The organism is Pyxidicoccus caerfyrddinensis (assembly GCF_010894405.1).
GTDB lineage: Bacteria > Myxococcota > Myxococcia > Myxococcales > Myxococcaceae > Myxococcus > Myxococcus caerfyrddinensis.
On record NZ_JAAIYA010000031.1, the window covers coordinates 108,754 to 161,300 of the forward strand.

General features: G+C 70.1%; 44 protein-coding genes (1 of these 44 running past the window's edge). 37 read left to right on the forward strand and 7 right to left on the reverse strand.

The annotated features are described in order from the left end of the window. Positions 1–389, reverse strand: partial view of a SusC/RagA family TonB-linked outer membrane protein gene (locus G4D86_RS45215; protein WP_164001480.1) — the beginning only. 2,479 nt of this gene lie to the left of the window's left edge; the window shows 389 of its 2,868 coding nt (coding positions 1–389); it begins with the start codon at positions 387–389; its stop codon lies beyond the left edge, outside the window. 509 nt (positions 390–898) lie between these two features. Between G4D86_RS45215 and G4D86_RS45220 the strand changes: the two genes are divergently transcribed. The 5 genes from G4D86_RS45220 (at position 899) to G4D86_RS45240 (ending at position 8,584) form a co-directional block, all read left to right on the forward strand. Next, positions 899–2,461 carry an Ig-like domain-containing protein gene (locus G4D86_RS45220; RefSeq protein WP_164001386.1) on the forward strand — a complete coding sequence of 521 codons (1,563 nt, stop codon included), beginning with the start codon at positions 899–901 and terminating at the stop codon, positions 2,459–2,461. Between the two features lie 126 nt (positions 2,462–2,587). Next, positions 2,588–4,678 (forward strand): neutral/alkaline ceramidase, encoded by a 2,091-nt coding sequence (locus G4D86_RS45225; protein WP_164001389.1) that lies wholly within the window; start codon positions 2,588–2,590, stop codon positions 4,676–4,678. 225 nt (positions 4,679–4,903) lie between these two features. After that, the gene (leuS, locus tag G4D86_RS45230; RefSeq protein WP_164001391.1) at positions 4,904–7,405 is read left to right on the forward strand and encodes a leucine--tRNA ligase; all 2,502 of its coding nucleotides are present in this window, start codon (positions 4,904–4,906) and stop codon (positions 7,403–7,405) included. A 14-nt stretch (positions 7,406–7,419) separates the two neighbouring features. Further along, a complete protein-coding gene (locus G4D86_RS45235) occupies positions 7,420–8,034 on the forward strand; it encodes a hypothetical protein (RefSeq protein ID WP_164001393.1) in 615 nt (204 codons plus the stop codon). 31 nt (positions 8,035–8,065) lie between these two features. Further along, positions 8,066–8,584, forward strand: coding sequence for an LptE family protein (locus G4D86_RS45240; protein WP_164001395.1), 519 nt, complete (start codon positions 8,066–8,068; stop codon positions 8,582–8,584). A 72-nt stretch (positions 8,585–8,656) separates the two neighbouring features. Here G4D86_RS45240 and rpsT read toward each other — a convergent pair whose 3' ends face one another. Next, entirely contained in the window at positions 8,657–8,920 is a 264-nt protein-coding gene (rpsT, locus tag G4D86_RS45245) for a 30S ribosomal protein S20 (protein ID WP_164001397.1), read from the reverse strand. Positions 8,921–9,057: 137 nt separating this feature from the next. Continuing rightward, positions 9,058–10,257: a nucleoside triphosphate pyrophosphohydrolase gene (mazG, locus tag G4D86_RS45250; protein WP_164001399.1), complete on the reverse strand. Its 1,200-nt coding sequence runs from the start codon at positions 10,255–10,257 to the stop codon at positions 9,058–9,060. A gap of 109 nt (positions 10,258–10,366) precedes the next feature. On the opposite strand from mazG, the gene G4D86_RS45255 reads away from it, so the two are divergent. From G4D86_RS45255 to G4D86_RS45350, 20 genes are all read left to right on the forward strand, one after another. Beyond that, a complete protein-coding gene (locus G4D86_RS45255; RefSeq protein ID WP_164001400.1) occupies positions 10,367–12,574 on the forward strand; it encodes a tetratricopeptide repeat protein in 2,208 nt (735 codons plus the stop codon). A gap of 6 nt (positions 12,575–12,580) precedes the next feature. Further along, on the forward strand, positions 12,581–13,699 hold the full coding sequence (locus tag G4D86_RS45260; RefSeq protein WP_164001402.1) for a DUF4388 domain-containing protein: 1,119 nt from the start codon (positions 12,581–12,583) through the stop codon (positions 13,697–13,699). An 89-nt stretch (positions 13,700–13,788) separates the two neighbouring features. Further along, on the forward strand, positions 13,789–14,865 hold the full coding sequence (locus G4D86_RS45265) for a PhoH family protein (protein WP_164001404.1): 1,077 nt from the start codon (positions 13,789–13,791) through the stop codon (positions 14,863–14,865). 133 nt (positions 14,866–14,998) lie between these two features. Further along, positions 14,999–17,491, forward strand: coding sequence for an HD family phosphohydrolase (locus G4D86_RS45270; RefSeq protein WP_205520359.1), 2,493 nt, complete (start codon positions 14,999–15,001; stop codon positions 17,489–17,491). A 22-nt stretch (positions 17,492–17,513) separates the two neighbouring features. Then, entirely contained in the window at positions 17,514–18,371 is an 858-nt protein-coding gene (gene ybeY / locus G4D86_RS45275; protein WP_164001408.1) for an rRNA maturation RNase YbeY, read from the forward strand. A 99-nt stretch (positions 18,372–18,470) separates the two neighbouring features. Beyond that, positions 18,471–19,796, forward strand: coding sequence for an Lnb N-terminal periplasmic domain-containing protein (locus G4D86_RS45280; protein ID WP_164001411.1), 1,326 nt, complete (start codon positions 18,471–18,473; stop codon positions 19,794–19,796). Between the two features lie 71 nt (positions 19,797–19,867). After that, positions 19,868–20,990, forward strand: a protein-coding gene (gene prfB, locus G4D86_RS45285) for a peptide chain release factor 2 (RefSeq protein ID WP_240360840.1) whose coding sequence is annotated in 2 segments (ribosomal slippage) — positions 19,868–19,936 and positions 19,938–20,990 — 1,122 coding nt in all. Because the reading frame shifts where the segments join, the coding sequence is not laid out codon by codon here. 157 nt (positions 20,991–21,147) lie between these two features. Next, a complete protein-coding gene (locus tag G4D86_RS45290) occupies positions 21,148–21,777 on the forward strand; it encodes an RNA polymerase sigma factor (RefSeq protein WP_164001413.1) in 630 nt (209 codons plus the stop codon). Then, on the forward strand, positions 21,774–22,157 hold the full coding sequence (locus G4D86_RS45295; protein WP_164001415.1) for an anti-sigma factor family protein: 384 nt from the start codon (positions 21,774–21,776) through the stop codon (positions 22,155–22,157). Before G4D86_RS45290 ends, G4D86_RS45295 begins: the two co-directional genes overlap by 4 nt. 73 nt (positions 22,158–22,230) lie before the next feature. Then, positions 22,231–23,760: a lysine--tRNA ligase gene (lysS, locus tag G4D86_RS45300; RefSeq protein WP_164001417.1), complete on the forward strand. Its 1,530-nt coding sequence runs from the start codon at positions 22,231–22,233 to the stop codon at positions 23,758–23,760. 12 nt (positions 23,761–23,772) lie between these two features. Further along, positions 23,773–26,157: an FtsX-like permease family protein gene (locus G4D86_RS45305; protein WP_164001419.1), complete on the forward strand. Its 2,385-nt coding sequence runs from the start codon at positions 23,773–23,775 to the stop codon at positions 26,155–26,157. Positions 26,158–26,159: 2 nt separating this feature from the next. Next, complete coding sequence (locus tag G4D86_RS45310; protein ID WP_164001421.1) at positions 26,160–26,834, forward strand: ABC transporter ATP-binding protein; 675 nt, start codon at positions 26,160–26,162, stop codon at positions 26,832–26,834. Positions 26,835–26,910: 76 nt separating this feature from the next. Further along, a complete protein-coding gene (gene bamA, locus G4D86_RS45315) occupies positions 26,911–29,403 on the forward strand; it encodes an outer membrane protein assembly factor BamA (protein WP_240360841.1) in 2,493 nt (830 codons plus the stop codon). A gap of 108 nt (positions 29,404–29,511) precedes the next feature. Beyond that, the gene (locus G4D86_RS45320; RefSeq protein ID WP_164001426.1) at positions 29,512–30,084 is read left to right on the forward strand and encodes an OmpH/Skp family outer membrane protein; all 573 of its coding nucleotides are present in this window, start codon (positions 29,512–29,514) and stop codon (positions 30,082–30,084) included. 11 nt (positions 30,085–30,095) lie between these two features. Next, a complete protein-coding gene (gene lpxD / locus G4D86_RS45325; RefSeq protein WP_164001428.1) occupies positions 30,096–31,160 on the forward strand; it encodes a UDP-3-O-(3-hydroxymyristoyl)glucosamine N-acyltransferase in 1,065 nt (354 codons plus the stop codon). Continuing rightward, positions 31,160–31,621, forward strand: a complete 462-nt coding sequence (fabZ, locus tag G4D86_RS45330; RefSeq protein ID WP_164001430.1) for a 3-hydroxyacyl-ACP dehydratase FabZ — start codon at positions 31,160–31,162, stop codon at positions 31,619–31,621. Before lpxD ends, fabZ begins: the two co-directional genes overlap by 1 nt. A 29-nt stretch (positions 31,622–31,650) precedes the next feature. After that, entirely contained in the window at positions 31,651–32,427 is a 777-nt protein-coding gene (gene lpxA, locus G4D86_RS45335) for an acyl-ACP--UDP-N-acetylglucosamine O-acyltransferase (RefSeq protein ID WP_164001432.1), read from the forward strand. 29 nt (positions 32,428–32,456) lie between these two features. Then, positions 32,457–33,260, forward strand: a complete 804-nt coding sequence (locus G4D86_RS45340; protein ID WP_164001482.1) for an LpxI family protein — start codon at positions 32,457–32,459, stop codon at positions 33,258–33,260. 226 nt (positions 33,261–33,486) lie between these two features. Then, complete coding sequence (locus G4D86_RS45345) at positions 33,487–34,509, forward strand: OmpA family protein (RefSeq protein ID WP_164001484.1); 1,023 nt, start codon at positions 33,487–33,489, stop codon at positions 34,507–34,509. 26 nt (positions 34,510–34,535) lie between these two features. Continuing rightward, positions 34,536–35,006: a hypothetical protein gene (locus G4D86_RS45350; protein WP_164001435.1), complete on the forward strand. Its 471-nt coding sequence runs from the start codon at positions 34,536–34,538 to the stop codon at positions 35,004–35,006. On the opposite strand, the gene G4D86_RS45355 is transcribed toward G4D86_RS45350, so the two are convergent. From G4D86_RS45355 to lpxB, 3 genes are read right to left on the reverse strand one after another with little or no spacing between them, the layout of a single operon-like run. Beyond that, entirely contained in the window at positions 34,999–35,625 is a 627-nt protein-coding gene (locus tag G4D86_RS45355) for a MarC family protein (RefSeq protein ID WP_164001437.1), read from the reverse strand. The two genes, G4D86_RS45350 and G4D86_RS45355, sit on opposite strands and share 8 nt — an antisense overlap. A 16-nt stretch (positions 35,626–35,641) precedes the next feature. Continuing rightward, on the reverse strand, positions 35,642–36,346 hold the full coding sequence (locus G4D86_RS45360; RefSeq protein WP_164001440.1) for a polyprenol monophosphomannose synthase: 705 nt from the start codon (positions 36,344–36,346) through the stop codon (positions 35,642–35,644). A gap of 18 nt (positions 36,347–36,364) precedes the next feature. After that, positions 36,365–37,516 carry a lipid-A-disaccharide synthase gene (lpxB, locus tag G4D86_RS45365; RefSeq protein WP_164001441.1) on the reverse strand — a complete coding sequence of 384 codons (1,152 nt, stop codon included), beginning with the start codon at positions 37,514–37,516 and terminating at the stop codon, positions 36,365–36,367. A gap of 58 nt (positions 37,517–37,574) precedes the next feature. On the opposite strand from lpxB, the gene G4D86_RS45370 reads away from it, so the two are divergent. The 10 genes from G4D86_RS45370 (at position 37,575) to G4D86_RS54185 (ending at position 48,749) form a co-directional block, all read left to right on the forward strand. Then, complete coding sequence (locus tag G4D86_RS45370) at positions 37,575–39,458, forward strand: DUF4388 domain-containing protein (protein WP_164001443.1); 1,884 nt, start codon at positions 37,575–37,577, stop codon at positions 39,456–39,458. A gap of 2 nt (positions 39,459–39,460) precedes the next feature. Continuing rightward, positions 39,461–41,245, forward strand: a complete 1,785-nt coding sequence (locus G4D86_RS45375) for an ABC transporter ATP-binding protein (protein WP_164001445.1) — start codon at positions 39,461–39,463, stop codon at positions 41,243–41,245. Positions 41,246–41,355: 110 nt separating this feature from the next. Beyond that, entirely contained in the window at positions 41,356–42,525 is a 1,170-nt protein-coding gene (locus G4D86_RS45380; RefSeq protein ID WP_205520360.1) for a PHP domain-containing protein, read from the forward strand. Positions 42,526–42,546: 21 nt separating this feature from the next. Next, positions 42,547–43,830, forward strand: a complete 1,284-nt coding sequence (locus G4D86_RS45385) for a 3-deoxy-D-manno-octulosonic acid transferase (protein WP_164001447.1) — start codon at positions 42,547–42,549, stop codon at positions 43,828–43,830. Beyond that, positions 43,827–44,834: a glycosyltransferase family 4 protein gene (locus G4D86_RS45390; RefSeq protein ID WP_164001449.1), complete on the forward strand. Its 1,008-nt coding sequence runs from the start codon at positions 43,827–43,829 to the stop codon at positions 44,832–44,834. The genes G4D86_RS45385 and G4D86_RS45390 overlap by 4 nt, the downstream gene beginning before the upstream one ends. A 4-nt stretch (positions 44,835–44,838) precedes the next feature. Next, a complete protein-coding gene (locus tag G4D86_RS45395) occupies positions 44,839–45,867 on the forward strand; it encodes a glycosyltransferase (protein ID WP_164001451.1) in 1,029 nt (342 codons plus the stop codon). Then, positions 45,864–47,024, forward strand: a complete 1,161-nt coding sequence (gene lpxK, locus G4D86_RS45400) for a tetraacyldisaccharide 4'-kinase (protein WP_164001453.1) — start codon at positions 45,864–45,866, stop codon at positions 47,022–47,024. Before G4D86_RS45395 ends, lpxK begins: the two co-directional genes overlap by 4 nt. A gap of 31 nt (positions 47,025–47,055) precedes the next feature. Then, entirely contained in the window at positions 47,056–48,069 is a 1,014-nt protein-coding gene (locus G4D86_RS45405; protein ID WP_164001455.1) for a bifunctional heptose 7-phosphate kinase/heptose 1-phosphate adenyltransferase, read from the forward strand. Further along, the gene (locus G4D86_RS45410; RefSeq protein WP_164001457.1) at positions 48,066–48,554 is read left to right on the forward strand and encodes an adenylyltransferase/cytidyltransferase family protein; all 489 of its coding nucleotides are present in this window, start codon (positions 48,066–48,068) and stop codon (positions 48,552–48,554) included. The genes G4D86_RS45405 and G4D86_RS45410 overlap by 4 nt, the downstream gene beginning before the upstream one ends. Positions 48,555–48,557: 3 nt before the next feature. Beyond that, entirely contained in the window at positions 48,558–48,749 is a 192-nt protein-coding gene (locus G4D86_RS54185; protein ID WP_338050652.1) for a Trm112 family protein, read from the forward strand. Positions 48,750–48,752: 3 nt separating this feature from the next. Here the strand turns inward: G4D86_RS54185 and G4D86_RS45415 are convergent, their stop codons facing one another. Next, positions 48,753–49,859 carry a glycosyltransferase family 9 protein gene (locus tag G4D86_RS45415; RefSeq protein ID WP_164001459.1) on the reverse strand — a complete coding sequence of 369 codons (1,107 nt, stop codon included), beginning with the start codon at positions 49,857–49,859 and terminating at the stop codon, positions 48,753–48,755. A gap of 84 nt (positions 49,860–49,943) precedes the next feature. Between G4D86_RS45415 and G4D86_RS45420 the strand changes: the two genes are divergently transcribed. Then, positions 49,944–50,822 carry a YicC/YloC family endoribonuclease gene (locus G4D86_RS45420; RefSeq protein ID WP_164001461.1) on the forward strand — a complete coding sequence of 293 codons (879 nt, stop codon included), beginning with the start codon at positions 49,944–49,946 and terminating at the stop codon, positions 50,820–50,822. Then, a complete protein-coding gene (gene gmk / locus G4D86_RS45425) occupies positions 50,819–51,448 on the forward strand; it encodes a guanylate kinase (RefSeq protein ID WP_164001464.1) in 630 nt (209 codons plus the stop codon). The genes G4D86_RS45420 and gmk overlap by 4 nt, the downstream gene beginning before the upstream one ends. Positions 51,449–52,547: the final 1,099 nt, after the last annotated feature.

Below are 52,547 nucleotides of genomic sequence, written 5' to 3' on the forward strand. Positions count from 1 at the left end.
CCGGCCACCTTGCCCTGCAGCGCGCCGTCCACCGTCTGCGCGGGAGCGCGGTTGAGGTCCTCGGCATTCACCGAGGCCACCGAGTTGGCCAGGTTCTTACGCGCGACCTCGGAGGCGCGGCCGACGACGACCATCTCCTCGGAGAAGACGTTGTCGAGCTGCACGGTGAGCTCGCGCTGGTTGGCGCCGACCTTCACCTCGCGCTCGCCGTAGTCCTGGCTGGAGAAGAGCAGCGTCACCGGCCCCTGCGGCACGTTGGGCAGGGAGAAGGTGCCGTCCAGCTCCGTCTCCACGCCCTGGGTGGTGCCCTTGATGATGACGCGCACCAGGGGCAGCCCTTCGTCCGTCAGGCGGTCCGCCACGCGGCCCTTGATGGTGCGGCCTGCCACCACCTCCACCGCTGCCGGCTGCGACACCGGAGCGGGTGCCGCCGGACTGGCTGGCGCTGGGCTCGCGGGAGCCTGCGCCGCGGGCGCCTGGGGTTCGGGAGCCGGCGCCGCGCTGTTCGCGTCCTGCGCCAGGGTTTCCAACGAAAAGAGTGCAATTACGCACCCCGGAATCAACGCCCTTCTCAGCGTCATTCGGTCCTCACGTCTCTGCGTTTGAACGGCCCCCCCTGAAGGATGCCGTGGACTTGAATCGTCCCCGGCTGAACGCTTCCGAGTCAACGACATATCGGGATTTCAGGAACTTGCTTGCCGCTGCAGAGCGACAGGAATTCTCCGTCCCGGTGATACATGGCCGCTCGGGACTGAAACATGGAGGGCCCCGCGGACCCACCCATCCGGTAGGGCGCTCCTTGGAGGCCCTGGCAAGTCCAGGAGCGCTGTCACAAACCGTGCCGGGGTTCCCCAAGGCCTCGGGGCGTTTGTCATGCCCCCCACCGGAGAAACCCTCGATGCCAGTCCCCCTCACGACGCGCGCGCCCTTCGCGAGCGCGCGGCGTCTCTGTACATCCTCGTCCCATCCGTGCGTGGTCGCGCTGCTCCTGGCGCTGACCGTTTCCTGGCCTGCCAGCGCCGGCCCGCTTCCCTGGCGCACCGCGGTGTCGCTGCCGCTCGCGCCGTGTCCGCCGATCACCGCGCCGGTGGGCCACTGGCCCCATGACGTCGTCGGCACGGCCCGGCCCACCTTCTCGTGGACGGCGGTGAGCGGAGCCACCTCGTACACGCTCTACGTCCTCGACCCGTCGGAGAACATCGTCGTCCGGCAGACGAACCTCACGCAGACGTCCTTCACCCCCACGAGTGACTTGCCCGGAGGCATGCAGCTCCGGTGGAAGGTGAAGGGCGAGAGCCCCTGCGGCCCGGGGCCGTACTCACAGGACCTCTACTTCACCGTGCCGGGCCCTCCGGCGCCGCCCACGGTGCGGATTGTCGCGCCCGCTGACGAGAGCATGGTGACGGGGCCGGTGGACGTGCAGGTGCAGGTCAGCCCCGACACGCGCTTCGTCGAGTTCTATGTGGACGGCGTGTACCTGGCGACGCAGAGCGGGGGCACGTACCGCTTCCCGTGGAACCCGGCCGTCAACCCGCTGCCGGCGCCGAACCATGCGATGCAACTGGGTTACCATTTCGTGGACGGCCGCTATGGGAACTTCCGCTCGGAGGTGTCCGGCTACACCAACCTGTATTACGCGTGGGCGCGGCGCGGGTACGAGCCGGACAGCACCGCGCCGGACTCGGTGTGGCTGCCGCTGATGCAGGCTGCGGTGGCATCCGCCGCCGCCGAGGGCTGGAACATCCAGCTCAACCTCAACCTCCAGGAGCAGACGCCGGGCCGGGTGACGCCGCTGGATGCGGTGCTGGACCTCGTCGCGCCGTACTGGAGCCGCGTCGCGCGAATCGAGCTGGCCTCGGGGCCCGACTGGAGCCGCGCCGAGACGGAGGCGCGAATCCTGGACCTGCGGGCGAGGCTGAGAGCGCGGGGGCTCGCCGCGCGGCCCATGGGCAACGTCTACAGCATCGACCAGGTGCGCACGCTGGACGCCATCTTCGCCACCGGCCTTGACTTCGTGGGCATCGAAGCCTTCCTCGACGGCCCGGGCCACCCCATCAGCCAGGGCAACACCGGGTACCTCGTCTCGCGAGTCACCGAGGCGAAGCAGCGCGTGCCCACGAGCAAGCTCATCGTGCTGGTGGTGCAGTCGGACACGCGCAACGGCACGTGGACGAACCTCGACAACCTCAGGGACTTGCAGCTCACGCCCTACTACCACCTGGCCGCGAATGACCCGCGCGTCGTCGCCCTCACGCTGTACACGTACGGCCGGCCCCAGGGCGCGCGAGACAACCCCGTGCTCAAGCCGGCGCACATGCGCATCGCGGAGAAGCTGTTCGGTGTCTCCATCCCCGGCGCGAAGTGCGGGCGGAGGACGCTGACGGCCGCTGCCTACAACGCACAGGGACAGGGCCAGCTGCAGAACGTGGAGGTGACTGTGGCGGGCCCCGGCTGCCCATAGGGCCCGTGTCCCGCGCGACTCGGGGGGGACCGCTGTGTCGTCCGGCGGTCCTTCCCGTTCGCATGACTGGCAACACTCGCGGGGAGTCCGGCGACAATCCCGGCTTTCCGAAGAGGAGCGTTGCGCATGCAAGCCTGTCTCGCCCGTCAGTCGTATCTCTGGGTCCTCGCGCTGGTGCTGGGCGCATGTGGTGCCGAAGTCGTGGAGCCGGCCTCGGAGGCGGGGCGGGCTCCGCCTTCCGTGGCGTCGGTGGAGCAGCCCGCGCTCACCGGCCCCTGCGCGGGCAACACGGCCTTCCAGGTGGGCGCGGGCGTCTACGACATCACCGGCCCCGCGGCGGAGCTGGGGATGATGGGCTACGCGATGCTGGAGCAGAAGACGGCAGGCATCCACCAGCGCCTGCGCTCGCGGGCGTTCGTCATCGCCTCGCCGTGCAACGGCAAGCGCGTGGCCTTCGTGAGCGCGGATGCGGGCTTCGTCGGCCAGGGCGTCAAGCAGCAGGTGGTGGAGCGGCTGAAGGCCACGTACGGGAGCACGTACTCGGATGACAACGTGGTGCTGAGCGCCACGCACACGCACAGCGGGCCGGGCGGCTTCTCACACTACGCGCTCTACAACCTGACCATCCTCGGCTACGACAAGCAGAACTTCGACGCCATCGTCGACGGCATCTACCAGTCCATCGTCCGCGCGCACGGCAACCTCACGGCGGGCACGGTGCGCTTGGCGTCGAATGACTTGCTCAACACCAGCATCAACCGCTCGCCAGAGGCGTACCTGCGCAACCCGGCCACGGAGCGCGGGCAGTTCGGCTACGACACCGACAAGCAGATGACGCTGCTGCGCCTGCAAACGAGCACGGGGCAGGAGGTGGGGCTCATCAACTGGTTCGCCGTCCACGCCACGTCCATGGGCAACGACAACTTGCTCATCAGCGGCGACAACAAGGGCTACGCGTCGTACCTCTTCGAGAAGCTCAAGGGCACCAACTACACGGCCGCGAAGACGTTCGTCGCCGCCTTCGCGCAGAGCAACGAGGGCGACGTCACGCCCAACATCTACGGCGGTACCAATGGGGGCGGCGCCAACGACTTCGAGAGCACGGAGCTGTCCGGGCGCAAGCAGTACGACCTGGCCCGCGCGCTGTATGACGGCGCGGCGCAGTCGCTCACGGGCGCGGTGGACTACCGCCACGCCTACGTGAAGATGGACGAGGTGCAGGTGGCCCCCGCGTACACGGATGGCGTGGCGCGCACCACCTGCGAGGCCGCCATCGGCATCTCCATGCTGGCCGGCGCCGAGGACGGCCCGGGCTACGGCAGCGAGGGCGCCACGTGCGAGGACATCCACGACCTCTGGGGGGCCATCTCCTGCGCGGTCACCACCACGCCGTGCCAGGGTGAGAAGCCGATTGTCCTGGAGATGGGCACCATGCAGCCCTACCCGTGGACGCCGGAGGTGCTGCCGCTCCAGGTGGTGACGGTGGGCAACGTGGCGCTGGTGGCGGTGCCCTTCGAGATGACGACCATGGCGGGCCGGCGGCTGCGCAAGACGGTGCAGGCGCAGCTCGCGCCGCTGGGCGTGGACACCGTGGTGATTGCCGGCCTGTCCAACGCGTACGCGGGCTACCTCGCCACGCGCGAGGAGTACGCGAAGCAGGACTACGAGGGAGCCTCCACGCACTTCGGTCCGTGGCAGCTCGCGGCGGTGCAGCAGGAGGCGGACAGGCTGGCGGCCGCGCTGCGCAATGGCGTGTCCGTCCCCGCGGGCCCCACGCCCCGGGACTTGCGCAATGAGCAGACGACGGTGCAGACGGGCGTGGTGTTCGACGACAAGCTGCTGTCGGTGAGCTTCGGCAGCGTCGTCACCAATGCGCTCGCGTCCTATGCGCGGGGCGCGACGGTGAGCGTGAAGTTCTGGGGCGGCCACCCGAAGAACAACCTGCGGCGGCAGGGCAGCTTCCTCCAGGTGCAGCGCAAGTCGGGCACGTCCTGGGTGACGGTGGCCAACGACTGGGACTGGGAGACGAAGTACCGGTGGGAGCGCAACAACTGCGTGCCCACGTTCGCGTGCTCACACGTGACGGTGGAGTGGAAGATTCCCACGGACGCCGTGCCGGGCACCTACCGCATCCGCCATGACGGTGACTGGAAGTCCGGCTGGGACGGCCTCATCCGCGCCTACACGGGCTACTCGCGCGAGTTCACCGTCAATTAATGGCACGGGGAGGGTAGGGGGCCCGTGGCCCGCCGCCCGCCGGGAGACAGAGCAGGCTCACCCGGGGCGGGCAGGACACAACTGTCCGCCCCCAGGGGTTTTCTCCTATCAGCCGCCGCCCGAAGAAGGGGGCCTGCGCACCGTCCGGCAACCGCAGTGGGCGGGCGTGACGCGGAAAGACGTGTTGCCCCCGGGCCCGGCCCTCCCATAAGAGACCCATCGGACATGGCGATGAACGAGCGTTACGAGCCGCAGGCGATTGAAGGCAAGTGGCAGACCCGCTGGGACGAGGCGGGCATCTTCCGGGCAGGCAAGTGCCCGGGCGCACCCAAGAAGTACATCCTCGAGATGCTGCCGTACCCCAGTGGCAAGATGCACATGGGGCACGTTCGCAACTACCTCATCGGGGACGTGTACTCGCGCTACTACCTGATGCGCGGGTTCGACGTGCTGCATCCCATGGGCTGGGATGCCTTCGGCCTGCCCGCGGAGAACGCCGCCATCAAGGACGGCGTCCACCCGGCGGTGCGCACCGAGGAGAACATCGCCTCCTTCAAGAAGGAGATCAAAAGCCTCGGCTACGCGTACGACTGGGACCGCGAGGTCAACACCAGCCGGCCCGAGTACTACCGCTGGAACCAGTGGTTCTTCATCCAGATGCTCGAGCGCGGGCTCGTCTATCGCCGCTTCAGCAAGGTGAACTGGTGCACCGGCTGCCACACCGTCATCGCCAACGAGCAGGTGAAGGACGGCGTCTGCGAGCGCTGCGACTCGCCCGTGGTGGACAAGGAAATGCCCGAGTGGGCGTTCCGCATCACCCGCTACTCGCAGGACCTGCTGGACGCGCTCGACACGCTGAAGGAGTGGCCGGACCGCATCACCTCCATGCAGCGCAACTGGATTGGCCGCTCGGACGGTGCCGAGGCCGACTTCCGCGTGCAGGGACATGACGCCTCGCTGCGCGTCTTCACCACCCGCATCGACACCATCTTCGGCTGCACCTACGTGGTGCTCGCGCCGGACCACAAGCTGGTGGCCCAGGTGACGACGCCCGAGCGCCGCGCGGACGTGGAGGCCTTCGCGAAGCGCATGGCCGCCCAGTCCAAGACGGAGCGCCTGGGCGAGGACGCGGAGAAGGAGGGCGTCTTCACCGGCGCCCACGCCGTGAATCCCTTCACCGGCCAGCCGGTGCCCATCTGGATCGCCAACTTCGTGGTGAGCGACTACGGCACCGGCGCCGTCATGAGCGTGCCCGCCCACGACGCGCGCGACTTCGCCTTCGCGCGCAAGTACAGCCTGCCCATCAAGGTGGTGGTGCAGCCGGCCACCGGCGACAAGCTCCCCGAGGGCAGCAAGCTCGAGGCGGCCTATACCGAGTACGGCGTGCTGGCGGACTCGGGCGAGTACACGGGCCAGACGTCCGAGGTCGCGCGCCAGGCCATGGCCGCGAAGCTGGAGAAGGACGGCACGGGAAAGACGACGGTGACGTACCGCCAGAAGGACTGGGGCTTCAGCCGCCAGCGCTACTGGGGCACGCCCATCCCCATCGTCTACTGCGAGAAGTGCGACCCCCAGCGCCACGGCATCCCCGTGCCGCTGGACCAGCTCCCCGTGCGCCTGCCGGACATCGACACCCAGGCGGTGCTGACGGGCAAGGGCGAGCCGCCGCTCGCCAAGGTGCCCTCGTGGGTGAACACCACCTGCCCCAAGTGCGGCGGGCCCGCGAAGCGCGAGGCGGAGACGATGGACACCTTCGTCGACTCCTGCTGGTACTTCGCGCGCTACCTGTCGCCGCACTACGACGCCGCGCCGTTCGACCCGAAGGCGGCCCAGCGCTTCCTCCCCGTGGACGTCTACGTGGGCGGCCCCGAGCACGCGGTGATGCACCTGCTCTACTTCCGGTTCTGGACCCGCGTGATGAAGCTGCTGGGCCTGAGCCCCGTGGACGAGCCCGTCAAGCGGCTGATTACCCAGGGCATCGTCAACGGCCCGGACGGCCGGAAGATGTCCAAGCGCTGGGGCAACGTGGTGGCGCCCGCCTCCATCGTCCAGAAGTACGGCGCGGACACCGCGCGCGCGTACGTGCTCTTCGCCGGCCCGCCGGAGCGCGACTTCGACTGGTCCGATGACCAGGTGGAGGGCGTCTTCCGCTTCCTCAAGCGCGTCTGGACGCTGGCGGCCACGCACCACGCCTCGGTGGCCAGCGCCACGCACGACGGCGCGTACGAGGGCAGGGCGCTGGAGACGCGCCGTGCCGCGCACAAGTGCCTGAAGCGGGTGGGGGAGGCGCTGGAGCGCCTGTCCTTCAACACCGCCATCGCCGGCATCATGGAGTGCATCAACGCGCTCTACGCGCAGGGCACGCCGGAGACGCCCGCGGAGAAGGCCGCCATGGCCGAGGCCATCCGGCTGCTCGCGGTGGTGCTGACGCCCTTCGCCCCGCACATCGCGGACGAGCTGTCGGAGGCGTACGGCTCCAAGGAGCTCACCGTGTCCCGCCCGTGGCCGGACTTCGACCCGGCGCTGGTGGTGGACGACGTCATCCCCTACGCCGTGCAGGTGAACGGCAAGCTGCGCGCGGAGATTCGCGTCGCGGCGGACGCGGGCGAGGCGGACGTGCGCGCGGCGGCGGAGGCGGACGAGAAGGTGCAGGCGGCGATGGCCGGCAAGACGCTGCGCAAGTTCGTCTTCGTCCCCAAGCGGTTGGTGAACTTCGTCGTCGGCTAGCGCGGGGACCTCCGGTGCCCGTCGAAGTCCTCGTCATGTGCGGTGCGTGCGGGCGGCCCCAACCGGCGGGCAGCCCGCGCTGCATTGCCTGCGGGGCCCCGCTGCCGGAGGCGCCCCTGCCGGAGGCACCGGGGGGCCGGGCGCCCTTCCTCGACGCGGACCTGGGCGGTGGGCGCTCCCTCTCCGGTGAGGGGGAGCGGCTCTCCTACCGGGCCGCGCCCATGCAGACTCCCCAGGAAGTGGACCTGGGCAGCCTGCGCGGCGTGGAATTGCAGACGCACTTCTTCCGCGAGGCGCTCGTCCTCGTGGCCTTCGCCGTCCTGGGCTTCGTGGCCCACGCGCCCGCGCTGAAATTGCTGTCCTTCGGCGTGGCGGCGCTGGGCGTGCTGCTGGCGGTGGTGTGCCGCTCCCACGTACTCGTCCTGGAGACGTCCGCTCCCGGCAGGGTGCGCTGGCCGCTGGGGCTGGCGCGCCGCGGCTCCGAGCGGGACGCACGCCTGCTGGCCGCCTGGGCCACGCTGGCGGACGTGGTGCGCGCGCGGGGCGTGCCCGTCCGGGTAGGGGGCTCGCGGCCGGCGGAGCCGCCTCCGCCGCGACCTCCGGGGCCGCACGACGGCCCTCGCGCTTGACGGGGTGGCCCGGCCCGGTAGGGTGCCGCGCATGTCGCGTCCCTTCGCGCCCGTGTTTCAGCGCTTCCGGCCCGTGGTGGGCGTGTGGCTGGCCTGCGTGGCCGCCAGCGCGGGGTGCGGCTACCGCTTCGTCGGGAAGGGCGAGGGCCTGCCGGAAGGCGTGACGGCCCTCTGCGCGCCCGTCTTCACCAACGAAACGCCGGAGCCCACGCTGGAGGCGCTCTTCACGCGCTACCTGCGCCAGGAGCTGACGCGGGTGGGGCGGCTGTCGAGCGGGACGGCGTGCGACTCGCGCCTGGAGGGCACGGTGCTCTCGGTGTGGAACTCGCCCACCGTCGCCGGCAACTACTTCCGCATCTCCGCCACTGTCCGGCTGCGGCTGGTGAAGGACGGACAGGTCCTCAAGGAGTCGCAGGTGGGCGGCACCGAGGAATACCTGCTGGGGACGGGGGACATCCTGGAGACCGAGGCCAGCCGTCAGGCCGCGCTGGACCGCCTGGCGGAGGTGCTCATGCGCGACGGGTACGATCGGCTGGCCAGCGCCTGGTGAGGAGACCGAAGCCTCCTCCCGGCAGCCTGCTCAGCTAGACGAGGGGCCGCGAGAAGCGGCCCCGGGGACGGCTCAGGCCTTGGCCTTCGTGGCCGCCTTGGCGAGGCGGGAGATGCGGCGGGAAGCGGTGCGCTTGTGCAGCACGCCCTTGGAGGCGGCCTTGTTCAGCGCCTTGGAGGCCGCCTTCAGCGCGTCCGTCGGGTTCCCACCCTTGGTGGCGAGCGCCTCACGGGCGGACTTCACGGCGGTCTTCACCTCGCCACGGACAGTGACGTTGCGCGCGCGACGCTTGAGGGACTGACGGTGACGCTTCTCTGCGGACTTGGTGTTGGCCAAGGAAATCTCCAGCGGAATGGCAGGCTAAAAGAGGCGCCGTCCTTACTGCGACGCTTCACGGGCGTCAAGGCAGGTGTGCGCGTCAGACCGGGTTTTCCGGACTGTGGGTGCGCACCCCGGGCACCTGCCGGTGAGAATCAACCAGCGGAGGTCGCGTATTCCCACACCAGCCCGGCGGGGTCCATGAAGGTGAGGCGTCCCTCTCGGAATTCGGCCCCGGTTCCGGGGCGGACCTCCTCCAGCGCGGCCCGCAGCCGCTCCACGGCGCCGTGGGAAGGGGCCTCCAGCGTCAGGATCAGCGCCCCACCCCCGGCCGGGGCCGTCCCCGCCCCCGCGCCCGTGAAGACGACACGCAGGGCGCCATCGCCGTAGGCGGCCTCGTCCGGGCCGGTGCGCAGGGTGCCCCACCCCAGCCGGGGCGCCACCGCGTCCCAGAAGGCGCGCTGGGCGGGCAGGTCCGCCACCTGGAAGCGCAGGGTGGACACGGCGGCGCGGGGCAGCCAGGCGGGCGGCGGCAGGGACTTCTCCTTCACCTTCGCGGCCTGCCAGTGGCGCTCCATGTGCTCCAGGGTGGCCCCGCCGAAGGGGACGCCCTCGGCGCGCAGCTCGGACTCGATGTGCTGGAAGCGCGTGGTGAAGCGGCGGATGGCCATCCGCAGCGCGTCCTCGGCGGGCGTCTTGATGAAGCGGGCCAGGTTGGCCAGGGAGAAGAGGACGTCGCCCAGCTCGTGCTCCATGGCGTCCCGGCTCCCGGAGGCGATGGCCTCGTCCAGCTCGTCCAGCTCCTCCGCCAGCTTGCCGCGCACGCCCGCGAGGTCCGGCCAGTCGAAGCCGATGCGGCTGGCCTTCTCGGTGAGGCGCTCGGCCCGCATCAGCGCGGGCGCGGCGACGGGCACCCCGTCCAGCACGGAGCCCTCGCTGCCCGTCTTCCGCTTCTTCTCCTCGGCCTTGAGCTTCGCCCAGTTGGCCAGCACCTGCTCGGAGCCCTCCACGCGCTCCTCGCCGAAGACGTGCGGGTGCCGTCGGGTGAGCTTGTCGCTGATGCCCTTCGCCACGTCGGCCATGGTGAACTCGCCCAACTCCGCCCCCAGCTGTGCGTGGAAGACCACCTGGAAGAGCAGGTCCCCCAGCTCCTCGCACAGCGTGCGCCAGGAGCCGCCGTACCCGACGCGGTCCATCTCCTCCAGGACCTCGAAGGCCTCCTCGAGGAGGTAGGGGCGAAGCGAGCGCAGATCCTGCTCCCGGTCCCACGGGCAGCCGTTTTCGGCCCGCAGCCGCCGCATGATGTCCACCAGTCGCTCCAGCTCGGCCCCGGGGTTCCGCGTCGTGTCCACCATGCGCCGTCCTGTAGCACGCGGTGTAACGCCCAGAACGGACAAAGGCGGGCGAGAGAGTAGGCGTTCGCTTTCGTGGTTTGACCCGGGTCGCCTATCATCCGCCCCCTGGATGATCCGCCACCCGCTCCTCGCCCTCGTCCTCTGCGGCCTCGCGCTACTGGCTCCCGGGGTGGCGTCCGCGCAGATTGAAGCGCCGTCCCGCCTCCAGGAGGTGGATCCGAGCGCCGTCGAACCCGACCTGCGCGATGACTCCTCCTACGACCCGGGGGATCAGCCCGTGGAGGACATCCCCGACGAGCCCGAGCCCCCTCCCGCGCAGGACGACGACGCGCCGCCCGCGAAGGCCACCAGGGGGGCGAAGGGTGGCAAGGGCGCGAAGGACGTGGAGGCCGTTCCCGCGAGCTCGAAGACGCCGGCCGCTCCCGCCCCCGTCGCGGCGCCCGTGGGGCCCGTTCCGCCGCCCCGCCCGGCCGTGTCGCAGGTGCTGGCGCCGAGGGTGACGGACGCGGAGGTGCTCGCGGTGTGGGACCGCTGGCGCCAGGCCCGCGCGACGAATGACACGGCCTCCGCGGACGCGGCGCTGAAGGCGCTGGTGACGCTGCGCGCGGAGCTGGTGGCGTCGGACCTGGAGCCGCTCAGCGTGGGCTTCCTGCGCGAGTCCACCGTGCGGCGCCGGGCGGGCGACATGGCCGGCGCGGTGCGGCTGGCGGAGCTGGCGGTGCAGCTGTCCCCGGGGCTGCCCTACGCCCGCTTCGCGCTCGCGGAGGCGTACGCGCTGGCGGAGCCGGGCAATGTGTCCCGCTACCTGGGCGAGGCGCGCGCCGCCTTCACCGGGCTGATGGGCGACGCGCGCTACCGCCGGCCGGTGCTGGCGGACCTGGGCGCGCTGGTGCTGCTGGCCTGGGCGGCCACGGCCGCGGCCCTGGTGGGGCTGCTGTTCCTGCGCCGCGTGCGCTACGCGTTGCACGACTTCCATCACCTGCTGCCGCGCGCGGTGTCGCGGTGGCAGTCCGCGCTGCTGGGCCTGGCGCTGCTGGCGCTGCCGGTGGCCCTGGGGCTGGGCGGGGTGGCGGTGCTGCTGGTGCTGCTGGGCTCGGTGGCCCTGTACCTCTCCCGCGCGGAGCGGGTGGTGGCGGCGGTGCTGGTGGCGGGCGTGGGGCTGGCGCCGCTGGCGGCCGGGCAGCTCGCGCGGGTGACGGCCTTCGCCGGCACGCCCGCCGAGGACGTCTACCTCCTGGAGCGCGGCGGCCTGTCCGCGGAGGCGGCCATGGCGCGGGTGCTCGCGCGGCAGGAGTCGCGCGCGGCCACCTTCGCCGAGCTGGACGCCCTGGCGCACTACGAGTCGCGCCGGGGGCTGCTGGAGGAGGCGAAGACGCACTACAAGGCGGCCTCCGCGCTGCGCAGCGGTGACGCGCGGCTCTTGACCCGCTTCGGCAACGCGCTGGTGGGGCTGGGGGACGCGGAAGGCGCGGCGCAGCTCTACGTCCAGGCCACCCAGTCGGACCCGACGCTGGCCGCGCCGCACTACAACCTGGCCCAGGTGTACCGCCGCCGGGCGAAGACGCTGCCGGACTCGGAGGTGGGCCAGGAGCTGGACCGCGCCGCCACCGCCATCGCCTCCGCGCAGTCGCTGGATGGCTCGCTGCTGGGGCGTGATCCGCCTCCCGAGGAGCGGCTGCTCCTGAACCTCCTGATGCTGGCCCCTTCGCTGCCGGAGGCGGAGTGGCTGTCGCTCGCGGACGGCACGGAGGCGGGGCGCCGCGTGGAGGCGCAGCTGGGGCGCTGGCTGCTGCCGGGCGTGTCTCCGGGGCCGGTGGCCTGGGCGGCGCCCGCGGCGCTGGTGGTGCTGCTGGCCCTGTGGGGGCTGGCGGGTGAGAAGCTCAAGGCCGCGAAGGTGTGCGAGCGCTGCGGCCGCGCCGTCTGCGTGCGGTGCGACCCGGAGCTGGGCGTGGGCAGCAAGCAGTGCGGCCAGTGCGTGAATGTCTTCTCGCGCAAGGGGCTGGTGCCGCAGCAGCTGCGCAACCGCAAGCAGGGGCAGGTGGAGCGCCACCAGGCGTGGGCGGGCCGGCTGTCATACGCGCTGGGCGCCGTGCTGTCGGGCGCGGGCCACGTCGCCTCGGGGGTGCCGGTGCGCGGCGCGCTCTACGCCTTCTTCTTCCTCTTCGCGCTGTCCGCGACGCTGCTCCACCACGGGCTGGTGCGCGCGCCGTACGGTGATGTGCCGCTGTACCTCAAGCTGGTTCCGGCGGTGCTGCTGCTCGTCGGTGTGCATCTGCTATCGCTGCGCGGCCTGCGCCGGCTGCGTCGGGGGGAGTGAGAGAACATGTCCCTCCAGGGAACACTGAAGGACTTCGGCATCGGCGACATCCTGCAGCTCATCGGGCAGCAGCAGAAGACGGGCACGCTGCACTTCCGGAACAAGGACCAGGAGGTCCGCGTCGGCTTCAAGGACGGCCACATCATCAAGGCCGAGAGCCTCACCCGGAAGCGCAAGGACCTCATCGGCGCCATGCTGGTGCGCTCCGAGCTCATCACCGAGATGCAGCTGGAGGCCGCGCTGGAGACGCAGCGGCGCACCCTCAAGCGGCTGGGAGACGTGCTCGTCTCCACCCAGGCCCTCACCGCCGAGCGCTTCCAGGCGATGATGCAGCTCCAGGCGACCGAGACGCTCTACCGCCTCTTCACGTGGAAGGCGGGCACCTACGAGTTCATCCAGGAGCCCGTGGAGCCCGACGCCGAGGCCATCAACCCCCTGCGCGCCGAGACGGTGCTCATGGAGGGCTTCCGGATGGTGGACGAGTGGCCCGTCATCCGGAAGAAGATCCACCGCGACGACCTGACCTTCGAGCGCCTCAAGGCGCTCCCGCAGCCCCGGCCGGGTGAAGAGGGCGGGGAGCTGGGCTCCATCGGCCCCACCGAGCGGCGCGTCTACGAGGAGATCTCCCCCGGGCGCGACCTGCGCAAGCTCGTGGACGTCTGCTGCCTGGGTGAGTTCGAGACGTGCAAGGCCCTCTTCAACCTGGTGAAGGGGGAGTACGTGCGCGCCGTCCACCCGGAGGGCGTCCGCGCGCCCGCGCCAGGGGACGAGCGCCTGCTCGCCCGGGTGGGGGGCACGGTGGGCCGCGTGGTGGCCACCATGGTGGTACTGGCCGCGCTGGCCCTCGTCGCCTCCCGGAGCGCGTACGCGAGCCCCGAGGGCCTCGCCGCCACGTCCTTCACGGATCCGGCGGCCCAGCGTCATGTTTCCGAGGCCCAGCGCGTCCGCATCGCCGCGGCGCTCGAAGTGTTCCGTCTGGAACGCGGAGAGCTCCCGGAACGCCTGGATTCTTTGGTACAGGCAGGATTGTTGGAGCCGGAAGAGCTCAGCTACCCCTGGCGGGAGCAGTATTATTACCGACGGATTGCCGCCCGGCAGTTCGTCCTCCTGCCACCCTTGCGCTAGTCCCGGGCGAAAGTCGTCTTTCGCGACCCGGAGCCCGGCGTTACGTTGTGGTCAGCCGTTGTGACGTCCTGACCGAGGAACGACCCGCATTGCGAAATCCCGCCACGTTGGAATCGCCCGAAGTCCTCACCACCTCCGCCTCAGCCAAGGTGGACGTTCGTGACAACGCGACCGCCCTGGCCCTCTGCGGCAATCAGAACGAAAACCTCAAGTTGATGGAGCGGCGGCTCGGCGTCCGCGTCGGCCAGCGGGGAACCGAGTTCCACCTGTCCGGGCCTTCCGACGCCGTGGCCTTCGCCGTGCGCCTCCTGGAGAACCTGGAGGAGATGATCCGCGCGGGCCGTCCCGTCTACCGCGAGGACGTGGAGCAGGGCATCAAGGTGCTCGGGCGCGGCGGGGCGGAGTCCCTCCAGGAGGTCATGCTCGGGCCCGTGCTGAAGAGCTCCGGCAACCGCCAGATCTCGCCCAAGAGCATCAACCAGAAGCGCTACGTGGACGCCATCCGCGCCCACGACATCGTCTTCGGCATCGGCCCCGCCGGTACGGGCAAGACGTACCTGGCCATGGCCATGGCGGTGGCCTTCCTGCAGGAGCGCAAGGTCAAGCGCATCATCCTGGCGCGCCCCGCGGTGGAGGCCGGCGAGAAGCTGGGCTTCCTCCCCGGTGACTTGCAGGAGAAGGTGAACCCCTACCTGCGCCCGCTGTACGACGCGCTCCACGACATGATGGCGGCCGAGCGCGCCGCGCAACTCCTGGAGCAGGGCGTGGTGGAAGTGGCCCCGTTGGCCTTCATGCGCGGCCGCACGCTGAACGACGCCTTCGTCATCCTCGACGAGGCGCAGAACACCACCGTGGAACAGATGAAGATGTTCCTGACGCGACTTGGCTACAACAGCAAGGCGGTCATCACCGGTGACGTGACGCAGGTGGACCTGCCCACGGGGAAGATGTCCGGCCTCAACCACGCGCGCTCGGTGCTGAAGAAGGTCGAGGGCATCCACTTCGCGGAGTTCTCCGAGGTGGACGTGGTCCGCCACCCGCTCGTCCAGGAAGTCATCCGCGCGTATGACCGCGCGGAGCTGGCCAAGCTCGAGGCCCAGCTCGCCCGCGAGGCGGCCGCCGGGACTCCGCAGCCCGCCGCAGCCGCGCCCGTCGGTAGCGAGTGACGGAGCGACTGCCCACGTACGCCCACCCGCGCATACCCTGGCGGGCGGGCGTACGGTATCCCACCCTCGTGAATTTTCCCTGGCGTTGCGTCCTTGATGGATCCGCGACGCCTTATCTAGGGTGAGGACCCCCATGGCCGAACCGGAAACGCAGCCCCCCGGGCCCAGTCCGCTGGACGCGCTCGCCGATCGCCTCGGTCTGGGCAATGGCGTCTGGGGTCGGCGCGCCATCCAGGTCTTCCTGCTGCTGGCGGTGGCGGTGGGGGCCGGCTTCGTCATCTCCCCGGGCCTCTACAGCCAGCAGATTCCGGCGCTGACCGAGGAGCACGTCGGAAAGCCGTTCCGGGCCAGCTCTCCGGCCGGCTTCAAGGCCGCGCGCGACTACGAAATCGTCCACCGCGCCATGACGCAGCAGCGGCGCCAGGATGCGCGCGGCGCCGTCCGCCCCGTGTACGACTTGAACCCCGCCGTGGTGGGCACCCTGCGCACCACGGTGAGCGCCGCCTTCCGCACCATGCGCGAGCGCCTGGACGAGCTGGCCGAGGCCCAGGCCGAGCAGGAGCCCGAGGAGGGGCGCCGCCGCAAGCCGGCGGCACCGTCCGCGGAGGACGTGGAGCGCGAGCGCCGCGCCCGCGAGGCGATGCTGGCGGAGTTCCAGGACCTGCTCTTCGGCCAGCGCGACTCGGGGCTGGAGCCGGAGGACTTCCAGGCGCTGTTCGCCACCCGCTTCTCGCCGGAGGCGGAGACGGCCACGCTGTTGGTGCTGGAGCGGGCCTACCGCTCCGAGCGGGGCCAGGTGCACGTGGCGGGCTCGCGCGATGAGCTGGCGCGCGAGGCCCCGCAGGGGCTCACCGTCCGCGACGTGGTCTACAAGAGCGAGGAGACGTTGCCCGGCGCCGCGCCGCAGGTGGTGGACGTGCGCGAGGCGCAGCAGGAGATGGACCGCTTCGCCTCCATCCCCGGCAACCTGCTGCCGGACGCGCCCGGCGTTCAGCGCCGCGCCGTGCTGCGGCTGGCCAAGCGGCTGGTGCGTCCCAACCTCACCATCAACATCGCGGAGACGGACGCGCGGCGCACCCAGGCGGCGCAGGCGGTGAAGGACGCCGTCATCTCCATCAAGAGGGGCCAGCGCGTCATCGGCGACGGCGAGCTCGTCAACGAGACGCACCTGGTGATGCTGCGCGGCATGCGCGCGGAGACGGACCAGCTGGACCTCTTCTGGCTCCAGTTTGGCGGCACGGGGCTGGTGGGGCTGCTGGTGGTGTCCTCGTACGTCTTCTGCCGCGCGGCCTTCCGGCGCTTCCGGCCCACGCGCAAGGACGGGCTCCTGCTGGGCCTGCTGCTGGTGGGCCTGCTGGGCCTGCTCCAGGTCTGGGTGTCCATCGCGGACGCGGTGCAGGACCGGTACACCGCGCTGCCGATTGAAGCCTTCTACTACGCCTTCCCGGTGGCGGCCGGCGCCATGCTGGTGCGCTTCATCCTCACGCAGGAACTGGCGCTCTTCTTCGCGCTGGTGTTCGCCTGCCTCGCCGGCGTCATGCTGAGCAACTCGCTGGCCTTCGGCATCTACACGCTGGTGGGCTCGCTGGTGGCGGCGGACCGCATCGTCAAGGCCAAGGACCGCGTGGGCATCTTCCGCGCGGGCCTGCTGACGGGCGCGACGAACATGGTGGCGGTGGTGTTCCTCTTCCTCGTGGAGGGCAAGGGACTGGCGGGCGACACGCTCATCACCGCGCTGTGCGCCTTCGTGGGCTCCACGTTGGCCGTGCCGGTGATGGTGATGGCGCTGACGCCGCTCATCGAGTCCACCTTCGGCTACGCCTCGGACATCAAGCTGCTGGAGCTTGCCAACCTGAACCACCCGGCGCTCAAGGAGCTCATCGTCCAGGCGCCCGGCACCTACCACCACTCCATCATCATCGGCTCGCTGGTGGAGAACGCGGCGGAGACCATCGGCGCCAACCCGCTCCTGGCGCGCTCGTGCGCGTACTACCACGACATCGGGAAGGGCAAGAACCCGCTCTACTTCGGGGAGAACCAGAAGGGCGAGAACCGGCATGACCAGCTCGCCCCCGCGATGAGCGCCGTCATCATCAAGCGCCACGTGACGGAGGGGCTGGAGATGGCCCGGCAGTACCGGCTGCCCAAGCTGGTGGCGGACGCGATTCCGCAGCACCACGGCACGCGCACGGTGGGCTACTTCTTCCACAAGGCGTTGAAGGAGCAGGAGGGCAAGGAAGGCGCGCCCCCCATCGACGAGAGCATCTACCGCTACCCGGGCCCCAAGCCGCAGTTCCGCGAAGCGGCGCTGGTGATGATCGCCGACGCGGTGGAGGCCTCCACGCGCTCCATGCCGGACCCCACCTCGACCAAGCTGCAGGCGCAGGTGCAGAAGATCATCAACCTCATCTTCTCCGAGGGGCAGCTGGACGAGTGTGACTTGACGCTGAAGGACCTGAACCTCATCGCGCAGTCCTTCCTGCACACGCTGGAGGGCATCTACCACACGCGTCCGGCGTACCCGGCGGGCGCGGTGGGCGGGGGCAAGGCGCCGCCGCTGGTGGTGGCGGGCGGGATGAAGGTGTCGGACGGCAAGGACAAGGCACGCACCGCGGGGATGTCATGAGCACGGCGCGAGGAGCAACGGCGTGAGACTCCGCAAGGGGAAGCTGATTCCCCGCGACGACGGCAAGCGCATCGAGGAGTTCGTGGGAGCGGCCACCACCGGCACGGAGGCCACCTCCGTCGCGCGGATGCTGGCCCCACCGGGCTGGTCCGAGCCTGCCCAGCGCCCCGAGTTCGACGAGGTCGTCATCGTCGTCACCGGCGAGCTGACGGTGGTGGTGGACGGGCGCCGCGAGCGCGTGGCCGCGGGCGAGGTGGGCCTGGTGCCGCGCGGCAAGCGCGTGGTGTACCGCAACGACGGCCAGGGTGCGTGCGACTACTGGTCCGTGTGCGCGCCGGCCTTCCGCCCGGAGCTGGCGCACATGGAGACGCCCGCGCCGCGCGAGGCCGAGTACCACGTCACCGTGCAGATGGCGCACCCCCAGGGCCGCGAGTACTCGCGGCTCTTGTCGGGCTGGGCGCGCGACTATCTCAAGCAGCTGGACCTGTCCGGCTGCGAGCTGTCGCTGTCGCTGGTGGATGACAGGGCCATCCGCCGCCTCAACCGCACCTGGCGCAACAAGGACAAGGCGACGGACGTGCTCAGCTTCCCCGCGGGGGAGTTGCCCAAGGGCACCCCGGGGCCGCGCCCGCTGGGCGACGTGGTCATCTCGCTGGACACGGCGAAGCGGCAGGCGAAGGAGTACGGCCGCACGTTGGAAGCGGAGATGGCGCGCTACCTGGCGCACGGCCTCCTGCACCTCCTGGGGCACGACCACGAGAAGCCGCGCGACGCGAAGCGGATGGCGGCGCTGGAGGAGCAGCTGCTGGGCGAGCACGGCATGGTGGCGGACTCGCTCCAGGTGGATGCGAAGGCGCGCCGGGCCCGCAGCCTGATGTAGGCCCTTCCTCGGCCCCCCGCCGGACAATCCGGCATCCTCCGGTTGAGTCGGGCGGCACGCATGATAGGTAGGCCGCCTCCCGTGTGTTGGACGGACTCCATGCCCCGCCTGTCACTCATCGCTACCTGCCTGCTCGGCCTGCTCTTGTGGACGGCCCCGGCCCACGCGCGCGAGATCTCCATTCCGCCCTGGGGTTCCGGGCAGAGCCAGGGCGAGGACCTGTCCATCTGGCTGGTGACGTTCAGCCCCGGGGACGACGTGCCCTCGTGGTGGGGGCACGGCTCGCTGGTGGTGGAGGACAAGCGGCTGCAGCAGTCGCGCCTCTACAACTACGGGATGTTCACCTTCAACGACACCATGCTGGCCCGCTTCGCCATGGGCCGCCTGGAGTTCTGGGTGGGCCACTCGTCCGTCGGCTCCACCTTCCGCTACTACCAGGCGGAGGACCGCGACGTCCGCATCCAGGAGCTGAACCTCACCCCGGAGCAGCGCGTCGTGGTCGCGAAGGCGCTGGCGGACAACGTGCTGCCGGAGAACCGCGAGTACCTGTACCACCATTACAACGACAACTGCGTTACCCGGCTGCGCGACATGATTGACGTCGCCACGGGCGGGCAGTTGAAGGAGATGGACCGGGCTCCGGGGCGCATGACGCTGCGCGAGCACACGCGGCGCTACACGGCGGTGAATGCGCCCATGAGCGTGCTGCTCGACTTCATGATGAACGATGAAATCGACCATCCCATCACGAAGTGGGAGGAGGCCTTCCTCCCGGACGAGCTGGAGATGCAGGTGGCGGCGCTCCAGGTGAAGGGCGCGGACGGGACGCAGCAGTCGCTGGCGGCGAAGACCTGGAACTACTACGAGTCCCCCACGCGCAAGCGCCCGCCCGCGGAGCCTCCGGCGTGGGGCCCCTGGATTCTGGCGCTCGGCGTGGCGCTCGGCGGCGCGGCGGTGGGGCTGGCGGCGTGGGAGCGGCGTGGCAGCCGGGTGGCTCGGCTGCTGCTCGCGCTGGAGAACGGGGTGCTGGGGCTCGTGCTCGGCATCCCCGGCACGGCGCTGTTCATCATGTGGCTGGTGACGGACCACACGGTGACCTACCGGAATGAGAATCTCTTCCTCGCCAACCCGCTGACACTGCTGGCGCTGCCCTTCGGTGTGGCGCTGATGTGGAACAGCACGAAGGCGCGCGCGCGGCTGTTCAAGATCTGGCTGGTGCTGGCGGCCTCGGGCGTGCTGGGCGTGGTGCTGAAAGTGCTGCCCCCGTTCGACCAGGATAACTGGCGCCTCATCGCGCTCATCCTGCCCATCTCCGTGGGCATGGCCGGCGCGTTCGGGCTGGACCGGGTGCTGGCGCGGCTGCGCGGGACGCATCGCGCGTCAGCCGGGCGGGGGGATGCCGTCCCTTCGCTCAAGACTCCCTGACCCTTTTTCTAGCTCTCAACCCCTTCCCGAGCGCGGCGCGCGAATGCCGCCGCGGACACGAGGACGACACCATGGCGAACGATTCGATGGAGAAGGTCAACGGCCTGAGGGAGCGCGTGTTGGCGCTCCGGGGGCATCTTTGACCTCGACCGCAAGCGCTCTCGCATCGCGCTGATTGAAAGGGAGTCCACGCTCCCCACCTTCTGGGACGACCACGCCAAGGCCCAGGGGATGTTGAAGGAGAAGTCCACGATGGAGGCCAGCGTGGGCGCCTACGACAAGGTGATGCGCGGGCTGGACGACGCGCAGGCCCTGCTGGAGCTGGCGGCCGAGGCCAACGACGCGGACACCGCGAAGGAGGCGGAGGGCTCGCTGGAGGGCCTGGAGGGCGAAGTCGGCAAGCTCGAGCTGGCGCGCATGCTGTCGGGCGAGCAGGACCGCAGCAGCTGCTTCATGGACATCAACGCCGGCGCCGGCGGCACGGACTCCATGGACTGGGCGGCCATGCTGTTGCGCATGTACACGCGCTACTGCGAGGCCAGGGGCTGGAAGGTGGAGATCAACGACGAGGTGCCGGGCGAGGAGGCGGGCTTCAAGAACGTCTCCCTGCGCATCGAAGGCGACTTCGCCTACGGCTACCTCAAGGCCGAGGTGGGCGTGCACCGGCTGGTGCGCATCAGCCCGTTCGACGCCAACGCGCGGCGCCAGACGGCCTTCGCGTCCGTGGATGTCTACCCGGAGGTGGATGACGCCATCCAGATCGACCTCCCCGAGAAGGACATCGAGCTGAAGTTCATCCGCGGCAGCGGCGCGGGCGGCCAGAAGGTGAACAAGACGTCGTCCACCGCGCAGCTGCGCCACCTGCCCACCGGCATCATCGTCACCACCCAGACGGAGCGCTCGCAGTCGGCCAACAAGGAAATGGCCTTCAAGATCCTGCGCGGCCGCCTGTACGAGCTGGAGATGAAGAAGCGCGAGGCCGCGCGCGACGCGGCGGAAGCGCAGAAGAAGGACATCTCCTTCGGCTCGCAGATTCGCAGCTACGTGCTCGCCCCGTACCGCATGGTGAAGGACCTGCGCACTGGCGTGGAGACGGGCAACGTGGACGCGGTGCTGAACGGCGACCTGGAAGAGTTCGTCACCGCACAGCTGCTCGGGGTGAAGAACCCCAACCGCTCCGCTGGCGCGGACTAGGACTTCCCGTCTCTCCCACCCGGCCCAGCCCTGGAATAACGGGGCCGGGAACCTTTTTCCCCGCCCTGCTGTCCCAGGGCGCGCGGGCAGGGGACGGGGTAGGCTGAAGGGACGGTGGCACCTCCGTGGGCGGAGGGGCTGTCGCGGGAGGACACCGGTGACGTCGGGCGGCGTGCTCGAAATCGGACAGGAAGGGCCGGCCGTCGCCGAGGCGTCCGACGCCCGGCGACAGGACGTGGCGCTGCTCAACCGGCTGCGCCGCGGCGACCCGGACGCCTTCGAGCTGCTGGTGCGCACGCACCAGGACCGGCTCTACGACTTCTGCGTGCGCATGGTGGGAGACCGCGAGGAGGCGCACGACCTGGTGCAGGAAATCTTCGTCAGCGTCCACCAGAACGTCCGCCGCTTCCGCGAGGACTCGAAGCTGTCCACCTGGCTGTTCCGGATTACGAAGAACCACTGCATCAACCGGCTGAAGTACCTCAAGCGCCGGGGCCGTGGCCGCTCGGAGGAGTACGACGAGGCCAGTGCCCTCTGGGTGGACGGGCCCGGGGCTCCGCCCGCGCCGGACGCGGCGCTCGAGTCCGCCCGCGAGCGCGCCCGCGTGCAGTGGGCGATTTCCCAACTGGAGCCGGACGCGCGCATGCTGGTGGCCCTGCGGGACATCGAAGGCTTGAGCTACGACGAAATCATCGAGATTACCGAGCTGCCCGAGGGCACGGTGAAGAGCAGGCTCCACCGGGCGCGGGAAAAGCTGGCGGACCTCCTGGGGCGGCTTGAGCCATGACCCTCATCCATCGCAAACTCCCGGACGTGGACCCGCGGATGAACCACCGCGAGGCGAGGGCCCTGTTCCTCGCGCTCGCCGACGACGAGCTGCCCGCCCCCAAGGCGCAGGCGGTACGCACCCACCTGGACGGGTGCGACGACTGCCGCAAGGGCTGGGAGGGCTACGCGTACACCCTGCAGCGCCTCAAGGGCGTGGAGCGGGAGAAGGCCCCGCCCGCGCTCGCCACGCAGGTGATGAACCGGGTGCGCCGCCAGCGCCGCTTCGGCCTGCGCGGCCTGCACACGAAGCACATGCACTACCGCGTCCCGGTGGAAATCATCATCCCCCTGCTCCTGGGGGCCGCGGTGGCCGCCTTCCTCTTCATGGCTGCTCCCTGACCTTCCTCCGCTGTGTTGCGTTGCTTCCGGGGGGAGGCTTGGCTACGGTGCCGCGCCTTTGCAGGGGCGCGCCATGGCTGAAGAACAGAACGACGACACCGGGTCCAAGGAGCAGGAGATCTACGACCAGCGGCTGGAGAAGGCCGCGAAGTGGAGCAAGGCCGGCTTCAACCCGTATGGCAACGGCTACCGGCCCCAGCACCTGGCCGCGGACATCCTCGCCCGGCACGCCAACCAGTCCACCGAAGAGCTCGACGCCTCGCCCGCCACCTACGACGTCGCCGGCCGCGTCGTCGCCATGCGCTCGTTCGGCAAGGCCGCCTTCATCAAGCTGAGAGATCGCTCCGGCGAAATCCAGGTCCACATGAAGAAGGACGCCCTGGGTGACAGCTACGAGGTCTTCAAGCTCGCCGACCTGGGTGACTTCCTCGCCGCCACCGGCCCCGTCTTCCGCTCCAAGACGGGCGAGCTGACGCTGTCCGCGACGAAATTCGTTCCACTCACCAAGTCCCTCCGGCCCCTGCCGGAGAAGTGGCACGGCCTCACGGACGTCGAAATCCGCTACCGCCAGCGCTACCTGGACATGGTCTCCAACCCGGACGTGAAGGCCACGTTCCTCAAGCGCACGAAGCTCGTCCGCTTCATCCGGGACTTCCTCGACACCAGGGACTTCGTCGAGGTGGAGACGCCGATGATGCACTCGCTCGTCTCGGGCGCGGCGGCTCGGCCCTTCTCCACGCACCACAACGCGCTCGACATCGACCTGTTCATGCGCATCGCCCCGGAGCTGCATCTCAAGCGCCTGGTGGTGGGCGGGATGGAGCGCGTCTACGAGATCAACCGCAACTTCCGCAACGAAGGCATCAGCACCCGGCACAACCCCGAGTTCACGATGCTGGAGTTCTATCAGGCGTACGCCACGTACGAGGACCTGATGGACCTCACGGAGGAGATGATCTCCGCCGCGGCGAAGGCCGTCACCGGCGACACGAAGGTGAAGTACGGCGAGCACGTGCTGGACTTCGGCAAGGGCTGGAAGCGCATCTCCATGACGGAGGCCATCCGCGAGGCGGTGGGCAGCTCGCTGTCCGACAAGGACATGCTGGACCCGGACCGGCTCCGCGCCGAGCTGCTCAAGACGGCCCACTCGGAGTCCGAGCGGCGGGCCGTCGACGCCATGAACCACGGCGAGCTGGTGGGCGCGCTCTTCGAGCACCACGTCGAGGGCAGCCTCGTCCATCCCACCTTCATCACCCATTTCCCCACCGCCATCTCCCCGCTCGCCCGTCGCAATGATGCGAATCCTGAAGTCACGGACCGGTTCGAGCTGTATGTGGCGGGGCGGGAAATCGCGAACGCCTTCTCCGAGCTGAACGACCCGCTGGACCAGAAGGGTCGCTTCATGGCCCAGCTGGAGGCGAAGCAGCGGGGCCAGCAGGAGACGATGGACTACGACGAGGACTACATCCGCGCCCTCGAGCACGGCATGCCGCCCACTGCCGGTGAGGGCATCGGGATTGATCGGCTCGCCATGCTGTTCACGGATTCCCAGAGCATTCGCGACGTCATTCTTTTCCCCCTCCTCAAGCCACTGGCGAAGTAGCCAGGAGGCCTCGTGCACTCGGCCGAACGGCGTACCGTCCATCGCTGGACCTTCATCTGGACCGGGGCCCTCGTGGCCCTGGTGGGCTTCATCCTGCTCGGGCTGGCCATCTCCGCGTCGGAGGCCTGGGCGGAGGTGAGCGCCGCCCTGGGGCTGTCCCTCGTCGGGTGGGGTGGGGTGCTCCAGGTGTTCAACGCCGCCGTGCTCGTGCCCGCCCAGTCCGCCATGGGCGGGGCCGGCGCGCAGGGCAGCACCGGCATGCTGCTGTCCGGCACGCTCGCCTGGCTGGCGGGCTGGGGGCTCATCGCCGCCGGCATCCGCCGCGCCACCGGCCCCGGCGAGGGGGCCAGCCCGGCCGCGGGCGCCCCGCTGTACCCGCGCCTGGCGCGCTACCGGGACTTCTACTGGAGCACGCTCGGCGCCTACGGCGGCGGCATCCTCCTGGCGGAGGTGGCCCTCATCCTCCTCCAGACGGTGCTCTCCAGCGGCGTGCCGTCCACGGAACTGGGCGGCTCGGCGCAGAACGTCGGCGGTGGCCTGTCGCTGCCGCCCACCGGGGCCTTCGCCATCTCCCTGGTGGTGGCGTGCACGGTGGCCTTCGTCTCCGGCTTCATCGGCGCCTCGCGCGCGCAGCGGCTGTCGCTGCCCGAGGCCACCATCGGCGTCCTCTACCTCGGCCTGCCCATCCCCATCGTCCTCACGCTGATGGAGCGGGTGCCCTCGCTGCAGCTGTCGCTCGGCTACCGACTGCGCGAGGTGACGTACGTGGCGGGCCTGCTCGGCCGCCCGGAGCTGGCGTACTGGCTGGTCTTCACCGCGCTGGTGCTGGCGCTGGTGCTGGGCATCAACACCGGCTTCATCGCCGCCGGCAGCGGCCGGGTGGACCTGAAGCTGGGCTTCGAGCTGTTCGTCGCGCGCCGCCACGTGGCGGTGTTCCGCCCGTCGCTGCTGCTGGGCACGCTGGCGGTGCTGATGTTCGGCATCATCCCGCCGCTGCTCATCTACTTCATCATCCGCTCGGCGGAAGCGGCCGTGGAGCGCACCCGCATCCGCGCACTCGGCCTGGCGGACCCGCTGGCCGCGGCCCTGGACCTCAACCGGCTGAAGCTGCGCGAGCAGTCGCCCACCATGATGATGACCGCGCTGTCCGTGGGCGGCGTCGGCGTGGGCGTCATGGCGCTCATCATCGTCCTGTCGGTGATGAGCGGCTTCGAGGCCGACCTGCAGCAGAAGATTCTCGGCACCAACGCGCACGCGGTGGTGTCCAAGTACGCGGGCGAGCTTCCCGAGTACCCGAAAGTCATGGAGTCCATCGGCCGGGTGCCCGGCGTGGTGGGCCAGACGCCCTTCATCATCAACCAGGTGATGATTGCCTCCGAGGGCAACGTCGACGGCGTCATCATCAAGGGCATCGACCCGCAGACGGTGGGCTCGGTGACGGACCTGCCGAGCTACCTCCTCGGCGGCGGCAAGCTCGAGATTCTCTACACGCCCGAGAAGATCCTCAACCGCGGCCTCCCCGAGGAGGACGACGCGGCCTCCCCGGAACCCGGCGCCGGGGACGACATCATCCGCCGCTCCGGCAAGGCCACGAAGCCCGCGGTGCTGCCGGGCATCATCGTCGGCCGCGAGCTGGCTGCCTCCCTTCGCGTGGTGGTGGGAGACCGGGTGAACGTGGTGTCCCCGCTCGGCACGGAGCTGGGCCCGTCCGGGCCGATTCCGAAGAGCCGCGCCTTCCGCGTCGCGGGCATCTTCTACTCGGGCATGTACGAGTACGACTCCAAGTTCGTCTACATCCTGCTCAAGGAGGCGCAGAACTTCTTCGAGGTCCAGGGCGCCTCCGGCATCGAACTGAAGGTCGCGGACATCGACGACGCGCGCCGCATCGCCGGGCAGGTGGTGAAGGTGCTGGGCGGCTATCCCTACCGGGCACGCGACTGGGGAGAGATGAACAAGAACCTCTTCTCCGCGCTGCGCCTGGAGAAGCTGGTGATGGGCATCATCTTGTCCATCATCATCGTCGTGGCCGCCGGCCTCATCGTCGCCACCGTCATCATGTTGGTGCTGGAGAAGCGCAAGGAGATCTCCGTCCTCAAGGCGCTCGGCGTCTCGGACGGCGGCATCGTGAAGATCTTCCTCGCGGAAGGGCTGCAGATTGGCGTGGCGGGGGGCCTGCTGGGCCTCTTCTCCGGACTTGCCTGGTGCGTCTTCATCGAGAAGGTGGGCATCAAGCTGGACCCGGAGGTCTATTACATTCCCGCGCTGCCGGTGCGCATCGAGCCCGTGCAGACCGCGCTGGCCGTCGTCATCGCGGTGCTCGTCACCTACCTCGCCTCCATCTACCCGGCCCTCAAGGCCAGCAGCGTGGAGCCGGTGGAAGGCCTCAAGGCGGAGTAGCCATGGCGCTGTTGTCCATCCGCAATGTCTTCAAGAGCTACTTCCTGCATGGCAAGCGCATCGACGTGCTGCGCGGCGTGTCGCTGGACATCGAGAAGGGCTCGCTCGTCTCGCTGATTGGCGCGTCCGGCGCGGGGAAGAGCACCTTCCTCCACGTGCTGGGCACCCTGGACGCCCCGGCCGCCGGCGAGGTGCTCTTCGACGGCCGCTCCGTCTTCTCCATGAATGACGCGGAGATCGCCGAGTTCCGCAACCGCACCATCGGCTTCGTCTTCCAGAGCCACTTCCTCCTTCCGGAGTTCACCGCCCTGGAGAACGTGGCCATGCCCGCCCTCATCCAGCGCCGGGAGCGCACCGGGGCCTATACCTACGCCCGCGAGCTGCTGGAGCGGGTGGGGCTGGGCCAGCGCGTGGACCACCGCCCCGGCGAATTGTCCGGTGGTGAGGCCCAGCGCGTGGCCCTGGCCCGCGCCCTGGTGCTCAAGCCCGCCGTCCTGCTCGCCGACGAGCCGACCGGCAACCTGGACCCGGCCACCGGCGAGGGCATCCACCAGCTCCTCCGGGAGGTCAACCGGGATCTGGGCATCACCGCCGTGGTGGTCACCCACAACGAGACGCTTGCCCGCTCCATGCCCCGCCGTCTGAGGCTGGCCGGGGGCGAGGTGTCGGAGGCGTGATGACTCGTTGCTTTTGGATTGAGGGACTCGCGCCCCTTCCCGTACATTGCCCCGCCTTTTCCTGGCCGGTCTCCCCTTGAGGCTCCCCGTTCTGTCGCGCAAGTCACTGCTCCCGCTGCTGGCGGTCGTCCTCTTCTCCCTCGTGCCCGGACGCGTCCGGGCCCAGGTGGATGGAGGTGTGCCCGCTCCCGCGCCTGTTCCGGCGGTGACCTCTCCCTCTGCCCTCTCCCTGGAGCCCAATGACGCGGGCCCCGCGGAGGCGGCTCCGGCCCCCGAAGCCGCTCCTCCCGAGGACGCTCCCGTCTCCGCGGATGACGACAACCGGGTGGTGGAGATTCGCGTCGAGGGCAACAAGCGCGTGGAGGCCGAGGCCATCCGCCGCGCCCTGCGCACCAAGGAGGGCCAGCCCCTGCTGCCCGCCAACACCGCGCAGGACCTGCGCGCGGTCTGGGCCCTGGGCTACTTCCAGAACGTGGAGCTGCTGGTCCAGCGGCTGCCGAAGGGCGTGGCCTACGTCGTCCGCGTCGAGGAGCGGCCCGTCATCCGGCTCGTGCAGCTGCAGGGCAACGAGGAGCTGAGCCAGGAGGACCTGAAGGAGGACATCGAGGTCAAGCCCAACACCATCCTGGACATGGAGACGGTGCGCTCCAGCGTCGCCAAGATCCAGGCGAAGTACGTGGAGAAGGGCTACTTCCTCGCCGAGGTCACCCACCAGATCAAGCCCGTGCCGGACAGCCCCGGCACCGTGGATGTCGTCTTCGTGACCAACGAGCGCGCCAAGGTGATGGTGAAGCAGATCACCTTCCTCGGCGCGGAGAAGGTCCCCGCGGATGTGCTCAAGGAGACGATGATCACCCGCGAGGGTGGCTTCTTCTCCTTCTTCACCGGCGAGGGCACCTACCGCCAGGAAGCCTTCGAGCGCGACCTCCAGGTCATCCAGTTCGCCTACTTCGACCGCGGCTTCATCAACGTCCGGGTGGACAAGCCCACCGTCCAGCTCTCCGCGGACAAGCGCTTCATCTACATCACCATCCGCGTCACCGAGGGCGAGGCCTACGACATCGGGAAGATCGACTTCTCCGGCGACGTGCTCCCCGACGTGTCCAAGGAGACGATGGCGTCGCTGATGCACTCGCGCCCGGGCGCGCGCTTCAACCGCACCCAGCTGTCGCAGGACATCGTCTCCGTCTCGGACGTCTACTACGACCGTGGCTACGCCTACGCGAACATCAACCCCATCACCAGCGTCAACGCGGACAACAAGACGGTCGACCTGACCTTCGACGTGCAGAAGGGCCCCCAGGTCACCGTCGAGCGCATCGAAGTCGTGGGCAACAGCAAGACCCGCGACAAGGTCATCCGCCGCGAGCTGCGCATCTACGAGGGCGAGCTGTACAGCGGCACCGGCGTGCGCCGCAGCCGCGAGCGTGTCACCGCCCTGGGCTTCTTCGAGACGGTGGAAATCACCCAGCGCCCCGGCAGCCAGGACGACACCATCGTCCTCCAGGTGGAGGTGAAGGAGAAGGCCACCGGCACCTTCCAGGTGGGCCTCGGCTTCTCCAACGTGGAGAACTTCATCTTCACGGCGCAGATCTCCCAGAACAACTTCCTGGGCTGGGGCCAGAGCGTCTCCGCGTCCGCCCAGATTTCGGGCCTGCGCTCGCTGGTGCAGCTGTCCTTCTATGACCCGTACTTCCTGGACACGAACTACCTGCTGTCCGCGGAGTTCTTCCGTGTCCAGGCGGACTACGAGGGCTTCATCCGCAACTCCACCGGTGGCAGCGCCTCCATCGGCTACCAGTTCATCGACGACCTGCTGGGCACCGTCGGCTACTCGCGCGAGTGGGTGAACGTGGAGGCGGGGCAGAACCTGGGCGCGGTGCTGCTGGCCAACCAGTTCCTGTCCGGCGTCACCAGCGCGCTGCGCCTGTCGCTGTCGTTCGACCGGCGCGACAACCGCCTGTTCCCCTCGCGCGGCTTCATCCACTACGGCTCGGTGGAGACGGCCCCCAGCTTCCTGGGCGGCACGTTCCTCTTCAACCGGTACACCGCGTACTCGCGCCTGTACTTCCCCATGCCGCTGGGCTTCGTCTTCAAGACCAACGCCACCATCGGCTACATCCAGCAGCTGGACCAGGACAAGCCGCTGCCCATCTCCGAGCTCTTCTACGTCGGCGGCATCAACAGCGTCCGTGGCTACTACCTGCGCAGCATCAGCCCCTCGGTGAAGGTGCCCCGCTCCGCCAACCCGGACGCCACCGTCACGGACTTCCTGGTGGGCGGCAACAAGCAGATCATCTTCAACTTCGAGCTGGAGTTCCCCATCTTCGAGAAGGCCGGCCTGCGCGGCGTGCTCTTCTACGACGCGGGCAACGCCTTCGCGACGACGGAGCGCTTCTTCCAGGACAAGCAGGACAAGCTGCCGCTCGGCCTCTTCCACTCCGCGGGCTTCGGCTTCCGCTGGTTCTCGCCCATTGGCCCCCTGCGCTTCGAGTGGGGTATCCCGCTCACCAGGCGGCCGGAAGACGACCGCATCCTGTTCGAGTTCACTATCGGCAACTTCTTCTGATAAGCCCTTGCTCCGCGTTTTCCCGGCTCCACCCCCCGCAAGGGGGGGATTGAACAAGCCCGGGGGCCTGCCGTCGGAGCCTGTAACCTTCCCTAGGAGCTGTTGAACATGTCGCTTCGCACCACCCTCGCGGCCGCGGCCGCCGTCGTTTCGCTCGCCCTGCCGGTGGCTGCTTCCGCCGAGCAGAAGATCGCCTTCGTGGACCTTCAGCGCGTCCTGCTCGAGGTGGATGACGGCAAGGCCGCCAAGTCCCGCCTCCAGAAGTGGCTGGATGAGCGCCAGAAGGAAATCGACCGGGAGCAGGACGCCCTGCGCAAGGAGAAGGAGGTGCTGGACAAGCAGGCCAGCGCCATGAGCCCCGACACCAAGGCGCAGAAGGAGGGGGAGCTCCAGCGCAAGGTGATGGTGCTCGCGCAGAAGTGGGAGAAGAGCCGGGCCGAGGCCGCCAACAAGGAGCGGCAGGAGATGGAGCCCATCGTCGGGAAGATCGACCAGGTCATCGCCGGCATCGCCGAGCGTGACGACCTGTCCTTCGTCCTGGAGAAGCGCGACTCGGGCCTCGTCTTCGCCCGCTCGCAGCACGACATCTCCAACGAGGTCATCCGCGCGTACAACGCGGCGAAGAAGCCCGCCGCCTCGGCGCCGAAGGACGCGCCGACCAAGGACGCTCCGAAGAAGTAGTCGGTTCCCCCGTGCAGACCCCCTCGACCCCCCGACGGCTCGGGGAGCTTGCCGCCCACGTGGGCGGTGAGCTCCTCGGCGACCCCGAGCAGCTCATCCACGGACTCAACGGGCTCGAGGAAGCGGGCCCGGGGGACGTGTCCTTCTACGGCAACCTCCGCTACCGGCGGCAGTTCGAGGCCTCTCGCGCCTCCGCCGTCCTGGTGGGCACCGACACGCCGCCCCGCGACGGGGTGGCGCTGGTGCGCGTGCCCAACCCGCACCTGGCCTACGCGAAGCTCCTGGCCCTGTTCCACCCGCCCTCGCGTCCGTCCCCGGGCGTGCGTCCCGGCGCGTGGGTGCACCCGGAAGCCACCGTCCACCCGGAGGCCGTGGTGCTGCCCGGCGCCTCCGTGGACCGCGGCGCCTCCGTGGGCGCGCGCACGGTGCTGTACCCCGGCGCCTACGTGGGCGAGCACGCAGGCGTGGGGGACGACTGCATCCTGTACCCCAACGTCACGGTGCGCGAGCGCTGCATCCTCGGCGCGCGCGTCATCCTCCACGCCTCCAGCGTGGTGGGCGCGGACGGCTTCGGCTTCGCCTTCAACCCGGAAGGGGCCGAAGGCCCGGAGCACTTCAAGATTCCCCAGGTGGGCATCGTCCGCATCGAGGACGACGTCGAAGTCGGGGCCTGCACGTGCATCGACCGCGCGACGGTGGGTGAGACGGTGGTGGGCCGCGGCACGAAGCTCGACAACCTGGTGCAGATTGCCCACAACGTGAAGGTGGGCCCGCTGTCGCTCATCTGCGCGCAGGCCGGCGTGTCCGGCTCGGCGGAGATTGGCACCGGCGTGGTGCTGGCCGGGCAGGTGGGCGTGGTGGGCCACATCCGCGTGGGTGACCTGGCCAAGGTCGGCGCCCAGTCCGGCGTGGCGCACGACGTGGAGGACGGACAGGTGGTGAGCGGCAGTCCGGCCGTGCCCCACCGCGACTGGCTGAGGGCCAGCGCCGCGGCGGGACAGGTGGCGGACCTGCTCAAGGAAGTGCGCGCCCTGCGCCGCAGGGTGGAGACGCTCGAGAAGGAGAAGGGGGAGTGATGGACATCCAAGAGATCCAGAACCTGCTGCCGCACCGGTACCCGTTCCTCCTCATCGACCGGGTGCTGGAGATCATCCCCGGTCAGAAGCTGACGGCGTACAAGAACGTCACCATCAACGAGCCCTTCTTCAACGGCCACTTCCCCGGCCAGCCAGTCATGCCGGGGGTGCTCATCCTGGAGGCGCTGGCGCAGGCCATGGCCATCCTCGCCTACAAGAGCGAGGGCATGGACCCGAACAAGAAGCTCACCTACCTGATGGGCGTGGACGGCGCGCGCTTCCGCAAGCCGGTGCTGCCTGGCGACAGGCTGCAGCTCGCGATTGAAGTGGTCCGCCACAAGGGCTCGGTGTGGAAGACGAAGGGCACGGCGACGGTGGAGGGCGTGAGGGTCGCCGAGGGCGAGTTCCTGGCCACCGTCGTGGACAAGAACGCCAAGGCGGACGAGAGCGCGGCGTCCTGACCGCGGCCGCGCGAGCAATAGGAGAGGTCATGGCTCAGGTTCATCCCACCGCGGTGGTCCATCCCGGCGCCCGCCTTCATGAGTCGGTGGAGGTCGGGCCCTACACGGTCATCGGTCCCCAGGTGACGCTCGGCGAGGGCACGCGGGTGGCCTCGCACGTCGTCATCGAGGGCCGCACGACGCTGGGCGCGCGCAACCGCATCTTCCAGTTCACCTCCATCGGCGCGGACCCGCAGGACTTGAAGTACGCGGGCGAGGACACCGAGCTCGTCCTCGGGGACGACAACCAGGTCCGCGAGTTCGTCACCCTGCACAAGGGCACGGCGGGCGGCGGCGGTGCCACGCGCATCGGCAGCGGCAACCTCTTCATGGCCAACAGCCACGTGGCGCACGACTGCGTCGTGGGCAACGGCTGCCGCATCGGCAACGGCTCCGCGCTGGCGGGGCACGTGACGATGGAGGACCACGTCATCATCAGTGGCCTCGCGGCGGTGCACCAGTTCACCCGGCTGGGCAAGCACGCCTTCATCTCCGGCGGCGCCATGGTGACCATGGACATCCCGCCCTACGCCACGGCGCAGGGAGACCGGGCGGAGCTGGTCGGGCTGAACACGGTGGGCCTGGAGCGCAGCGGCCACTCCAAGGAGCAGATCGAGCGCATCAAGGAGGCCCACCGCATCCTGTTCCGCTCGAAGCTGGGGCTGCAGGACGCGCTGGCCCGGCTGCGCGCGGAGCTGGGGGGCCATCCCGAGGTGGACCACCTCATCGACTTCGTCCTGCAGAGCAAGCGCGGCCTGACGCGCTAGTGCCTCCGGCCATGGAAGGAGCGTCGGCGGTGGAGCGCATCGGCCTCATCGCGGGCAACGGCCGGCTGCCCTTCCTCTTCGCGCGCGCGGCGCGTGCGCGGGGCCTGGAGGTGGTGGCCGTGGCGCACCGGGGGGAGACGGACCCGGCGCTGGCCTCGGAAGTGGCGCAGTTCACCTGGGTGCGCGTGGGGCAGGTGGACCGCATCCAGAAGGCCTTCCGCGAGGCCGGCGTGAAGCAGGCGGCCATGGCGGGCGGCATCGGCCGGGTGCGGGCGCTGGCGGAGGCCCGGCCGGACCTGGGCGCGGTGCGCATCATCTCCAAGCTGCGCAGCTTCCGGGACGACTCGCTCCTGCGCGCGGTGGCCGCGGACTTCGAGGCGCGCGGCGTCACCATCATCGCCCCCACGGACTTCCTCGGCGAGGTGCTGTGCCCCGAGGGGCACCTGGCGGGGCCGAAGCTTCACCCTGCGCAGGAGAAGGACGTGGCGCTGGGGCGCGAGGTGGCGGTGCTGCTGGGCCAGGCGGACGTGGGCCAGACGGTGGTGGTGCACAACGGCCACGTGCTCGCGCTGGAGGCGGTGGAGGGCACCGATGAGACCATCCGCCGGGGCGGGAAGCTGGGCGGTGGCGGCGCGGTGGTGGTGAAGCGCTGCAAGCCGCAGCAGGATTTGCGCTTCGACCTGCCGGCGGTGGGCCCCCGCACGCTGGACGTGATGAAGGAAGTGGGCGCGAAGGTGCTGGCGCTCGAGGTAGGGCGCACGGTGCTGCTGGACGCACCCGCCCTCTTCGCCGGGGCCGAGTCCGCGGGAATCACCATTGTCGGCGTGCCCTGAGCGGCGCGCGGGCGGCCGGCCTGGGGGTTGACGGGCCAGGAGGGGCTCGCCTCCCTGGCTGTTTCACCGGATGGCCCTGACGTGCTGAATACCGTCGCACCTCAAACGTCCCGTGTCGGGAGCGTTTCCCCCAGAGGAGCCTCGTCCTAGCCTGCCGCGGAGGAATCCACCCAACCGGGCCGTTGTTGGGCCCGCTGCTCGTGACGCCGGAGGTCGACGCCGCGTGATGAACCCCCGCCTGCTGCTGCTCTGTGTGGCCCTGTGCTCGCCGCTGCCCGCGCTGGCGGACGCCATCCGCGTCTCGCTGGAGGGCCGTGCCGCGCTGGGGGAGAAGCTGCCCACGCTGCTCGTCCACATCGAGGAGCCCATCGCCGGCTTCGAGGTGAAGCTCAAGCGCAGCGACGGCAAGGAGCTGAACCTCAAGGGCGGCGGCAAGCCCGGCATCACCCGGCGGATTGAACTGGAGCAGCCGGAGGGGCGCTTCCACTACGAGGGCGAATTGGTGGTGCGCTTCCCGGACGCGGAGGCCGGCACCCTGCCGCTGTCCTTCGACACGGAGCTGAACGGCCCGCTGAAGCTGGACGTCCGCAAGGAGGACGTGGACGTCGCGGGGCGCAAGCTGCGCTTCACGCTGAGCCGGCCGGCCGCGCGCGTGGAGCTGACGGTGCTGATGGACACCGGCAAGAAGGCCTACATGGGCGACGTGTCCTTCAAGGGCGAGCCCGCGGGCACGCCGCTGGAGCTGACCTGGCCCGCGGAAGAGGGCCGGGTGATGAAGATTTCGCTCCGGGCCTTCGACACGTCCGAGTTCTACACGGGGCTGGATTTGTTCCCGTGGCAGGTGGACATCCCGCACGAGGAGGTGAACTTCGCCTCGGGCAGCGCGGACGTGCCGGCGGCCGAGCGGAGCAAGCTGGGCAGGAGCCACTCGCTCATCGCGGACGCGCTGTCGAAGTACGGGCGCTTCGCGGCGCTGCGGCTGTACGTGCTGGGCCACACCGACACGGTGGGCGCGACGGCGGACAACCGCGAGCTGTCGCTCAAGCGGGCGAAGAGCCTGGCTACGTACTTCCGGAAGCGGGGCCTGAAGGTTCCGGTGTTCTTCGAGGGCTTTGGCGAGCAGTCGCTCGCGGTGGCGACGCCTGACGAGACGGCGGAGGTGGGCAACCGCCGCGCCGAGTACATCATCGCCGTAGAGGATCCGACGCTCCAGCAGGCGCCGTACCCCCCACGGTGGCGGAAGTTGTGACGGTGAGCGACTTGAGGAGACGACGGATGAGCCGATTCCACCGGATGGCCTGGGCAGCACTGGGGCTGGGACTGCTGGGCAGCACGGGCTGCGCACACAATCAGGCGCGCCTCGCGGTGAGGCACGAGGGGGAGGCGGAGAAGTGCCAGCTCCTCCAGTCGGTGCTGAAGGAGCCGGCGCCGGCGCAGCTGGTGCGCGAGCTGGCCTCCGAGGGCCGCGAGGAGCCCACGCCGGTGGTCGTCTTCGTGCGCCGCCCCGAGGAGTCGATGCTGGAGCGCTTCTTCGAGGGAGACGAGCCCCTGTGCGGCGACGCCACCTTCAAGGTCGTGCAGGAGAACGTGCTCGACGCCGTCGTGGTGTATCTGCAGGAGGTGCAGGACGGCTACGCGTACGACGCGCGCCGCGCGGGCCCCGATGAGCTCGCCCTGGAGGGCACGCCGCAGGGCAAGGTGAAGCGCGAGGGCCCCGCCTGGGTGGCGGCCCCCGGTCCTATCTGAGCAATTCCTTGCCGCCGTCCGCGATGAACTGCACCGCGATGGCCGCGAGGATGAGGCCCATGACACGCTCCACAATCGCGACGCCGGACTGGCGCAGCACGCGCTGAATCATCCCGGACGCGCGGAGGATGTAGTAGCTGGCCACGAACGTCAGCACGATGGCGGCCAGCACCGGGATCGCGGAGGTCAGCGAGTCGCCTTTGGCCATCAGCACCATGGCGGTGGCGATGGCGCCGGGGCCGGACAGCAGTGGAATGGCCAGCGGGACGATGGCCACGTCCTCCTTCACCACGCCCTCCTGCTCCTCGGTGGGGGTGGTGCGCGTCTCGGACGGGCGGGCGCGGAGCATGTCCAGCGCGGTGATGAGCAGCAGGATTCCGCCGGCCACGCGGAAGGCGCCCAGCGACACGCCGAACACCTTGAAGATGACGCCGCCGAAGAGGGCGAAGAACAGCATCATTCCGCACGCCACCAGGCACGCGCGCATCGCCGTGCGGCGCACCTTCTCCTGCGAGTCCCCGGCCGTCATCGCCAGGAACAGCGGCACGACGCCCACGGGGTCCACGACGAAGAAGACCGCCGACAGCGACACCAGGAACAGCGACACGTAGCCCGTCATGGCACGCCTTTCGGGGCTACACCTTGAGCCGTAGCTTCCACACCATGGTGAGGGCCTCGGCGAAGATCTTCTTGTTCATCTTCGAGTGCCCGACGCGGCGGTCCTCGAAGACGATGGGAATCTCTCGCACGGTGAAGCCCTTCTTCAGGGTGCGGTAGGTCAATTCAATCTGGAACGAGTACCCGGTGCTCTTCACCGCATCCAGGTCGATGGCCTCCAGCACCCGGCGGTGGAAGCACTTGAAGCCGCCGGTGAGGTCTCGGATGCCCACGCCCAGAATCGTGCGGGCGTAGAGGCTGCCGCCGCGGCTGATGATCTGCCGGCCCACGCCCCAGTTCACCGTGCCGCCGCCCGTCACGTAGCGCGAGCCCAGCACCAGGTCCGCGCCGGCCTGGGCCGCGTCGATGAAGCCCGGCAGGTAGCGCGGGTCATGGCTGAAGTCCGCGTCCATCTCCAGGATGTACGTGTAGCCCTCGGCCAGGGCCCAGCGGAAGGCGGCGAGGTACGCGCGGCCCAGGCCCTCCTTCTTCTCGCGGTGCAGCACCCGCACGCGCGAGTCCTTCGCGGCGAGCGCGTCGGCGAGCTGCCCGGTGCCGTCGGGCGAGTTGTCGTCGACGACGAGGATGTCCACGCGGGCGTCGGCCTTCAGCACCGCCTGGACGATGGCCTCGATGTTTTCCCGCTCGTTGTACGTGGGGATGCAGACCAGGGCAGGGTTCATGACCCGGCCGGACATACCCTAAACGGGGCGCGGGGGCAGCAGCTCTAGTACGGCTTCCGCGGCCCGGGTGGCGGCCCCGGTCTCGCCCAGCCGGCCGCGCATCTCCGCCAGCCCCCGCAGCATCTCCTCTCGGGGGGCGCCCGGCGTCCACACCCGGCGGACCTCGTCGGCGATGCGCTCGGGTGTCATGTCCCCCTGGAGCAGCTCCGGCACCACCTTCCGGCCGGCCAATAGATTCACCAGCGAGACGAAGGCCACCTTCAGCATCAGCCGTCCCACCCAGTAGGTGATGAGCGACACGCGGTAGACGACCACCAGTGGACGTTGCATCAGCCCGGCTTCCAGCACGGCCGTCCCCGAGGCCACCACGGCCGCATCGCTGGCGCCCACCACCTCCGGGGCCCGTCCCTCAATGAGGATGGGGGACAGGCCGCTGCCCTCGAAGCGGGACGTCACCTCTTCGCGGGGAATGGTGGGGGCCACCGGGACGACGACCTGGAGCCCGGGGCGCTCGGCGGCGAGCTGCTTCGCCGCGTCCACCATGGTGGGCAGCAGGCGTCGGATTTCACTCATCCGGCTGCCGGGCAGCAGCGCGAGCGTGGGGGCGTCCTTCCGCAGGCCCAGCCGCTCGCGAAAGGCAGCAGGGCTGTCGGGGGCGGGGACCTGCTCCACCACGGGGCTGCCCACATAGCGGGCGCTCACACCGGCCTCCTGGTAGAAGGCCTCCTCGAACGGGAGGATGCAGAGCATCCGGTCCACCAGGCGTTTGATGGTGCGCACGCGCCCGCGACGCCAGGCCCAGATCATCGGCGACACGTAGTAGGCGACAGGGACTCCCAGCGCCTTGAGCTTCTCCGCCAGTCGCAGGTTGAAGTCGGGGATGTCCACCAGGATGGCGACGTCGGGGCGGCGCTCGGCGGCGGCGTTGGCCAGCCCCTTGAGGATCTGGAGGATGCGGGGGATGCGGGGGAGCACCTCGGTGATGCCCATGACGGACACTTCGCGGGCGTCGAAGAGCAGCTCCACCCCCCGAGCGGCCAGGCGGGAGCCGCCCATGCCGAAGAAGGTGAGGTCCGGACGGCGGGCCTGGAGGGCGGCGACGAGCTCTGCGGCGTGGGTGTCACCGGAGGCCTCGCCGGCCACGACGAGGATGCGGGGCGGGGGCGTCATGAGGGGGGGCGCATCGTACCTGATGCGGGAGCGGGTGAAGGTGTAGAGTGAGGCAGCCTTGAAGACGCTTCTGCTCGCCGAGAGCCATCCCCCCACGCTCGAGCACCTGAAGGGCCTGCTCTCCCAGGCCGGGTACACCGTGCGCGCGGTGAATGACGCGGTGACGGCGATGGAGCACTTCGCGGCGGACAACCCGGCGGTGGTGGTGCTGGCGGTGGACCTGCCGCGTGTGGAAGGTGCGCACGTGGTGCACCTCATCCGGGCTCACAGCCAGGGCGCGCGGGTCCCCATCGTCGCCATCGACAAGGGCCACCTGGGCCGGGCGCGCGGTGTGGCGGCGGTGCTGGACCTCAAGGTGAACGCGTACATCGCGGACCCGCTCAAGCCGGGCGAACTGGTGCCCAAGCTGGAGGCCCTGGTGCGCGCGGCGCAAGCCGTGCCGCTCACCGGCCTGGCGGCCACGCTGTCCAAGCCCGCGGTGAACTCGGGTGACTTGAAGGGCTACCCGCTGCCGGGGCTGCTGCACTCGCTCTACCGGCTGCGCCGCGACGGCGTGCTGGTGGTGGCGCACCGGGACTTGAGCCGGCGCGTGTTCTTCCTGCGCGGCGCGGCGGTGAGCTACGACTCCTCGTCGAAGGCGGACTCGCTGCCGCGCTTCCTGGTGGACCGCAAGGTGCTCACCGCGCAGCAGGCGGAGCGGGTGGTGGAGTCGCTGGCCTCGGGCCTGCGCATCGGCGCGGCGCTGGCGGACGCGGGCGTGGAGGCGGCGGGTGAAGAGCTGTTGCAGCTGCTACGCGATTACACGCGAGACAGGCTGGAGCGGGTGCTGGGCATGCGCGAGGGGCGCTATGCCTTCTACTCGGGCGACGAGTTCACCACCGAGGTGGCCTCGGTGGAGGTGCCGCCCCTGGCGCCGGTGCTGGCGGGCGCGCGGCGCTGCTTCCCGCTGAAGGTGATGGCGGCCTCGCTGCGCGCGAACCTGGGCGAGTACCCGGTGCGCTCGTCCGAGTTCGGCCGTGACTTGCAGGCGATGGCGCTGGACACGGACGACCTGAAGATTGCCATGCAGGTCAACGGCCGCATCGTGCTGCGCGACCTGCTCGCGCACGGGCGAGGGGAACTGAGCACGGCGGTGTCGCTGCTCTGGTTCCTCAAGCTGACGGGCGGGGTGACGTTCTCCCCGACGCCGGTGGCCACGGGCACGGACGTGCTGTCCAACGCGGTGCTGCCGGACCGCATTGCCCCGCGCAAGCGCAAGGCGCTCCCGCCGGAGACGGCGGCGTCCCTGCGCGAGGAGGCGGTGCGCATCATCACCCGTAGCTACTTCGGCAGTCTGGGGCTGGACATCGCCGCGGACACGGAGGCGGTGGAGCGCGCGTACCACGAGACGGCGATGCGCTTTCACCCGGACACGTATGCCGAGTTCGACATCCTGGACCTGCGAGACCTGCTGGAGTCGGTGCAGGAGAAGCTGTCGGCCTCCTACCGGGTGCTGAGCGTGGAGGAGAAGCGCAAGGCATATCTCCAATACCTCTTCAGCCGGCTGGACGTGGGGCGCAACACGGCGGTGGTGGTGGAGGCGGAGATTGCGCTGCGGCGGGGCGAGGCCGCGCTCAAGCGCCGCGACTTCCCCACGGCGATGCGCGCCTTCGAGGAGTCGGTGGACGCCAACCCCAACGAGCCGGAGTACTACGCCTGGCTGGCCTGGGCGACGTACCTGGCGGCTCCGGGGGCGTTGCTGGTGCGGGCGCAGAAGGCGCAGAAGGTGCTGAAGAAGGCACTGTCCCTGGGGCCGTACGTGGAGCGGCTGCACATCATCGCGGCCATCATCGACACGGACCTGGGTGATGCGCCGCTGGCGCGCAAGAAGCTGCTCAAGGTGCTGGAGTACAACCCCTATTCGCAGCTCGCCAAGGCGGCGCTGCGCAAGGTGGGCCGCTAGCGATGTTTCCTGTGCTGTTGCGGTTGCTGCGCTACGCGCGCCCGCATGTCGGTGTGCTCGTGCTGGCCTTCGTGGGCTCGGCGGCGGTGGCGCTGGCGATGGGTGCGTACGCGTACCTGACGGGGCCGGCGCTGCGCTTCCTGCTCTCGGGAGGGCAGGAGGGCTTCGCGAGCGCGCAGCGGGTGCCCTGGCTGGCGGACCTGCCGCGCGACGCGGCGCTGTGGGGCTTCCCGGTGTTGATGGTGGTGGTGGGCGCGGCGAAGGGCGTGGGGTACCTGGGGCAGTTCTACTTCATGGGGCTGTTCGCGCAGCGGGTGGTGCGCGACTTGCGGCGCGACCTGTTCCTGCGTCTCACCTCGCTGTCACCGTCGCAGCTCGCGAAGCAGCGCACGGGAGATCTGCTCAGCCGCTTCTCCTCGGACGTGAACGCGGTGGAAGCGGCGGCCATGTACACGGTGGGCGCCTACATCCGGGACAGCTTGCAGGCCATCATCCTGACCGGTGTGGCGCTGTCCATGAGTCCGCTGCTGGGCGGGGTGATGCTGCTGGTGGTGCCGCTGGCGGCACTGCCGGCGTCGCGGCTGATGCGCAAGGTGCTGAAGGGCACGCGCGAGGGGCAGACGCAGCTCGGCAACCTGGCGGGGCAGCTTCACGAGGGGCTGGGCGGGCTGCGGACCATCCAGGCCTTCAACGGCCAGGAGGCGGAATTGGCCCGCTTCGCGGCGCACGCGGAGGCGCACGAGAAGGCGGTGGTGAGCGCGGCCTGGGCGCGAGGCGCGGTGCCGGGGCTGATGGAGGTGCTGGCGGCGGCGGCGCTGGCGGGCGCGCTGGCGTACGCGGCGAGCGTGCGGCTGATGCCGCCCGAGGCACTGCTGTCGCTGCTGACGGCGGTCATCCTGGTGTACCAGCCGGTGAAGGAGCTGGGCCGGGTGACGCAGTTCGCGGTGCAGGCGGGAGCGGCGGGAGAGCGCCTCTTCGCGCTGCTGGACATGACGCACCCGGTGGAGGACGCGCCGGACGCGGTGCCGGCGCCGACGCTGTCGCGGAGCATCGTGCTGGAGGGCGTGCGCTTCTCCTACGGGGAGCGCCGCGCGCTGGACGGCCTGACGCTGGAGCTGAAGGCGGGGCAGGTGACGGCGCTGGTGGGAGGCAGCGGCGGAGGCAAGAGCACGGTGACGTCGATGCTGCTGCGCTTCGAGCGGCCGCAGAAAGGCCAGCTGCTGTTGGATGGCGTGGACGCGGACCGCTACACGGCGGCGAGCGTGCGAGAGCAGTTCGCCCTGGTGACGCAGGAGCCGCTGCTCTTCCACGGCACGGTGCTGGACAACCTGCGCTACGCGAGGCCGGACGCCACGAGGGAAGAGGTGGAGGCGGCGGCGAAGGTGGCGCACGCGGACGGGTTCATCCGAGCGCTGCCGGAGGGCTACGACACGCGCATCGGCGAGCGCGGGGTGACGCTGAGCGGCGGGCAGCGTCAGCGGCTGTGCATCGCCCGGGCGGTGCTGGCGCGAGCCCCGGTGCTGGTGCTGGACGAGGCGACGAGCAGCCTGGACCCGGAGAGCGAGCGCGAGGTGCAGGCCGCGCTGGCGGCGGTGCTGCCGGGGCGCACGGCGCTGGTGATTGCGCACCGGCTGTCCACGGTGGTGAACGCGGATGTGCTCCACGTGATGGAGGCGGGTCGCGTGGTGGAGCGCGGCACGCACGCGGAGCTGCTCCAGAAGGGTGGGCGTTATGCATCCCTGTGGCAGATGCAGACACATGGCCCTATGGAGAAGGGCGCGGCGTGAAGTCGCGGCCGGGCTGAGTTGGCATTCATGAAATTCGGGCGGAGTGGTGGCCCGAGCGGAGTACGGTGCAGGCCGGGGCGTGCGTGCGGCCTCCCTGAGCGAGGTGCGGCATGAGCCGGGTCCGGACAGCGGTGGCGAAGGGGCTCCGGGCGGTGCTGGGCCTCATGCTTCTGCTGCTCGGAATCGCGGGCATCTTCGCGCTGCCAGCCTCGTTCGCGAGCTACCCGGTGGTGCCGTCGAATGAAGGGGCCCCCAGGTGGGTGCGCGGCGCGTACCACGTGCACACCACCCGCTCTGACGGAAGGGGCTCGCCAGGGGAGGTGGCCCGCGCCGCGAGGGAGGCCGGCCTGGACTTCGTGGTGCTCACCGACCACAACGACTTCAAGCCACCCGCACCGGCCTGGGTGGACGGAGTGCTGCTGGTGCCGGGAGTGGAGATCTCCACCTCCTCGGGGCACCTGGCCGCGTTCGGCATGGAGCGCCCACTGGAGGGCGTGCGCCAGTGGATGCCGCCCGGAGACGCGGTGAAGGCAGTGGCCGCGGCGGGAGGCACGGCCGTGCTCGCGCACCCGGTGCAGCAGCGCAATCCCTGGAAGGACGACGCAAGCGCGCGAGAGGCCCCGGGCTTCGAGCTGTACTCGGCGGACACCTTCTTCCGTCAGGCAGTGAGCAATCCGGTGAGGCGCCTGCTGCCCGCGGTGGGCGCGTACCTGGGCAACCCGGGGCACGGGGTGATGCTGCTCGCCACACCGGAGCCCGAGCCGGGAGCGCGCTTCCTGGAACTGTCGCGTGAGCGACCACGAATCGCCTTCTGCGCCCATGACGCCCACGGGCTGCCCTCGTACGAGGCGGTCTTCGAATCCATGGCCATGTACCTGCTTCCGGAGCAGGTGCCGTCACCCCTGCCGAAGGACGCGTCCCAGGCCGCGCTCCTGGTGACACGGGCGCTCGGAAGCGGCCGGGCGCTGTGTGCCTTCCGAGCGCTGGGGGAGCCCGCGGGCTTCGCGCTGGAGGGAATGGACCCGGAGCGTCGCGAGGCCCGGGTGGGCGACGTGCTGCAGGTGCGCGTGCCCGGCAGCCCGGAGGAGGGCACGGTGCGGGTGGAGGTCTGGGGCGACGGCCGGCTCCGTCCGGACGGCAGGTCCGTGGAGCTGACGGGGGAGGGCGTGGTGCAGGTGGAGGTGTGGGCCCGTGCGCCGGGGCGCTTTTTCGGGACGGAGTGGCGGCCCTGGATTGTCCCCAGCCCCGTCCGCGTGCTGCCGCGCGGGCCGGGCATCTGATAGAGGGCGCGGGAGCCGCCCATGCGCCTCCTGTACATCCTCGCCAGCTACGTGCTCTTCGCGCTCCTGTTCCCGGTGCTCTTGCTGCACCGGAAGACGCGTCATGGGCTGAAGGAGCGGCTGGGCTTCTACGGCCCCGGCAGTCTGCCCCCGCGCGGCGAGGGCCCGGTGTTGTGGCTGCATGGCGCCAGCGCGGGAGACCTGCTCGCCCTGTCCCCGATGTTCGCTCCCCTGCGGGCACGCTTCCCCGGCTGTCAGCTCATCCTGTCGACGATGACGGACAGCGGCTACGCGATGGCGAAGGGCCGGCTGGCGAAGGACATCGACGGGGTGGTGTACGTGCCCTACGACCTTTGGGGCGCGACGCGCCGAGCGGTGCGGGCCATCCGTCCGGACGTGCTCGTGCTGGAGTACACGGAGATCTGGCCCAACCTCATCCGCGCGGCGAAGCGAGGCGGGGCGCGGGTGGTGATGACGAACGGGCGTTTCTCTCCGAAGAACCTGGGGAAGTACCGCCGCCTGTTCGGGCTCATCGGCAACCCGCTGCACGACCTGGACCTGATGCTGATGCGGCAGGAGGAAGAGGCCGAGCGCGCGAGGAGCCTCGGAGCGCGGCCGGAGTGGGTGCGGGTGACGGGCAACACGAAGTTCGACTCGCTGGCGGGAGGCCTCGCGCAAGAGGACGAGACGCTGCGGGGAGCACTGGGCCTGGAGCCGGGCGCCCGCGTCTGGATTGCCGGCAGCACGCACGAGGGCGAAGAAGAGGTGCTGCTCGGGGTGTACCGGAGGCTGCTGGAGCGGTGGCCGGACCTGCGGCTGGTGATTGCGCCGAGGTACGTGGACCGGGCGGCGCGCATCGTGGCGCTGACGCGCGAGAAGGGCCTGAGCGTGGGGCTGCGCTCGCAAGGCAATCCCGAGCGCGGGCAGGTGGTGGTGCTGGACACGATTGGCGAGCTGTCGAGGGCGTACCGGCTGGCGACGGTGGTGTTCGTGGGAGGCTCGTTCACGAAGCGGGGCGGGCAGAACATCCTGGAGCCGGCTGGGCAGGGGAAGCCGGTGCTGTACGGACCGCACATGGACAACTTCCGGGACAGCGTGGATCTGCTGACGGGCCACGGCGGTGTGCAGGTGCAGGACGGTGAGGCGCTGCAAGCGACGCTGGCGGAGTGGCTCGCCTCGCCCGAGCAACTCGCGAGCCTGGGCGAGCAGGCACAGGCGACGGTGCGGCGAATCTCCGGGGCCAGTGAGAGGAACGCGGAGGCGATGACGACGCTCTTTCCCCATGGGAGGCCGGACCCGCGATGACGCTCATCGTCCATCCGCACTTCCACAAGCGGTACACGGGGGTGACGCGCCACGTGGAGTCGGTGGTGCCCGCGCTCACGCGAGACACGGGCTCGGAGACACGGGTCATCGGCTCCGGCCTGAGTGACGGCCTGCCGAGAATCACCTGGCCCGAGCTGCTCCGTCGCGCGCGCACGGAGCCGGTGGTGTGGCACGCGCACCGGAACAACGAGCTGCTGGCGGGCATGGTGCTGAAGCTGCTGGGGCGTCAGGTGCGGCTCGTCTTCACGAGGCACACCTCCATGGCGCCGAGCGGCTTCACGCGCTTCATCGCGAGGGGCGCGGATGCGCTCGTCTCGCTGACGCGGCAGGTGGCGGACGTCATCGCGCTGCCCTCGACGGTCATCTCGCATGGCATTGACCTGACGCGCTTCCACCCGCCTGTGGACCGGGACGAGGCGTGGCGTCGCCTCGGCATGGGCGGGCGCTACGGAGTGGGCGTCATCGGCCGCATCCGGAAGGAGAAGGGGCAGGGCGACTTCCTCGATGCAGTGCGCCCGCTACTCTCGGAGCACCCGGAGTGGCAGGCGGTGCTCGTGGGGTTGGCGAAGGGCGCGGACCTGGACTGGGTGAACGGGCTGAGGGCCGGCATCGAGGACCGGGTGTCACTGGCGGGAGAACAGTCGGTCATCGAGCCCTGGTACCAGGGGCTGAGCGTGCTGGTGCACCCCTCCTACGCGGAGGGCTATTCGCTGGTGCACGTGGAGGCGATGGCCTCCGGGTGCTGCGTGGTGGCGTCGAAGCTGCCGTACCTGGACACGCTCATCGAGCACGGGCGCACGGGCTTCTTCTTCGAGCCCGGCGACGTGAAGGCGCTGCGAGAGTTGCTGGCCTTGCTGATGCGGGAGCCGGAGCGCGCGAGAGAGGTGGGGCGCAACGCGGCCGAGGAGGCACGCCGCCGGTGTGGAGTGGAGCACGAGGCGCGGGCGCTGGGAGACCTGTACCGCGCGCTGGTGGAGCGCTGAGCGGATGCGAATCCTCCACCTGCTCGCGAGTCCCTTCTTCAGCGGCCCCGCGGAGAACGTGGCGCTGCTGGCGCTGGCGCAGCGAGAGGCCGGGCACGAGGTGACGGTGGCGGTGGACCGGAGGCGCAAGGACGTGCCAGCGGAGGAGCCCGCGGTACCGCGCTTCCGGGAGCTCGGGCTGCTGGATGAGGGAGGCATGGAGCTATCGGTGAAGTCGCCGCCCTGGGAAATGTGGAGCGACCTGCGCCGCCTGCGAAAGCGCGAGGTGGACGTGGTGCACTCGCACTTCAGCCACGACCATCTGCTCGCGAGATGGGGCCGCCCCCGAGGCGCCGTACTGGTCCGCTCGCTGCATGCGCCACGCTCGCTGCGAGCCTCGCTGCCGGCGGCGGATGCCTACACGGTTCCTGCGAGCATGCTGCTTTCACCGCTGCGGGAGAAGGGCAGGACCGCTGAGGTTCTCCCCGCCCTGGTGGACCCCCGATTTCACCCGGTGGAAGACAGGCAGGCACTGCGCCGCGAGCTGGGCCTCGAGGGACATCCGGTGCTCGGCATGGTCTCCACCTTCCAGCCCTCGCGACGTCACGCGGTGGGAGTGGAGGCCTTTGCCCTGTACCGGAGGCAGCGGCCCGAGGCACGTCTCGTGCTCGTGGGAGATGGGGCGTTGTTGGAGGCGACGCGGCGGCAGGTGACAGAGCTCGGCCTGGAGGACGCCGTCACCTTCACGGGCTATCAGCAGGGAGATGCCTTCGTGCGCTGGCTCCAGGCGCTGGACGAGGTGTGGTTGCTCGGGCTTGGCAATGACTGGAGCGCGAGGGCCGCGGCCCAGGCCCGCGCATGCGGCGTGCGAGTGGTGGCGGTGGAGGAGGGCGCATTGCCGGACCTCGCGGATGCGCGGGTGGCGTCACCGACGCCGGAGGCGGTGGTCTCCGCCGCACTCTCCGGACAACGCGCCCCGATTGCGCACCCGACGAACGCGCGAATCGCGAGTGACCTGCTCGCGCTCTACGAGCGGGCGAGGCGCGCCCGGTGAGCAACGCGCCGACCGAAGCGCCCACGGCCATCGAGCGGGTCTTCTATCCGCCGACCGCCGAACCCTGGGGACGCCGCGCGCTGTTGTCGCCCCTCACCGCGCTGTCCTGGCCGTACGCGGCAGCCGTGCACCTGCGGCGAGCCCTCTACGATACGGGCCTGCTGCGCGCCGAGCGAGTGGAAGGCCTGCGAGTCATCTCCGTGGGCAACGTCAACGTGGGAGGAACAGGCAAGACGCCAGCGGTGCTCCACCTGGCGGAAATGCTGGTCCGTGAAGGGCGTAAGGTCGGCATCCTCACGCGCGGCTACGGACGAGGCTCACGCGAGCCGCTGACCTTCACGGGCTCGGAGCCACTGCCGTCCGTCGATGACGCCGGCGATGAGCCACTCCTGCTCGCACGTCGCTGTCCCCAGGCGCGCCTCTTCGTGGGCGCGGACCGCGTATCCAGTGCGTACCGCGCGCGCGACGAATTCGGCCTGGACACGGTGCTGCTCGACGACGGCTTCCAGCACCGCAGGCTCGCACGTGACGAGGACCTCGTCGTGGTGGACGAGGCCGTAGGGCTGGGCAACGGCCACATGCTTCCCCGAGGCCCCCTGCGAGAGCCGCGCTCGTCCCTTCGCCGCGCCACCCTGCTCTGGGTTCGCGCCTCCTCGGTGGCGCCAGGAGCTGCGCTGCCCGCGGGCAGCCTTCCCCCAGGAAGTCCACTGAGTGCGCCGCCATCGATGGAGACCACGGGCCCTGACCTGCCCGAGGTCAGCGGCATCGCCCGCGTCCGCACGCGCTACCGGCCCACGGCGTGGCTGGAGCCCTCGGGCCGCGTCCTCGCGACGGACGCGCTGGCCGGGCAGCCGGTGCTCGCGCTCGCGGGGCTTGCCCGGCCGGGGGGCTTCCTGAGGACCCTGCATTCCCTCGGCGCGGAGGTGCGTGACGCGGCCCTCTTCCCCGACCACCACCGCTTCACGGCGGACGAGCTCCGAGACGTGGAATCGCGAGCCGCCCGGCAGGGCGCACGGGTGGTGACGACGGAGAAGGACGCGGTGCGACTGCCGCCCGGCTACTCGGCGTGGGTGGTGCGGCTGGGGGTGGAGGTGCTGGAGGGCGAGTCCCACCTGCGCCGGGCGCTCGGGCTGGCGGACGTGCCGCGCGACTTGTGAGGCGCGGGGGGCTGTGGGACAAACCGCCGCCATGGCCGCAGTCTCGCCCGCTCGCTCGTTGTCTTCGCCCTCGCGCCTGCCGCTCGCCTTCGCGCGCCGACGGGTGCTGCTGGTCGGGGACCTGGTTGCCGACCACTACATCTACGGTCAGACGGACCGGGTGAGCCGCGAGGCCCCGGTGCTCATCGTCCGCTACGAGTCCGCCGAGGTGAAGCTGGGCGGTGGCGCCAATGTCGCGGCCAATGTCCGGGCACTCTCCGGGCAGGTGACGGCGGTGGGCGCGCTCGGCGTGGACGAGATGGGGAGCGCGCTCCGCCGTCTCTTCGACGAGGCCGGCATCCGTCTCCACGCAGTGAGCGGGCGCGGCATCGAGACGGAGACGAAGACACGCATCCTCGCCGGTGGCGTGAGTACCACGCGCCAGCAGATGTTGCGGCTGGACCGCGGGCAGCGAGGCTCGCTGCCTCCGCGCATGCGCAAGGCGCTGGCGAAGCAGGTGGAGGAAGCGGCGCGGGACGCGGACGCGGTGGTGGTGTCCGACTACGGCGCGGGCGTGCTGGGAGACGAAGTGCGCGAGGTGCTGCGGCGCCTGGCGGCGGATGGCCTGCCGGTGTGCGTGGACAGCCGCTATGCCCTGTCCTCCTTCGCGGGGCTGACGGTGTGCAAGCCCAACGAGCCGGAGCTCGAGGCGCTCGCAGGGCGCCCGGTGCGGACGGAGGCGGACCTGCTGGAAGCAGGGCACGCGGCGCTGCGGAGACTGGACTGCCGTGCGTTGCTGGTGACGAGAGGCCGGCACGGCATGACGCTCTTCGACGCGGAGGGTGGGGTGGACCACATCCCCGTGTATGGCGCGAAGTCCGCGGTGGACGTGACGGGAGCGGGCGACACGGTGATTGCCACCTTCTCGCTGGCGCTGGCGGCGGGTGCAACGTTCGGTGAGGCGGCGCGGCTGGCGAACGTGGCCGGCGCGCTGGTGGTGCAGAAGCCGGGCACGGCGACGGTGTCGAAGGAAGAGCTGCTCGAAGAGCTGCGGAGCACGCGATGAGCACCCTGGACAAGCTCCAGCCCCTCGCGAAGGTGGCGGAGGAGCGCGAGCGCTGGAGGGCCGAGGGCCGCACCGTGGCCCTGGCCAACGGCGTCTTCGACCTGCTGCACGTGGGCCACGTCCGCTACCTGGAGGGAGCGCGGGTGCTCGCGGACGTGCTCGTGGTGGCGGTGAACTCGGACGCGTCCACGCGGGCCTACAAGGGCCCGGGCCGCCCCTACATCCCCGAGGCCGAGCGGGCCGAGTTGGTGGCCGCGCTCGCCTGCACGGACCGGGTCATCGTCTTCGACGAGCCCAACGTGCGGAACATCATCCGCGCCCTGAAGCCGGACGTGCACGTGAAGGGCACGGACTACACGCCGGACAGCATCCCCGAGGGAGACGAGGTCCGTGCCTACGGTGGCCGCACGGCGGTGTCCGGAGACCCGAAGGAGCACAGCACCACGGACCTCGCCAGGCGCCTCGGCCGCGAGGGGACGAAGTAGCCCGTGCCACCCCTGGACGCGACACTGCGGTCCGTCCTGGGGTGCCCCCTGTGCAAGGGCCCGCTGACGGTGCACGAAGAGGCCTCGCGCACCGAGGTCCGCTGCCCGCGCTGTCACTGTGCCTGGCCGGTGGAGGAAGGAATCCCCCGGATGGTGCCGGAGCGGATGTCGCGGACCGCACCCGAGCCGGGCTAGGGACTAACGGGCTCCCGAGTCACGAAGGGCCAAGGCGAAGGCTCGCACCTCTTCCGAGGCCCGCGCCTCCAGGCCCTCTCCCCCCGCTCCATCCACGAGCGCGGTGAGGTCCACCATGCGGTGGGGGGCGTAGGCATGGCCCCATCGCTCCATGTCCATGCGGAGGAAGAAGGCCAGGGTGGGGGCGCCCACGGCCACCGACAGGTGCATGGGCCCGGTGTTGTTGCACACGGTGAGCCCGGCCGCGCGCATGAGGGCCGCGAGCTCGTCCAGGTTGGTGGCGGGAGCGAGCCGGGCCCCGGGCGCGGCCTCCACCACGGAGCGGGCGAGCTCCTCCTCACCCGGGCCCCAGGTGACGATGGGAACACGGCCCAGCTCCAGCAGCGTCCGGGCGGCGGCGGCGAAGGCCTGGGGCGGAATGCGCCGGGGGCCCATGCGCCCGCCCGGGTTGATGACCGCGGACGCGGTGCCAGCGTTCGCATCCAGGTAGGCGCGGATGGAGGGGCCCACGGCCGGCTCGCGGAAGGACAGGCCCCGGGCCACGGAATCGCCGGTGAGCGGGGTGAGCAGGTGCGTGCGCTGCACGGCCTCGTTCCGGGTGTCCCGGCGAGCCGGAACGGACAGCGAATGGAGCTGGGACACCGGCCACACGTCCGGGCCGATGACCACCGCATGGGGCCCGGCCATGCGCGACACGAGCGCGCTCGTCACCGAGGGGGACTCCCAGTTGGCGCAGTCCACCACCACGTCGTAGCGCTCACGGCGCAACGCCCGGAGCCCGGGCGCCAGTGGCCCCAGCCAGAGCCGCCGCCGGTCGAACGCGATGACCGCGTCCGCATCCGGATGGCCGGCCAGCACGCGCGCCACCTTCGCGTGGGCGAGCACGTGCACTTCCGGAGCGGGATGCACGTGCGCCTTGAGGGTGCGCATCAGCGGGGTGGTGAGCAGGGCCTCGCCCACGCGGTTGTCGGGCCGCACGAGCAGCACCTTCCGGGGAACGGGCAGGGAACTTCCAGGACGGCGACGGCGCCCGGGGCGCCAGAACAGGGCGGACGCCACGAGCGCCAGCGCCAGCTTCGCCCACAGCTCGAGCCTCTTGTGCCAGGACATCTCGGCGGCGGACCCTACACAGAAACGGAAGCGGTGCAAGCGCGCGGCTTGACCTGGGGGCCGAAAGCCCCTAGCAACCGCCCAATGCTGAAGAGCATGACCGGGTTCGGAGCGGGCCGCGCGCGCGTGGGAGACGAAGAGGTCTCCGTCGAGCTGCGCTCGCTCAACCACAAGTTCTGCGAAGTGAAGGCGCGGCTGCCCCGTGAGCTGTCGTCGGTGGAGCCGACGGTGACGAAGCAGGTGAAGGACCGGCTGGCCCGTGGCTCGGTAGAGCTGCTGGTGAAGCGGCAGGCCCCCACCTCCTCCGGCACGGTACCCACGGTGGACATGGGTCTGGCCCGCGAGTACGTGCGCGCCTTCCGCGAGCTGGCCAAGGAGCTGGGCCTGGCGGGAGAGGTCGCCTGGTCCCAGGTGGCGAACCAGCCCGGCGTCGTCCGCCTGGAGGAGAAGGGCGTGGACGTGGAGTCCGCCACGCCCGCGCTGCAGGCCGCGCTCGACCAGGCCCTGACGGCGCTGGAGAAGATGCGCCTCGTCGAGGGCGAGGCCATCTACGCGGACCTCGACACCCGGCTGAAGCTGCTGGAAGGCTGGAGCCGCGAGGTGGCGCAGCTCGCCCCGCGCGCCGTGCAGGAGTACCAGCAGCGGCTCTCGGACCGTATCGCCGAGCTCGCGCGCGGCGTGGCAGTGGACCCGCAGCGGCTCGCGCAGGAAGTGGCCCTCTTCGCCGAGCGCACGGACATCGCCGAGGAAGTCACGCGCCTCGCGAGCCATCTCGAGCAGTTCCGGGCCCTCATGGCCAGCAGCGAGCCTGCCGGCCGCCGAATGGATTTCCTCGTGCAGGAGATGCACCGCGAGGTGAACACGACCGGTTCCAAGAGCCAGCACGCGGAAATCTCCGCGCGCGTGGTCTCGATGAAGGCCGAGGTCGAGCGAATCCGCGAACAGGTTCAGAACGTCGAATGAACGCGCCCACCGTGCTCCAGCCTGGTCTGTTGCTCGTCCTCTCCGCGCCTTCCGGGGCGGGGAAGACCACCCTCGCCCACCGGCTCCTCAAGGAGACGCCGGATGCGGTCTTCTCCATCAGCGTCACCACCCGGCGGCCTCGCGGGAAGGAGCGCGAGGGCGTGGACTACCGCTTCGTGGACGTCGCCACGTTCCAGCAGAAGATTGAACGCGGCGAGTTCGTGGAGTGGGCCGAGGTCCACGGCCATTTCTACGGCAGCCCCCAGTCCGCGGTGGACGAGGCCCGGGCCCGCCGGGGCTCGGCCATCTTCGACATCGACGTACAGGGCGGGCAGGCCATCAAGCGCAAGCACCCCGACGCGGTGACCATCTTCGTGCTGCCGCCCTCCATGGAGGAGCTGGAGCGGCGGTTGAGGGATCGTCAGACGGACTCGGACGAGACCATCCGCCGCCGGATGCTGGCTGCTCGCTCGGAGATGGAGCGGGGCATCGCGTCGTACGACTACATCGTGGTGAACGACGATTTCGAGCGGGCGTACAGCGAGCTGCGCGCGGTGGTGGTGGCCGAGCACTGCCGCCGGGGCCGGGTGGATGTCTCGAAGCTGGGGCTCGGCGTCGGGGGCTGACGCGCGAGCGGGAATGGTCCGGCGGGGCAGGGCGGTTTCCCCCGCCACCCGGTCGGCGATGGTGTCGCTCGGGTGGCGCAAGTAGCGAGAATCAAACTTCTTGCGCCCCCGGGGGAGTTGGTGGATAAGCCGCTCCACCCACGGCGCACCGCAGCGAGCGACCGTGCCCTCCGCGAGGTTCCAAGCGGAGTCAGCACCGACGGTGCTGGGGTTCTCTGAGCAAGACCGAATAAGACCGTGGGTCCATGCCGGAAGTGCTCCGAGAGGAGTATCTCTGCAAGGCCTCGGAGCAGCCGGAGCGGCTCGTGACAGCGAGTTGACAATCTCCGAACGGCTCCCTAGACGGTTGATGTAGATGGAGTGGTGAACCAGCGGGCGGCGGGGTGGATGGAGCGGGCAGCCGTCTCACGGGAGACGGAGCTGGGGTAGGGAGGTCGAAGCGGTTGACTCAGGGCGCAGCGGTGGTAGAAGCCGCGCCCCTCGCACCGAAGCCCGCGCACTGGCGCGGAAGGCACTTCGGAGGCGGACGGCAGCACCGACAAACGGAATACGGCGGTCACCGAAGCAGGTTGACGGACGACGCGGCGAAGAAGTAGAAGCCGCGCCCCTGACCAAGAAGCCCGGGAAGAAGTGGAACGGGCAGCTGGGTTGGGGAAGTCACGAGGCAACGGTTGACAGGGACGGCGGCAGAGCGGTAGAAGCCGCGCCCCCTCGAAAGAAAACAGCGGAAGCCACTGGGCGGCGCTGAAGACTTCGAGAGGCCACGAGGACGCGAAAGTCGAAGTTGACAGCGGACGCGGACTCGAATAGAAGATGCAACCCCGCCGGCTGAAAGAGCGGGGCAGCAGATGAAGCAAACGGTAGCAAAAAGTCGCGGGCAGTACAAGCGACTCGGTCTTTGAAAACCAAATAGCAAGCCCAAGTAGAAGACAGATTGCGGAAACCGCAGTCAATTCTTTGACGGTGCCAGCTAGGTCGCGCTGAGAAGCGCAGCCGGCAGCACCGATATGAATCAGCGAGTCGAAAGCCCTTTAGCGGGCCGAGACTGACGCCGGTTCAATTCTTCAAAAAAATACAATTGGAGAGTTTGATCCTGGCT

Bases quoted from the DNA above. Each gene is read 5' to 3' on its own strand.
- G4D86_RS45375 (WP_164001445.1), top strand. From the start codon at position 39,461: ATGTTTCCTGTGCTGTTGCGGTTGCTGCGCTACGCGCGCCCGCATGTC.
- leuS (WP_164001391.1), top strand. From the start codon at position 4,904: ATGGCGATGAACGAGCGTTACGAGCCGCAGGCGATTGAAGGCAAGTGG.
- G4D86_RS45320 (WP_164001426.1), top strand. From the start codon at position 29,512: ATGTCGCTTCGCACCACCCTCGCGGCCGCGGCCGCCGTCGTTTCGCTC.
- G4D86_RS45380 (WP_205520360.1), top strand. From the start codon at position 41,356: ATGAGCCGGGTCCGGACAGCGGTGGCGAAGGGGCTCCGGGCGGTGCTG.
- G4D86_RS45240 (WP_164001395.1), top strand. From the start codon at position 8,066: ATGTCGCGTCCCTTCGCGCCCGTGTTTCAGCGCTTCCGGCCCGTGGTG.
- G4D86_RS45260 (WP_164001402.1), top strand. From the start codon at position 12,581: ATGTCCCTCCAGGGAACACTGAAGGACTTCGGCATCGGCGACATCCTG.
- G4D86_RS45255 (WP_164001400.1), top strand. From the start codon at position 10,367: ATGATCCGCCACCCGCTCCTCGCCCTCGTCCTCTGCGGCCTCGCGCTA.
- G4D86_RS45390 (WP_164001449.1), top strand. From the start codon at position 43,827: ATGACGCTCATCGTCCATCCGCACTTCCACAAGCGGTACACGGGGGTG.
- G4D86_RS45270 (WP_205520359.1), top strand. From the start codon at position 14,999: ATGGCCGAACCGGAAACGCAGCCCCCCGGGCCCAGTCCGCTGGACGCG.
- G4D86_RS45395 (WP_164001451.1), top strand. From the start codon at position 44,839: ATGCGAATCCTCCACCTGCTCGCGAGTCCCTTCTTCAGCGGCCCCGCG.
- G4D86_RS45355 (WP_164001437.1), bottom strand. From the start codon at position 35,625: ATGACGGGCTACGTGTCGCTGTTCCTGGTGTCGCTGTCGGCGGTCTTC.
- G4D86_RS45280 (WP_164001411.1), top strand. From the start codon at position 18,471: ATGCCCCGCCTGTCACTCATCGCTACCTGCCTGCTCGGCCTGCTCTTG.
- lysS (WP_164001417.1), top strand. From the start codon at position 22,231: ATGGCTGAAGAACAGAACGACGACACCGGGTCCAAGGAGCAGGAGATC.
- lpxB (WP_164001441.1), bottom strand. From the start codon at position 37,516: ATGACGCCCCCGCCCCGCATCCTCGTCGTGGCCGGCGAGGCCTCCGGT.
- G4D86_RS45415 (WP_164001459.1), bottom strand. From the start codon at position 49,859: ATGTCCTGGCACAAGAGGCTCGAGCTGTGGGCGAAGCTGGCGCTGGCG.
- G4D86_RS45410 (WP_164001457.1), top strand. From the start codon at position 48,066: ATGAGCACCCTGGACAAGCTCCAGCCCCTCGCGAAGGTGGCGGAGGAG.
- G4D86_RS45360 (WP_164001440.1), bottom strand. From the start codon at position 36,346: ATGAACCCTGCCCTGGTCTGCATCCCCACGTACAACGAGCGGGAAAAC.
- G4D86_RS45220 (WP_164001386.1), top strand. From the start codon at position 899: ATGCCAGTCCCCCTCACGACGCGCGCGCCCTTCGCGAGCGCGCGGCGT.
- G4D86_RS45345 (WP_164001484.1), top strand. From the start codon at position 33,487: ATGAACCCCCGCCTGCTGCTGCTCTGTGTGGCCCTGTGCTCGCCGCTG.
- lpxA (WP_164001432.1), top strand. From the start codon at position 31,651: ATGGCTCAGGTTCATCCCACCGCGGTGGTCCATCCCGGCGCCCGCCTT.
- G4D86_RS45405 (WP_164001455.1), top strand. From the start codon at position 47,056: ATGGCCGCAGTCTCGCCCGCTCGCTCGTTGTCTTCGCCCTCGCGCCTG.
- G4D86_RS45385 (WP_164001447.1), top strand. From the start codon at position 42,547: ATGCGCCTCCTGTACATCCTCGCCAGCTACGTGCTCTTCGCGCTCCTG.
- G4D86_RS45225 (WP_164001389.1), top strand. From the start codon at position 2,588: ATGCAAGCCTGTCTCGCCCGTCAGTCGTATCTCTGGGTCCTCGCGCTG.
- G4D86_RS45350 (WP_164001435.1), top strand. From the start codon at position 34,536: ATGAGCCGATTCCACCGGATGGCCTGGGCAGCACTGGGGCTGGGACTG.
- G4D86_RS45310 (WP_164001421.1), top strand. From the start codon at position 26,160: ATGGCGCTGTTGTCCATCCGCAATGTCTTCAAGAGCTACTTCCTGCAT.
- fabZ (WP_164001430.1), top strand. From the start codon at position 31,160: ATGGACATCCAAGAGATCCAGAACCTGCTGCCGCACCGGTACCCGTTC.
- G4D86_RS45295 (WP_164001415.1), top strand. From the start codon at position 21,774: ATGACCCTCATCCATCGCAAACTCCCGGACGTGGACCCGCGGATGAAC.
- gmk (WP_164001464.1), top strand. From the start codon at position 50,819: ATGAACGCGCCCACCGTGCTCCAGCCTGGTCTGTTGCTCGTCCTCTCC.
- G4D86_RS45420 (WP_164001461.1), top strand. From the start codon at position 49,944: ATGCTGAAGAGCATGACCGGGTTCGGAGCGGGCCGCGCGCGCGTGGGA.
- mazG (WP_164001399.1), bottom strand. From the start codon at position 10,257: ATGGTGGACACGACGCGGAACCCCGGGGCCGAGCTGGAGCGACTGGTG.